We start from the raw sequence: 56,708 nt of genomic DNA, 5'->3' as shown, positions 1-56,708 counted from the left end.
ACTGGCTGCCGCCGCCCATTCCGCCACCGCCGCCGCCGACGCTGCCGGTCTCCTCGCCGTTGATCCGGCCGAGCCCGTTGTAGCCGAAGGTCAGTTCAAGGAACGAGTTGTTCTGGGAGCCGCCGATGTACGGGCGCGAGGACGCGGGCCACAGCTCCACGACCGCGACCCACCAGCCGCCCGCGACGACCGTCGCGAGTCCGGAGAGCAGCAGTTGTCCGATCCGCTTGAGCGGCCTGCCCGGCGCGAACACCGCGTACAGGACGGCCAGCGGCGGCAGGATCAGGAACGCCTGGAGGGTCTTGGCGAGGAACGCGAGGCCGACGGCGACACCCGCCCACACCAGCCACTTCGTCCGGCCGTTCTCCATGCCGCGCAGGACGCAGTAGACCGTGACGGTCATCAGGAGCGCGAGCAGGGCGTCCGGGTTGTTGAAGCGGAACATCAGGGCCGCGACGGGCGTGAGCGCGAACGCCGCCACCGTGAGCAGCCCGGCCGCCGCGCTGAACCGGCGCCGCACGGCTGCGTACAGGACGCCCGCCGTCGCCACGCCCATCAGGACCTGCGGGACGAGGATCGCCCAGGAGCCGAGGCCGAAGATCCGCACCGAGAGCGCCATCGGCCACAGCGACGCCGGGGGCTTGTCGACAGTGATGGCGTTGGCCGAGTCGAGCGAGCCGAAGAACATCGCCTTCCAGCTCTGGCTCCCGGCCTGCACGGCCGCGGAGTAGAAGGAGTTGGCGTAGCCGGAGGCGCTCAGGTTCCACAGGTAGGCGAGCGCCACGACGAGCAGCAGGCCGAGGAACGCGGGGCGCGCCCAGCGCGGGTCGTCGGCCCGGCCGCGCCAGATCCGGGTGAGCGGGGGCTGCTTGGGGCGGCCGTGCCCCTGGCCCTGCACGGCCGGTGCGGCCGGGGGCGGTGGCAGCGCGGGTGCGTCGGCGGGGAGGTGGGGCAGGGTCATCGTCCGGTCCTCAGTTCGTGGTCGTACGTGGCTCGGGAGGCGTCCGGCGCACCGGGTACGGGGGGCGCGGGCGGGGCCGGCGGCTCGGGGAAGACCCAGGCCCGGAAGAGCAGGAAGCGCAGCACCGTCGCCGCGAGGTTGGCGGCGACGAGCACCGCGAGTTCCATGGAGTGCGCCGGGTCCGCGGAGGCGGCGCCGAGCGCGGCGAGCGAACCGCTGGTCAGGACGAGCCCGATCGCGAACACGACGAGGCCCTGCGCCTGGTGGCGGACGGCCCGGTCGCGGCCGCGGACGCCGAAGGTGAGGCGCCGGTTGGCGGCCGTGTTGGCGACGGCCGAGACGAGCAGGGCCAGTGCGTTGGCGACCTGCGACCCCGTGAACGTACGGAATCCGGAGTAGAGGAGCAGATAGACGAGGGTCGACAGGGCGCCCACGACGCAGAAGCCGACCAGTTGGCGGGCCAGTCCCCGGGGCACGCCCGGGACCTGGCGATCGCGCGGGTCGTCGCCGAAGGGGCGGGCGAGCCGGTCCAGGGGGAGCGCGCCGACCGCGAGCGCCCGGCCCACGCGCCACACACCCTTGAGGTCGTCGGTGGCCGTCTTCACGATGTGCACCGTCGAGTCCGGGTCGTCGACCCAGTCGACCGGCACCTCGTGGATACGCAGCCCGGCCCGCTCGGCGAGGACGAGCATCTCGGTGTCGAAGAACCAGCCGCTGTCCTCGACGAGCGGCAGCAGGACCCGCGCCACATCGCGCCGGATCGCCTTGAAGCCGCACTGGGCGTCGGAGAAGCGGGCCTGGAGGGAGCCGCGCAGGATCAGGTTGTAGGCGCGGGAGATGAACTCGCGCTTCGGCCCGCGCACCACGCGTGAACTGCGCGCGAGGCGTGAGCCGATCGCCAGGTCCGAGTGGCCCGAGATCAGGGGCGCGACCAGCGGGAGCAGCGCGTTGAGGTCGGTGGACAGGTCGACGTCCATATAGGCGAGGACGGGCGCGTCGGACGCGGACCAGACGGTGCGCAGAGCGCGCCCGCGGCCCTTCTGCTCCAGGCGGGCGTTCCGCACCTCGGGAAGCGCGGCCTCCAGGGAGGCGGCGACGTCCGGGGTCGCGTCCGTGGACGCGTTGTCCGCGATCGTGATGCGGAAGCGGTAGGGGAAGGTCCCGACGAGGTGCCGGTGCAGCCTGCGCACGCAGGGACCGAGGTCCCGCTCCTCGTTGTAGACCGGGATCACTACGTCCAGAACCGGTGCATCGCCCACGCCGGCCGGGAGGTGCTCCCGTGCAGGCAGCACCCCCAGGGAGGGGTCGGTGCCCGGAGAAGAGTCGGTTCGCATGACACCGACATTCGCCAACTGCCCTGTCAGGCCAGTGTGGTGAGACTGTGGCCCGCCTGTGAGTACGCGACGGGTTCGGCACAGGCCGGCAGATGGACGGTGAACACGGTCCGGCCGGGCACGCTGTCGACGGTCACGGCGCCGCCGTGCGCGGCCGCGACCGCCTGCACGATGGCGAGGCCGAGACCGGTCGAGCCGTGGGCCCGGGAACGGGAGGTGTCGCCGCGCGCGAACCGCTCGAAGACGTGCGGGAGCAGCTCGGGCGGGATGCCCGGCCCGTTGTCCTGCACGTCCAGGCAGACCCACGGCCCGTGCCGGTGCACGCGCGCGGTCACGGTGGTGCCCGGCGGCGTGTGCGTACGGGCGTTGGCCAGGAGGTTCACGAGCACCTGATGGATACGCGGCCCGTCGGCGAGCACGAGGGCCGGGTCGTCCGGCAGTTCGAGCCGCCACGCGTGGTCCTGGCCGGCCGCGCGGGCATCGCTCAGCGCGTCCACGACCAGCGGCGACAGGTCGGTCGCCTCGTACGACAGGGGGCGCCCGGAGTCGAGCCGCGCGAGCAGCAGCAGGTCCTCGACGAGTCCGGTCATGCGGTGGGCCTCGGACTCGATACGGCCGAGCGCGTGCCGTGTGTCGGGCCCGGTCTCCTCACGGCCGCGCCGGGTGAGCTCGGCGTACCCGCGGATCGAGGCGAGGGGGGTACGCAGCTCATGACTGGCGTCCGCGACGAACTGACGCACACGCGTCTCGCTCTGCTGGCGCGCCTCCAGCGCTCCGTTCACATGGTCGAGCATGCGGTTGAGGGCGGCGCCGACCTGGCCGACCTCGGTGCGCGGATCGGCCTCGGTGTCGGGGACCCGTTCATGGAGGGCCACTTCGCCGCTGTGCAGGGGGAGTTCGGAGACGCGGGTCGCGGTGGACGCGACCCGGCGCAGGGGCCGCAGGGCCACGCCGACCATGGCGGCGCCGGCGAGTGACGCGGCGACGAGACCGGCCGCGGTGACGCTGACCTCGACGACGATGAGGGTGCTGAGGGTGTCCTGCACCTCGGCCTCGGGCAGGCCGACCATGGTGTTGCCGCCCGGCTTCGAGGAGATCCGGTAGTCGCCGAGTCCGGGCACGCTGACGCTGTGCGTCCCCCCGTCCTGCGGCACGCTCTCCAGCGCGGTGATCTGCGCGTCCGTGAGCGGGACGACCGGGTTGTCCCGGTCGGCGACGCTCTTCGCGGCCTCGGTGACGCTTCCGTCGGACCCGACGAGGGCGCCGATGGTGCCCGGCCTGCTCGGACCGCCGAGGAAGCTCAGGCTCTGCGCCTGCCGCTCCGGGCCGGGTCCGGTGGACTGGACGACCGCGCCGTGCACCTGCTTGTCGAGCTGGTCGTACAGATAGGTGTGCAGCGCGATGGTGGTCACCGTTCCGATGACGGCGCACACCAGGGCGATGAGCGCGACAGCCGTGATGACGAGTCGCTGGCGCAGACTGCGTGGCTGCCGCCGTCCGCTCATGACGCGACAGGCACTGCGGGCTTGATGAGATATCCGGCGCCGCGCCGCGTGTGGATCATCGGCTCGCGCCCGGCGTCGATCTTCCGGCGCAGGTACGAGATGTACAGCTCCACGACGTTGGCCTGGCCGCCGAAGTCGTAGCTCCAGACGCGGTCCAGTATCTGCGCCTTGCTGAGGACCCGGCGCGGGTTGCGCATCAGATAGCGCAGGAGCTCGAACTCGGTGGCGGTCAGATGGATGCCGTCGCCGCCACGGGACACCTCGTGGCTGTCCTCGTCGAGGGTCAGGTCACCCACCACCAGCACGGACTCGCTGCGCCGGTCGGTGGCGCCCGAGCGGCGGATGAGGCCGCGCAGCCGGGCGACGACCTCCTCCAGGCTGAACGGCTTGGTCACATAGTCGTCGCCGCCGGCCGTGAGCCCGGCGATCCGGTCCTCGACGGCGTCCTTCGCGGTCAGGAACAGCACCGGCACGTCCTGGTGCTCGCGCCGCAGCCGGCCGAGCACGGACAGGCCGTCCATGTCGGGCAGCATCATGTCGAGCACGATGGCGTCGGGCCGGAACTCGCGCGCGGTCTGCACCGCGCCCATCCCGTCCCCGGCACTGCGGATCTGCCAGCCCTCGTAACGCAGGGCCATGGAGAGCAGCTCGCTGATCGCCTGTTCGTCGTCCACGACGAGGACCCGGACGGGGGTCCCGTCCGGCCTCAGCAGTTCGGTACGCCCCTGGGGCGAGGTCGCGGTCATGTTGCACACCCTGCGCGCCCGCTCTGAGAACCGGCTTTCGGCCACCTGTGAATTCCCTGAGAAACGCACAGCGGCCTCTCAGGAACGCCGGTCCAAGGGGTTACGCCATGGAGTCAAGGCCGAACAGCCGTGCCCCGTTCCCGTGGCACACGGCCCGCAGCCACTCCTCCCCGAGGCCGAGCCGCTCCAGGGCCTCCAGCTGGTGGACATAGGGGTACGGAATGTTGGGGAAGTCGGTGCCCAGCAGGATCCGGTCCCCGAGACCGGCGAGCCGGGCGAGCTCTGCGCACGGGAACGGGGAAAAACGCTCACTGAAATCGGTGAACGCCATCGTCGTGTCGAGGCGCACCTCCCCGTACCGCTCGGCCAGGTCGAGGAAGTCCGTGTACTCGGGCATCCCCATGTGGGCGACGATCACCGGCAGCCGCGGATGCCGGGCGAGCAGCCGGGCGACGGGCTCGGGCCCGGTGTGCTTGCCGGGGGCGGGCCCGGAGCCGCAGTGCATGACCACGGGGACACGGGCCTCGGCGAGCATCCCCCACACGGGGTCGAGCAGTGCGTCATTCGGGTCGTACGCCCCGACCTGCACATGTGCCTTGAAGACGCGCGTGCCCGCCTCGATCGCCTCGCGCACGTACCGGTCGACGCCCGGCTCGGGGAAGAACGTCGACGTGTGCAGACAGCCGGGCGTCCGGCGCGCGAAGTCGGCCGCCCATCCGTTGAGCCACTCGGCCATGCCCGCTTTGTGCGGATAGAGCATGGAGGTGAAGGCCTCGACCCCGAACTCCCGCAGCCGCGCGAGCCGCTGCGCCTCTTCCTCCCGGTACGCGATGGGCCAGGCCATCCCGGTCAGCGGCCCCGCCGCGTCGAAGTACTCCCACACCTTCTTCAGGACCCGCTCGGGCATGAAGTGCGTGTGCACGTCGACGAGTCCGGCCAGGCCGTGCCGCTCCCGGAACCGGGCGACCCGATCAGTCTCACCGACGCCCGCCGTGCCGGTGTCCGCACCGCCCGGCGCGCTGTTCGCCACGCCGCCCTCCGTACCACTCTCCGCGTTACTCTCCGCGCTCAAATCCCTGGCTCCGCTCGACCTTGGCGACATGGAGGGAGTACCTCTCGTACCACTCGGCGCGCCCGCGCCGCTGGGCCTCCCGGTGCTCCCCGTTCCCGGCCCACTCCCTGAGGCCTTCCTCGTGCCGGAAGTAGGAGACGGTGATCCGCAGCCCGCCGTCCGAGACCGCGGAATCCTCCCCCAGAAACCCCGGTATCTCCCTGACCAACTCGGACATCCGCTCGTCGGCCGCCGCGTACCCGTTGTCTCCGGGCGTGCGCACCGAGGTGAACACGGCGACGTAGTAGGGAGGTTCGAAGACGGGCACGGGCCGGACGGTACGGGCGGGACCGGAACCGCCCTCCGGCCCGACAGGCGCTACTCCGTGATCACTCATGTCCTCACGATGCGGTGTGGCGCCGGACGGTGTCCACCCCCATTGCCCTACGGGAAGCGAGACTTGACCATCCGGTCGGCAAAGCCCGGCGCACCCTCGCGCCTCCTCCTGGAACAGCCCGGGACAGCCCTAGAACAACCCGTCCTGCGGCGCGGGCACCTCTTTCACCGGTCTCACCGGCACGGAGGACACCAGGTCCGCCGCCTCCCCCTCCGACGTCCCCAACGCCTCCAGCTGCCACCCGCCGAGCAGCCGGGTGTCGACCACGAGCCACCGCTCTTCCCCAAGCTCTCGGCTTCGCGCGAGCAGGGGAGACCCCATGCGCTCCACGAGATGCAGATCCGGCCCCGCGGCGGCGACCAGCGTCCCCACGACCACCCCGCCCTCGGTCAACTCGCTCACGACGCCCCCCACGCCCCGGAGCCGCCCACCGCCGGCCACGCCGTCCACTGCGCCCTCGATCCCGAAGACCTCCGCGTGATCGACCACCTCGCACGGCAGCCGCTCCAGCGTCTCGGGCCACCCCGCGAGCGCGACGGCCGTGGCATGCGCCCTGGCCAGCTCCCCCGCCCGCTCACCGGCCGGGGGCAACGCCGCCCGTACGGCCCGCTTCTGCGCGTACGGAATCCGGTCCGGAACGCCGAGCGCGCTGCGTAGCAGTTCCTCCGCCCGCCGCGCCGCCATCAGCGGCCCGCGCCCCAACCACGTGAACGCGACGGCCCCTTGTTCGAGCAGTCGGGCGGACCCCCGCCCGACGCCGGTGATCCCCACCTTCACCATCCCGCTCCCGAACCAGGCGAGATACACGTGGTACGGCCTCGGGTCGTCCGCCATGGTGTCCGCGGCGACGGAGTGCGCCCGGTCGATCCCCGCGCACTCGGCACACTGCGCGCGCGTCCCCCGCCCGGGCAGCACCGCCGCCGCCGGGCACGGCGTACGCCGGCCGCCCCGCCACACCCCGAGACATCTGCGCCCGCCCACGGCCCGGAAAGCCAGCACGTCCCCGAAGGCGAGGGGGCTCTCGCGCTCCCCCTTGCCCTCCCCGTACCACCCCAGCGCCGGCCCGCCCCCGACCCGCCACCGCACCCCGGTGCACCACCACGTCATGCTCAGGACGCTACTCCCGGGCACTGACATCGCGCTCCGTTCCTGCTGTTCGGGGACGTGATCAGGGGTGGGGACCGTGGCAGCGCCGGGCTTCTTCCTCATCACTTCGCCGTGTCCCGCGATCGTCGCCTTCACGGGCTTCGCCGCCTGCCGGGCCCAGCGCCAAAGGGTGTTCAAGGCACTGGCCGCCGTACTCCTGGCCGCCGGCCTGACCTGCGCACTCATACCGATGGGGATGATCGTCCGGCTCCTGACGCTCTAGCCGGGGCGGGAGCGCATCGGAAACCATGAGGCATGCGACCGTACGACTGGCACCTCACCGAAGACATCGACGACTTTCTCGCCCGGGCCGGAGACTTCCTGCGCTCACGCCCCGCCCTGCACACCACGCCGCTGACCTCGACCGAGAAGCTGCGCGCACTCGGCACAGAGGCATACCGTGCGCATGCCCCCGTCTTCGGCACCTTGGAGCGGGCGGGCGAGGTCCGTGCCGTCTTCTACCGCTTCACTCAGCACGGCCCCCTGAGCCTCACCCCCGTCGCCCCCGAGGACGCCGAAGCCCTCGCCGAGCGCCTGGCCGGTCTCGGCCATGTACTCCCCGTCGTGAGCGCGGCCCACGACACCTCCACCGCTTTCGCCGAGGCCTGGCAGCGGCACACAGGCGCGACGCCGACACTCAGCACGCGGATCCGTCTGTACCGCCTCGGCACGCTCACCCCACCGGAGCCGGTCCCGGCGGGCCGGGGCCGACGCGTGGGCGGGCAGGACCGCGAGCAACTCTTCCGCTGGCACCGTGAGTTCGCCGCCGACGTCGGGGAAGACGTCACCATCGACGCCGACACCTGGGCCGGCACCCGCTTCGGCGACAAGCACTACACGTTCTGGGAGACCCCCGACGGCACCCCGGTCTCCATGGCGGGCATGACCTCGCCGGTCGGCGGCATGGTCCGGGTGGACCCCGTCTACACCCCGGCTCACCTGCGCGGTCGCGGCTACGCGGGCGCCGTGACGGTCGAGGTGACCCGAGCCGCCCTGGCCGCGGGCGCCAAGGAGGTCGCCCTGTACGCAAACCCGGCCAACGCCACCAGCAACGCCCTCTACCAGCGAATCGGATACGTCCCACTGACCGAGTGGGCCGTGTACGACTTCGCCGCCGCACAGGCATAACGCAAGAGGCCCCCGGATCTCTCCGGGGGCCTCTCATCTGTGTGCACTCGGCAGGATTCGAACCTGCAACCTTCTGATCCGTAGTCAGATGCTCTATCCGTTAAGCTACGAGTGCTTGTTCTGTTTTTGTCTCGGTCCCGGCCCCTTCGGCCCGTTCCCGGCGACAGGAAGAACATTACATGACTGCCGCCGTCATGTGAAATCCGTTTGCCGCACCCCTTGTGAGCTGGGCAAACACCGTCCTGCGGGTCCGAAACACCGAAGCCCCGGTCCATCAGGACCGGGGCTTCGGATCTTGGAGCGGAGGCGGAGGGATTTGAACCCTCGATGGGCTTTAAGGCCCAAACCGCATTAGCAGTGCGGCGCCATAGACCGGACTAGGCGACGCCTCCAGCACGACCCCCGCGCGAGCGCGAGTGGTGCGTCCAGATGATGACACAGCATCGCGCGGTGTCACCAATTGGCCCCCACGGTACTAGGCGTCCAGGCCGGAGAGCAAAGCCTTTCTGTTCGTCCTCGTGTCCCCGAGCCACCGCAACATCGCGGGCCGCCCGGCGTTAGACGCGGTGGAGCCGCTCGGGACGGTGCGGTTCCTCGGTCTTGTTCTCTCACTCATTCGTGGAGCCCTCATGTTGCTGCGCCGCATCGCCCTCGCCGCCACCGCCTCCGCCGCCGCGCTCACCGCGGTCCCCGCCGCCGCCCACGCCGACACAGGTCCGCTCCGCCTCCCTCAGTTGTTCGCCGGGCCCGCCGTCCAGGACCAGCTACGGGTCGCCGTCACCGGCACGGGTGACGGAAGGGACGGGACGTACGAGCTGGAGTGCGGGCCCTCGGGCGGTACCCATCCGGAACCCGCGAACGCGTGCGCGCGGCTCGACGAGCTGTCCGCGAACGGCCGCGACCCGTTCGCGCCGAGCTCGTCGGGCTCCCGGTGCACGATGCAGTACGGAGGCCCCGCGACCGCCCACATCACCGGAACGTGGCACGGCCGGCCCGTCGACGCCACGTACAAGAGGACCGACGGCTGCGAGATCTCGCGGTGGCAGGGGCTCGTTCCCGTACTGCCCGCGACCGGTCCGTGAACGAGCGCGGGCCATTGTGTGGGGAGCGTGCCAAGGTGCGGCGCGGCGCCGGACACCCTGTGACCAGGCATATGCCCACGCATACGCCGCCGTCGCACGGCCGGGGAGGGCCTCGTCCTCACGCATCTTCATTCCAAGGGCACATCTTCCGCGTGCGACCTCCCTCTCATCCGGCGCCGCGAGCACAACCTCTGCCCGTAGACTCCCTCCCGTGACATGCCGCGAGCCACGTAGGAAGATGGCTCGCGCGGTCGGCAAGGTGCGGTAATCAGGGAGGAAGCGTCGTCGTGAGCAGCAGGCCATCCCGAGGCGCTGCTCGCCTCGCAGCCATACTCGACGCGCTCCCGGACGCGCTGGTGCTGGTCAACGCCAACGGGACTGTCGTCAACGCGAACACCATCGCCCTGGAGGCCTTCGAGGCCCCGGGCACCGCCCTCGTGGGGCGCGGACTGCTCGATCTGCTGCCCGAGTTCGACTCGCGACTCATCCCCGGATCGATGCGCAGGCCCGACACCACGGACGAGCGCGGGCGCACCAAGCCGACCCGGATGATGGCCCGCCGCACCGACGGCAGCGAGTTCCCCGTCGAGGTCACGAGCGCCAATCTCGCCGACGGCAGCGACGCCGTCGACGGCTACGGCAACAGCTCGTACGGGTCCTACGGCGGCGCGGCCGAGCTGCTGATGCTCGTCGTGCGCGACTTGTCGGGGACCGTCGACACCGAGGCCGAACTCGCGCGTTCGCAGCGCCAGACCGAGATGATCCTGCGCGCCGCCGCCGAGGGCGTCGTCGGCACCGACACCGACGGCCGGATCGTGCTCGTCAACCCGGCCGCCGCGCAGATCCTCGGGTTCCGCGCCAGCGACCTGGGCGGGCAGGAGCTGCACGCACTCGTCCTCCACTCCCGCGCCGACGGCGAGCCGTTCCCGTACGAGGAGTCCCCGCTCGCCGACACCCTGCGCTCCGGGCGCAAGCACCGGGTGCGCGGGCAGGTCCTGTGGTCGAAGAGCGGCGCGCAGGTGCCCGTCGACATGACGACGGCGCCCGTCCGCGACGGTGACCAACTGGTCGGCGCCGTGATGACGTTCACCGACCGGCGGCCCTACGACGAGCTCGTCGTGGCGCACAAGGAGGAGATCGACCGGCGCGACGAGGAGACGGAGCGCGCCGCCACGGAGCACGCGGAGACGCTCGCGCGCACCGTCGAGGAGCACGAGGCGCAGACCGCGCGTGCCGAAGAGGAGCACGCCACCGAGCTCGCCACGCTCACCGAGCAGCACGCCGAGGAACTCTCCGCCGAGAAGGACCGGATCGCCGCTCTCGCCGAGCGCGAGAAGGACCGTTACGAGGCACTCGCGGCCCGGCACGAGCAGCTCCTCGCCGTCCTCGGCCGGTCGCTGCGCGGCCCTCTCGACGAACTGCGCGGCCAGCTCACCACTCTGGCCGCGGACGACGCGGGGCAGCTGTGGCCCGAGGCCAACCAGATCCTGCACCACCTCGCGGCCGGCTACAGCCGCATGACCACGCTCGTCGACAACGTGCTCGGCTACCAGCTCCTCGACTCCGGCGACGCACAGCTGACCCGTACGAACGTGATGCTCGACGCGGTCGTCGCCGCGGGCGTCGACGGGGCGGTCGAGCTGATCGGCCCCGGGCGCGCGCAGTTCGCCGTGCACGCCCCGCCCATCGAGGCCGAGGTCGACGCGGCGCGCCTGGCCACCGCGCTCGCCCACCTCGTCGCGGACGTCGCAGGCATCGACGCCACCGGCAACGCGCGCGTGGGCGTCGTACCGACCAGCGGCGTCGGCGGATACGTGGACTCGACGATCGTCGTGGCGGCGGCGCTGCGCGGCGAGAGCGTCCGTATCGAGGTGCGCGGGCCCTACACGGGCGGCGACCCGGTGCACGAGCCCATCGTGCGCGGCATCGTGCGGGCGCACGGCGGCGTGCTCCAGACGCACGAGGTGCCCGGGATGAGCGGCAGCGCGTATGTGCTCGAGGTGCCGATCGGGGGCGGGGCCGGGGCGGTTCCGGCGACCAATCCTTCGGGTGTTGTCGGGGCGGCTGTTCCCGGTACGGCTGTCGAGGTCGCGTCGCAGGCCGGTCCCGCCGGTGCGGAGGCCGGGGCCGTGGCCGGAGCGGGGCTGCCCGAGCAAGCTTCGGGTACGCGCGGCGGGCGGCGGCGGGCCCGGAGGGCTTCGGGCGCGTCGGTGGACTCATTCCTGGAGAGCGGTGCCACGGGTGGCGTGCCGGACGCCGACGAGGCCGCGCAGGTCGGCGGTGGCTCGGAGGCCGCCGCTCCGACCGGGCGACGCAGGCGGCGAGCCGAGGCGGGCGCTCCGGCGGGAACGCCCGGGAGCGCTCAGGGGCAGCTGCCGGCGCAGGCCACGCAGACTCCGGCCGGCGGGACGCCCGCGGGGGCCGGGACCGGCACGGGGCGTCGGCGTGGGCGGCCCAATCCGGCCGAGGTCGCCGTTCCTGAGGGAGCCGCTGGTCCCGGTGCCGCTGAGGGGTCCGTGATGACCGCTGCCGAACACGCAGCCGGAGCCCCCGCCCTGGGCGATACCGTGCCGCCGCAAGGTGTGCCGGTCGGAGCGTCCTCGGGCCGGCGGGCCCGGAGCGCCACGGAGCCGGCCGCGCTGCCTGCCGGTGGTTCGGGTCAGGCCGGGGCTTCCGATGCGTCTCAGGCCGGACAGAACGTCCCCGCCGGGCGTCGCGCACGCCGCGCTCTCGGCAGCGCCCCGGAGCGGGAAGCCGAGCAGAGCAGCGCCGCGCGCACCGTATTCGCGCTCCCGCCCGCCGAGGCCGACCGGACGACGCCCGAGCCGGACGCCGCTGCGGACGCCGACACCGAGGCGACCACGGCCACGGGCAGGGGTGCTGCCGGCGAGCGGCACGATGCCGCTCAGGGTCACCCCTCCGACAACCACACTCCGCCGCAGCCGCACCCTGTCCAGACGGTTCCGGCGGCGCGCGCCGCGCTGCCTCAGGAGAACGGTGCCAGGCCCCGCGCCGCTCAGCCGCTGCCCGCCGAGGCCCCCTCGGCAGACCCCAACTCGAGTCAGGGCCGCGCCATAAGCGTACGAACGCTCGGGCAGGGCGTTCCCTTCGGACGTCAGATCGCCGAGCAGCAGCGGTCGCCGCGGCCCCAGCAGGCGGCGGCCCCCGGCACGGCCCAGCCGCTGCCGAGCCCACAGCCCAGTTCGCCGGCGGCCGCACAGCCGAACCGCGCGAACCAGCCCAGCCAGGCGAACCCGGCCAATCCGGCCAACCCTGCCACGGGCAAGCAGCCCGGTCCGCAGGCGAAGCAGGCGTCCGGCACGCACGGCGGTCCGTCCGGCCCGAAGTCCGGGCCGCAGCCCGTTCAGTCGGCCGGCGGCGACCCGTCGCTCCAGGTCCCGCTGCCGCCCCAGGTCCCGCAGCCCGCGGCGGCCCCGCAGGAGCAGACGCAGCACACGCTCGGCGGCTCCGGTCGCCGGCGCAGGCTGTCCACCCGGCCCGATCCCGCCGGAACCCAGCCGGAGACCGCGGCCCGCCCGCACCCGCAGGCCCCGTCACCGTCGTCGCCGGCGCAGCCGAAGGCTCAGCCCCAGACGCCGTCCGGCCAGTCCCAGCCCGGTCAGCCGCAGTCACTGCTGTCGTCGTCATCGGAGGGCCGCGGACGTTCGTACGCGATCGGGGCCCCCGACCAGGACGCCGATGAGGGACCCGAGCCGCTGGACGGGCCCGGTGGCGCCGTCGAGCTGGCGATCCGGCCCCAGCCGCAGCCGATGGACGACGAGCTGCCCCCGGAGCCGCTCGACAACCCGCGCCGGCTCCTGGTGTGGCCCGCGCCCGACGCCACCACGCAGCAGGCCCTGAGCGACCGCGGGTACCGCCCGGTGACCGTGCACTCCCGCGAGGAGGTCGACGCGCAGATCGCGGCCTTCCCCGCCGCGCTCTTCGTCGACCCGCTGACCGGACCGATCACGCGCACCGCGCTCCAGTCGCTGCGCCAGGCCGCCGTCGCCGCCGAGGTTCCCGTCCTGGTGACGGCCGGGCTCGGACAGGCGACGCGCGAGGCCGCGTACGGGGCGGATCCCGCCGTTCTGCTGAAGGCCCTCGCGCCTCGGGACAGTGAGCAGCACCCCTCGCGTGTGCTGCTCATCGAGGAGCGCGAGGAGATCGCGCTCGCACTCACCGCGACGCTTGAGCGGCGCGGGATGCAGGTCGCGCGGGCGGGTTCCGACGCGGACGCGGTGACGCTGGCCGCACAGATGCGGCCGAACCTGGTGGTGATGGACCTGCTCCAGGTGCGTCGCAGGCGCGCCGGGATCGTCGACTGGCTGCGCGCGAACGGCCAGTTGAACCGCACGCCCCTCGTCGTTTACACCGCCGCCGTCGAGGAGGCCGAGCTGCCGCGCCTGGCCGCGGGCGAGACCGTCCTGTTCCTGGCGGAGCGCTCGACGAGCGACGAGGTACAGGGCAGGATCGTGGACCTGCTCGCGAAGATCGGCACCAACTGAGCACCCGCGACCGTCACACCCACAACTGACAGACAGGGGCGGCCCGTTCGGGCCGCCCCTGTTTCACGTGAAACCGTCGCTGAGCTGTGGACTCAGAGCCGCGTGACGTCCAGCTCCCCTTCGGCGTACTGCTTGCGCAGCACCTTCTTGTCGAACTTGCCGACGCTCGTCTTCGGCACCGCCGTGATCATCGTCCAGCGCTCCGGGAGCTGCCACTTGGCGATCTTCTCGCCGAGGAACGCGCGCAGGGTCTCGAAGTCGGCACTCGCGCCGTCCTTGAGGACCACGGTGGCGAGCGGGCGCTCGCCCCACTTCTCGTCGGGTACGGCCACAACGGCCGCCTCGGCGATGTCCGGGTGGGACATCAGCGCGTTCTCGAGGTCGACACTGCTGATCCACTCACCGCCGGACTTGATGACGTCCTTGGCGCGGTCGGTGAGGGTGAGGAAGCCGTCGGGGCTGATCGTGCCGACGTCACCCGTCTTGAGCCAGCCGTCGTCGCTGAACTTGTCGGCGGGACGCAGCGGTTCGCTGTCGGGGCCCGAGTAGTAAGCACCCGCTATCCACGGACCGCGGACCTCCAGCTCACCGGCCGACTCGCCGTCCCAGGCCAGCAGTTCGCCGTCGGGTCCCGAGAGCCGCGCCTCGACGCCGGCCGGGAACCGGCCCTGGGTGAGGCGGTACGCGAACTCCTCGTCGGTGCCGACCGCCGCGGCCGGCGGCCGGGCGACCGTGCCGAGGGGAGACGTCTCCGTCATGCCCCAGGCGTGGCAGACCCGCATGCCGAGCTCGTCGAAGGCCTTCATGAGCGAGGGCGGACAGGCCGAGCCGCCGATGGTGACCTGCCCGAGCGAACTCACGTCGCGAGGCTTCGCGGTGAGCTCCGCGAGCAGGCCCTGCCAGATGGTGGGGACGGCCGCCGCATGCGTGGGGCGCTCACTCTCGATCATCTCGGCGAGCGGCGCGGGCTGGAGGAAGCGGTCCGGCATCAGCATGTGCACGCCGGTCATGAACGTCGCGTGCGGCAGGCCCCACGCGTTCACATGGAACTGCGGCACCACGACGAGCGAGGTGTCCTCGTCGGTCAGGCCCATGGACTGCGTCATGTTGACCTGCATGGAGTGCAGGTAGATCGAGCGGTGCGAGTAGACAACGCCCTTGGGGTCGCCGGTGGTGCCGGAGGTGTAGCAGAGCGCGGCGGCCTGGCGCTCGTCGAGCTGCGGCCAGTCGTACGTGACCGGCTTTCCGGCGATGAGCTCCTCGTACTCGTGGACCTGGGGGCGCGCTCCGTCGAGGAGCGAACGGTCACCGGGACCGGAGACGACGATGTGCTCCACGCCTGTCAAGGACGGCAGGAGCGGCGCGAGCAGCGGCAGCAGGGAGCCGTTGACGATGATCACGCGGTCGGCGGCGTGGTTGACGATCCACACCAACTGCTCGGCGGGAAGCCTCAGGTTCAGGGTGTGCAGTACGGCGCCCATGGAGGGGATCGCGAAGTAGGCCTCGACGTGCTCCGCGTTGTTCCACATCAGGGTCGCCACGCGGTCGTCGTCCACGATGCCGAGGTCGTCGTGCAGAGCGTGCGCCAGCTGGGCGCTGCGGTCGCCGATCTCGGCGAAGCTCCGGCGCTGCGGCCCGCTCTCACCGGTCCAGGTGGTCACCTGGGACGTGCCGTGGATCGTCGACCCATGGGTCAGGATCCTCGAGATCAGCAGTGGTACGTCCTGCATCGTGCTCAGCACGGCGTCCTCCCGGTGGGCGCTACGGCGCAGTAATGTTCCGCCGATTCTCACCGCATACCAGTCGGTATGTCACTAGCCCCGGGAATGATCGATCAGAGCGTCGTCCTTGTCAGCTCTGGGCCGGGCGCAGCTCCGGGTCCTCGCGGAGCTTGCCGAGGGCCCGCGACACCGCGCTCTTGACCGTGCCGACGGACACCCCGAGCACCTCGGCCGTCTGCACCTCGCTCAGGTCCTCGTAGTACCGCAGGACCACCATCGCGCGCTGACGGGCCGGCAGTTTCATGATTGCGCGCCACATCGCGTCGTGCAGGGCCTGGTGCTCGGCGGGGTCGGCCGCCGCCACGGTCTCCGGCTCGGGCAGCTCGTCGCAGGCGAACTCGTCGACCTTCCGCTTACGCCACTGCGACGTACGCGTGTTCAGCAGGGCCCGGCGCACATAACCGTCGAGCGCGCGGTGGTCCTCGATGCGGTCCCACGCCACATACGTCTTGGTGAGCGCGGTCTGGAGCAGGTCCTCGGCATCGCACGGGTTCGCCGTCAGCGACCGGGCGGTCCGCAGCAGCACGGGCTGCCGCGCCCGCACGTACGAAGCGAACGACGGGTACGACTTGTGCGGCCCGCACGACGTCGAGTGGGCGGCCGGCGTGTACGGCGCCGGGTGGGAAGAGTGAGGCGTCAGCGCGGCTCGCGGCGCGCTGCGCGTCGCGGCATCCGATGCACTGGAGCAGACAGGCGCCATGGTTGCGGTCATGACTCCACGCTAGGAGCGCCCCCTACCCTCGCGGATCGGCCGCAGGTCCCGAAGCGGTGTCCGCCTCAGGTTGTAGGAGTGGTGGTATCCCCACCTCCTGAAGGTGGAGGACGCGGTACGCACCCCTGAGGGTTCATCCCTGAGAGCCATTCCATGGGCTTCGTTCCACTCTGCCACTCCCGCGGACCGGGACGGCTCATCGGATACGGGCCCACCGGCGCAATGCCGGATTCCGGTCGGTGACGCGGGTCCGCCCGCCGCGCCGCTCCTGCACGTTCCCCGCGTACGGATGGATCCTGCGCTGCCGGCCCAGGCGGACCGCCGCGGCACGGGCTCCCGGGACAGCCGGGGCCGCGTGTACCGACGCGCGAACCAGATCACCGACGGCAGCTCCCGCACCCCCACCCGCGCCGCGGCCCTTATCTGCGCCACCCCGGAGTCGGCACTGCTGCAGAACCGCGGCACGTGACCCTTCCCCCGCACCGCCCCGTGCTTCGACGCCCGCCACCGCCGCATGGTGTGGAGCGACGGCGCCATGCCGTTGTCGAACGCCGGCCGCGGAGCGTGCGCGGATCGGAGAGCGAGGGCAGGAGAGGTTCAGACCGACCCCCGGGCACACCCCGCGTTCAGCCGTCCGCTCCCAGAATCAGACCCGATGTGGGGACGCCGGTCCCCGCGGTCACCAGCGCTGTGGCGGCGCCGGCTATCTGGTTCACCGCCGTGCCCCGCACCTGCCTGACGGCCTCCGCTATGCCGTTCATCCCGTGCAGATACGCCTCGCCGAGCTGCCCGCCGTGCGTGTTGAGCGGGAGCCGTCGCTCCGCCACGAAGTCCGCCGCCTCACCCGGCCCGCAGAAGCCGAACTCCTCCAGCTGCATCAGCACGAACGGCGTGAAGTGGTCGTAGAGGATCCCCACGTCTATCTCACCCGGCGCCAGATCCGCAGACCGCCACAACTGCCGTGCCACGACGCCCATTTCGGGCAGGCCCGTCATGTCGTCCCGATAGAAACTCGTCATCTGCTCCTGGTTGCGCCCGGCCCCCTGGGCCGCCGCCGTGATCACCGCGGGCCGGTGCGAGAGGTCGCGGGCCCGCTCGACGCTGGTGACGACGATCGCCTGCCCACCGTCGGTCTCCTGACAGCAGTCGAGCAGCCGCAACGGCTCCACGATCCACCGCGACGCCGCATGGTCGTCCAGCGTGATCGGCTTCCCGTGGAAGTACGCCGCCGGATTGGTGGCCGCGTACGCGCGGTCCAAGACAGCGACATGGCCGAACGCCTCCGGGCCCAGGCCGTACGCGTGGAGATAGCGCTGCGCCGCCATCGCCACCCACGACGCGGGCGTGAGCAGCCCGAACGGCAGTGCCCAGCCGAGCGCCGCCCCCTCCGCCGACGGCTCCCGATGCTGCACCCCGGAGCCGAACCTCCTGCCGGAGCGTTCATTGAACGCCCGGTAACAGACGACCACTTCGGCCGCCCCGGTCGCCACGGCGAGCGCGGCCTGATGCACTGTGGCGCAGGCTGCACCGCCGCCGTAGTGGACCCTGGAGAAGAAGGAGAGATCCCCGATCCCGGCCGCCTGCGCAACGGTGATCTCCGGGCTGGTGTCCATGGTGAACGTGACCATGCCGTCGACATCGGCGGGGGAGAGCCCGGCGTCGTCCAGCGCCGCTCCCACCGCCTCCACCGCCAGCTTCAGCTCACTGCGCCCGGAGTCCTTGGAGAACTCGGTCGCCCCGATCCCGACGATCGCCGCCCGCCCGCCAAGACTGTCCTTCGCCCGCACACTCATGCCGGCCTCCCCGACACCGAGGGCCGGGACAGCGTGCTGGTGGGGTTCAGAGGGCTCGGGAGGGTGACTGTCACCGTCCCGGTGACGTGCTTGCCCAGCCCGTTGGCCCCGACGATCCGCACCACCACCGTGGCGCCCCCGCCCTCGGACTCGCTCCCGTGCCCGCTCCCGCCGGCGGCCCCCTCTTGGACCTCCGCCACCGTCCCGGTCAACACCATGGTGTCTCCTGGATAGTTGGGTGCGCCCAGCCGTATCGCGACCTTGCGCAGAACCGCTGCGGGGCCGAAGTGATCGGTGACGTAACGGCCGACGAGTCCGTTCGTCGTCAGGATGTTCATGAAGATGTCGGGGGAGCCCTTCTCCTTGGCGAGCTCCGCGTCGTGGTGCACGTCCTGGTAGTCACGGGACGCGATGGCCCCGGAGACGATCAGCGTCCGGGTGACCGGAATCTCCAGCGGCGCCAGCTCCGTGCCGACCCCCACAGCTGCCTCCGCCACAGCGACTTCCCCCTCCTCCTGATCCATTCCCTCCGCCTCCGCCTTCAATTCCGCGCCCACGTCGCCCCTGCCCTCTCCGCACCGCTCCCGTCGTCGCCGGCAATCACGTCGCCCAGCTCCGCGAGCAGTTCACCCCCGCATCCGAGATAGGCGTCGAGCTGTCTGCCCCACAGGAAATGCCGGTGCACGGGATGCTCCAGGTCGGCGCCCATGCCGCCGTGCAGATGCTGCCCGGCGTGCACGACCCGTCTGCCCGCCTCCGATGCCCACCAGGCCGCGGTCAGCGCATGGCCCGCGTACGGCAACCCCTCGTCCCGTCGCCATGCCGCCTCGTACGCGGTGACGCGCATGGCCTCCGTGTCCATGTAGGCGTCAGCTGCCCGGAGCTGGACCCCTTGCTTGGCGGCGAGTGGTCTCCCGAACTGCTCCCGCTCGTTCGTGTACTCCACGGCCCGCGCCAGCGACCCCGCGCAGACCCCGGCCTGGAGCCCCGCGAACGCGGTCCGTGCCATCGCCAGCACATCGTCGTACGCGCCTGCCCCGCCGAGCCTCTCCGCCGGCGCCCCGTCGAGAACGAGCCGGCCCGCCGACCACGGCGCGCTGAGCTCGACCGCATCGCAGCCGGCATCGGCCGTACGCACTCTCCACAGGCCCCGGTCGGCCGTCGCCACCAGAACCCAGGACGCGTCCCGAAGCCACGGAACCCAGGGCACCACCCCCGTGAGCCGCCCCACGCCCCCACCGGTCCCTGCTTCCCCCGCTTGTCTTGCCTCTCCGTCCTGCGCACCGTCGACCCACACTCCGGCCTGCGCCGGAAACGCCCCTGCGGCCACCTCCGTCCCGTCCCGCAGACCAGGCAGCAGCCGGTCCCGCTGCTCGGAGGTGCCATGCCCCACCACCGCGAGCAGCCCGTACACACAACTGGCGGCGAACGGCACCTGCGCCGTCGTCCGGCCCTGCTCCTCCAGCATCAGCACGAGTCCGAGCAGCCCGGTCTCCTCCACCGCCCCCGGCAGACCGGCGGAGCCGAGCGCCTTCCACAGCTCGGGGTCCGTTCCGGTGCCGGCCGCCGCGAGACGCTCGGGGGTCGACAGGTCACCGAAGATCCGCGCGGCCAGACCGGCGGCGGCCGCCTGGTCCTGCGTAGGTGTGAAGTCCACGTCAGCCCGCCCCTCCCGCAACGGCACCCGAACCGTCACCGGCCCGGAACACCGGCAGCTCCAACTCCTCGTCCACCCGCAGGAATTCGAGCCGTACCGGCATCCCTATGCGGACCTTGTCGTACGGCACCCCGACCACATTGCTGATGATCCGGACCCCTTCGGCCAGCTCGACCAGGCCCACCGCGTACGGCGGGTCGAAGGCCGGGAAAGGCGGATGGTGCATCACCACGTACGAGAAGACGGTCCCCTCACCGCTCGCCTCGACCGTGCTCCAGTCCTGCGAGGCGCACGCGCCGCACCCCGGCAGCCAGGGAAAGCGCAGCGTCCCGCACCCCTCGCAGCGCTGGATGAGGAGGCGGTGCTCGCGAACCCCTTCCCAGAACCCCGCGTTGTCCCGGTTCACCACCGGACGGGGCCGCAGGGCCCGCTGATCCCGCACTCCCCCCACGACGCGCCCTGCCCGCGCCGCGGGAGCGTACTTGAGGATCCGGAAGCGATGCGTACCGGCGAGCTCGCCGTCCGCCCTGACATCCATGCGCGTCGTGACGAAGTGCCCCGTGCCCAGCTTCGTCGTCTTGCGCTCGGACACCGACTCGATCACCGCGTCGAACGTGATCGCGTCGCCGGGCCGCAGCGGACGTAGATACTCCTGCTCGCAGTCGGTGGCGACGACCGAGGTGCACCCCGCGCCGTCCAGCAGCGCGGACAGCTCGTCATAAGCGCCGCTGCGCCCCTGATGCCCGGAGAGCCCACCCATCGTCCAGGCCTGGAGCATGGTCGGAGGCGCTATGGCGTCGGGCCCCTCGTACGCGGGATTGGTGTCACCCATCGCCTCGCACCAGTGCCTGATCATCGGCACGTTGACCAGGTCCTTGCCGAGCCCCGCGGTGGCCGCGGGCAGCCCTTCGAAGGCCTTCAGCGCCTCGTACGTCATCTCGCCGGTCACCGCCGCCCCCTCCTCATCCCGAGCCGCATCGTCGCGACGATCTCCCGCTGCACCTCGCTCACGCCGCCCCCGAACGTGTTGATCTGCGCCGCCCTGTTCATGCGCTCCAGCTCCCCCTCCGCCGTCCCGCCCCGAGCACCGCCGCCCGACCCACCACCGCCGGACCCAGCACCCGCGTCACCACCGGCCCCGCCCCCGAACGCCCCGGGCGACCCGGCTCGAACCAGCGCCGCTTCGCCCGCGATCTCCTGACACATTCGGTACACCTCGACCGCCGATTCGGTTCCCATGAATTTCACGCCGCTCGCGTCGCCCGGCGCGAGCCGCCCCGCCCCGACGTCCCCCACCAAACGCCAGTTGAGCAGGCGCGTTGCCGCAAGACGGGCATGCACCTCGGCCAGCCGCGACCGCACCCACGGCAGATCGATCCGCCGTTCCCCCGTCACCGGATCGGGTGAACGAACCGCTTCGAGCACCGCCGCGTAGAAGTCCTCCGCCTGCATCCCGATCGCGGCGAGCGCGACCCGTTCGTGGTTGAGCTGATTGGTGATGAGACCCCAGCCGCCGTTCTCGTCCCCGACGAGATTCGAGGCGGGAACGCGGATCCCGTCGTAGTACGTGGCGGTCGTGGTCAGCCCGCCGACGGTCTCGATGGGCGTCCAGCTGAAGCCGGCGGCGTCCGTCGGCACGAGAATGATCGAGATGCCCTGGTGCTTGGCGACTTCGGGGTCCGTGCGGCAGGCCAGCCAGATCCAGTCGGCGTTCTGCGCGTTCGACGTGAAGACCTTCTGCCCGTCGATGATCCAGTCGTCGCCGTCGCGGACCGCCCGCGTCCGCAGCGAGGCCAGATCGGTTCCCGCCGACGGCTCGCTGTACCCGATCGCGAAGACCAGCTCCCCCTTGAGGATCCGCGGCAGGAAGTACGCCTTCTGCTCCTCGGTCCCGTACTTGATCAGGGTCGGTCCGACGGTGTTCAGGGTCACCATGGAGACCGGCGCGCCAGCGCGGTACGCCTCGTCGAAGAAGACGAACTGCTCGTCGGGGCCGCGGCCCTGACCGCCGTACTCGACGGGCCAGCCGAGACCGAGGAGACCGTCGGCACCGATGCGGCGCAGCAGGCGCCGCTGGGCCGTTCGATCGTCGTGGGCGGGCGGCCCGTCCGGCATCAGTTCCCGGAAGTAGGCGCGCAGTTCGGCGCGGAGTTCATGCTGGCGCTCGGTGGGGGCGAGGTGCACGGCGGCGGCCCTCCCGGACCTCGTACGAACAAGGGTCTCTGACCGTCTGCTTCTGACGAAACTTTCTGACTAGCCGTCAGATTCGGTACGACTGTCCGTCAGGTTCGGTACGGGTGTCAAGGGATCAGCACGCGCGCGTGAAGAGCCTCTTGGTGTCCGAAAACGCCTGTGCGGCGATGCCGAAGCACCGCCGCACAGATGTCACGCACCCCTGGAAATGACCCCCGCCGACAGGAGCCGGCGGGCTACCAGAGCTTGGTGAAGTTCACCGCGATGTTCTCGTTCGACTGGTCGATGGCCGTGAAGGCGGAGCCGTTCACCTGAGCCGTGTTGTTCTGGTTCGAGGCGCCGGAGCCCACCGCCTGCTGCTGACTGGTGGACGAGTTGCCGTGGTTGTTGCCGCCGACACCACTGCCGCTCACGGTCGCCACACCCGCGTTCGATCCGTCGTCCGCGAAGGACCCGTTGTCGGCCATCGCCACCCCCGAGAAGAGGGCTGCCGCGAGGGGCAGGGCGGCGACGGCGGCGAGGGCGCGGGCGGTACGGATGTGTGCCATGTCAATTCCTCCACGAAGCGGTAACTGCTGTTTGAACCAAGGAAGTTGGCCGACCACCTCGGTCGTTGCTCACGACGTCGCGAGATCAGAATTGCCCACCGAATCCCCGTCGAACCAGACCGGAAGGCGCTATTCCCCCGCAAGCGTGAGGACATGTCGATAAACATGCTTCAAGCTCTTAAAGGCCCAGATCAGCCCGGATTGCGCACCACCGACTCAGGACAGGTCAGCCGCCGCAGGGGCTGAAGCGTTTCGGCACATTTTTGGTAAATACGCTCCTCCCGGGCGAGCCCCCCTTCCTTTACTCGAACATTCGTACGAACATGGAGGCATGGCCACCACCGACCGGCATGCAGTGCCCCTTGCGACCCTGGCCCTCGCTCACGCCCTCTCCGCCGCCGAGCGCGGACTGGCCGTGATCCCGCTCTCCCGCACGAAGCTCCCCGCCCTGCGCTCCCCGCACCGCGACGAACCGGACCCGGCCCCGTGCCACGGCGAGTGCGGACGCCCCGGCCACGGCGTGTACGACGCCACGACCGACCCGGGCCGCATCCGTGACCTGTTCGCGGCGGCGCCCCGCGCCACCGGCTACGGCATCGCGTGCGGGCTGCCCCCGCACCACCTCATCGGCGTCGACCTCGACACCAAGTCCGGTACGGACTCCTCGGCCGCACTGCGCGAACTGGCGCTGCGCCACCTGTTCACGATCCCGGACACCGTCGTCGTGGCCACGCCCAGCGGCGGCCGTCATGTGTGGCTCTCCGGACCGCCGGACGTCGTGGTCCCCAACTCGGCGGGCCGCCTCGCGCCGGGCATCGACATCCGTGGCGCGGGCGGCTATCTCGTGGGCCCCGGCTCCCGCACGGCCCAGGGCGTCTACAGCGCAGTCCCAGGAACCGCCCACCTGCCCGTCGCGCCCTGCCCGCCCGCGCTCCTGCGGCTGCTCACACCCCCGCCACGCGTGCACCACCCGTCACCGGCACATGCGGGCCAACACGGCCAGGGCCTGGTCCAGTTCGTGCTCGCGGCACATGAGGGCCAGCGCAACACCCGCCTGTTCTGGGCCGCTTGCCGCGCCCACGAGAGCGGCCTCGGCGAGAGCCTCACGAACGCCCTCGTGGAGGCCGCGACCCGCACGGGCCTGACGGAACGCGAGGCCCGCTCCACGATCGCCTCGGCGGCCCGGATGACCCAGCGCAACGACACGGAGGCGTAGGCCGCCACGTCCCCCGGACGAACCCGCCTCCCCAGGACACGCGTAAGGGGCGCCCGCCATAGCGGACGCCCCTTACAAACACCTACTGCCAGCGGTGGGTGTGGGATTTGAACCCACGGTGACTCGCGCCACGACGGTTTTCAAGACCGTTCCCTTAGGCCGCTCGGGCAACCCACCCTCGCCCCGCCGGTGACCGGCGGAGCGAGGACCAGGGTAGCGGGTTCGGCCGGGAGTTCGGTCAGCTGTCGCCCTTGCGCTCACCGAGAACCACGTCGACCGTGTGCTCAGCGCCACCGCGCTTGTACGTGATCTTGACCGTGTCGCCCGGCTTGTGCGTCCAGATCTGGCCGATCAGGGTCGGACCGCTGTCGATCACCATGTCGTCGAGCTTGGTGATGACATCGCCGGGCTTCAGGCCGGCCTTGTCCGCCGGACCGTTCGGCGTGACCGCGGACGAGCCGCCCGCGCCCTGCTCGGTGATCTTCGCGCCGTCACCCTGCTCGTCCAGCGCGACCGAGGCGCCGATCACCGGATAGACGGGCTTGCCGGTCTTGATGAGCTGCTTGGCGACATTGCGCGCCTGATTGATCGGGATGGCGAAGCCGAGGCCGACGGAGCCCGACTGGCCGGAGCCCGCGATGCCGCCGCTGCTCGCCGGCTGGATCGCCGAGTTGATCCCGATGACCGCGCCGCGCGCGTCGAGCAGCGGACCGCCCGAGTTGCCCGGGTTGATCGAGGCATCGGTCTGCAGCGCGTTCATGTACGACGCCTTGCTGCTGCCCGAGCTGTCACTGGACGCCACCGGACGGTCCTTCGCCGACACGATGCCCGTGGTCACCGTGTTCGACAGGCCGAAGGGCGCGCCGATCGCGATGGTCGAGTCACCGACGGCGACCTTGTCCGAATTGGCGAGCGCCAGCGGCTTCAGGTTCGACGGGGCATTCTTCAGCTTGATGACCGCGACGTCGTAGCCCTGCGCGCGGCCGATCACCTCGGCGTCGTACTTCTTGCCGTTCGAGAACGTGGCCGAAAGTTTCCCTCCGTCGGCGGCGGAGGACACCACGTGGTTGTTGGTGAGTATGTGGCCCTGCGTGTCATAGACGAAGCCGCTGCCGGTGCCGCCCTCGCCGTCGCTGCCCTCCGCCTCGATGGTGACCGTGCTCGGCAGCGCCTTCGCCGCGATACCGGCGACCGAGGCCGGGTCACGCTTGAAGTCCGCCGGGTTGTCCGAGGCGGAGACCGTCGTCGAACCCGCGCCACTGTCGTCGTTGCGCTCGGCCGCCCAGTAGCCGATGCCACCACCGACACTGCCCGCGATCAGGGCCGCCGCGACCACCGCGGCCAGCAGACCGCCACGCCGGGGGCCCGGCGTGGGCTGCGGAGCCTGGTAGGAGGCGCCCCAGGTGTGCCCTCCTCCGCCGCCGTCCGAGTACGACGGAACGGCAGGCGGCGGAGGCGGCCAGCCACCGGCGGCCGCGTTCGCCGCCTCGTGCTGCCCACCGGGTGTCGGCGCAGCCCCCGAGGCCGCGCCGACACCCTCGTGCGCCCCCGGCGCCGCGCCCTCGACCGGCGGGATCACCGCAGTGGGCGCGTCGGCGGGCTCCGGAGACGGTGCGGAACCGGTGGGAGCGGGGGCGGGTGCGGGAGTAGCGGGAGATTCCACCGGCACGGGAGGTGCGGACGGGGCCGGGGGTACTGAAGTGCCCTCGTTCTCGGTGCTCACAGCTCTTCTCCTCGATCCACGGCTGTACCAGCTGATTCCATTGGCAATGCTGTTTGTATGCGGTCAGCTTTTCCCACGGGACGTCAGGGCACCATAAGGCGTTCCTGTGTGTCTGGTGCCATCCTTTACGCCGGGCGAAACGGACGCATCCCCTGGGCGGCCCTGCGCCTCGCGATGGCACCATGACGCGGTGACCCTCGCACGACAGCAGCAGATCCAGGTCGTCGCCCACCGCGGAGCCTCCGACGACGCTCCCGAGCACACGCTGGCCGCGTACAGAAGGGCCATCGAGGACGGTGCCGACGCCCTCGAATGCGATGTGAGACTCACCGCGGACGGCCATCTCGTCTGCGTGCACGACCGCCGCGTCAACCGTACGTCGAATGGACGCGGTGCGGTATCGGCCCTGGAACTGGCGGATCTCGCCGCCCTCGACTTCGGCTCCTGGAAGAACAGCGAGGCCGGCCGCACCAGCGCGGAGGGCCCCGACTGGGAGGACACCTCCGTCCTGACCCTGGAGCGGCTGCTCGAACTGGTCGCCGATGCGGGCCGCCGAGTGGAGCTCGCCATCGAGACCAAACACCCCACCCGCTGGGCCGGCCAGGTCGAGGAACGCCTGCTGATGCTCCTCAAGCGGTTCGGCCTGGACACCCCCGCCGGAGCCCCGGACGACCCGTCCCCGGTGCGTGTCATGAGCTTCTCGGCCCGCTCCCTGCACCGCGTCCAGGCCGCGTCCCCCCACCTGCCGACGGTCTACCTGATGCAGTTCGTCTCGCCCCGCCACCGCGACGGCCGCCTCCCCAAGGGGGTGTCGATCGCGGGCCCGGGCATCCGGATCGTGCGCAGCCACCCCGGGTACGTGGAGAAGCTCAAACGGGCGGGCCACCGGGTGCACGTGTGGACGGTCAACGAACCGGAGGATGTCGACCTGTGTGTCGCTCTCGGCGTAGACGCGATCATCACCAACCGCCCCCGCGCGGTTCTGCGCCAGCTCGGAAGGGGCTAAATCCAGCCACTTCCCTCACAGGGAGTGCTCCGGCGCGTTCGCTCCGTATTCGATCGTTACGAGTGCGTCACTGAGCGTGGATTGGCCGGTTTCCGGTCCAGTCCATTGGGGCATTCACACCGTGGCGTGGGGCAAAGGAGGTCTCGGGGGTGGCGTTGGTGGTGGCACAGGAGGTGCCCACGTCGTCGAGCATGGCCGTACCCCATGGCCCTGCGGGCGTGGGCGAAGCAAGGCACCGGATGCGCGATCAGCTGCGCGTCGGCGGGGTCTCGGAAGCGGTCATCGACGATGCCGTACTGATCCTGTCCGAACTGCTGAGCAACGCCTGCCGGCACGGCAGGCCGCTGGGCGACGACATGGCCGGGGACGGCGACGTCCGGGCCGCTTGGAGGGTCGATGGGCGGGGCTGTCTCACCGTCGAGGTGACGGACGGTGGTGGTCCGACCCGCCCGGTTCCGGCCACGCCCTCGGTCACCGCGCACGGCGGCCGCGGGCTCAACATCATCTCGGCACTCGCCGACGACTGGGGCGTACGTGACGACGCCCCCGGTGAGGTCACCGTCTGGGTGGTCGTGCACAAGGACGTGCGCTCCGAAGGCGAAGCGCGGGGACAGGGCACTTTCGCTACGCGCGTGGCGAGCCGCACGCCCGCGAGCATGTCCGGCCTCGATTTCGCGGACGCCTTCGACGACTTGGGCTGAATCCCGCTCCGGCCCGACGCCCCGGCCTGATCCCCGCCCACGGCCGTACGAGGGGCTAGGCTCGCGCCCGTACGTACGAGCGCCGTAACCGGGAGACACCCAAGATGGCCAAGAAGCGCCCCCAGACCAAGGGCAAGTCGCACGTCAGCAGCGGGGAGATCCCGGTCGTCGGCGCCCGTGAGCCCTGCCCCTGCGGGAGCGGCCGCCGCTACAAGGCCTGCCACGGCCGCGCCGCCGCGCACGCGGTGACCGAGCTGGTGCAGCGCCCTTTCGAGGGCCTCGCCGGAGAGGGCGACTGGATCGCGCTGCGCGAGCTGGTGCCCGCCGCGACGGTGCCGCTCACCCTCAAGGAGAGCCTGCCGGACGGCGTTCCGTCCGTGACACTCGCGACGGTGCTTCCGATGGCATGGCCCGCACTGCGCCGCGACGACGGCTCGATCCTGCTCGGCCTGCAGAACGACACCCCGTCGGGCGATCTGAGCCGTGACCTCGCCGACACCCTTCAGCGCGCGCTCACCGCCGAGCCCGGTACGCCGGTGCAGGCACGCCGCGCACCCGCCGACGGACCGCGCCTGCAGGACCTGCTCGACCCCGCGGCCGCCTTCGAGCCGGTCGTGCACACGGGATTCGAGTTCTGGGTGCCGGACTCGGAGAACGCGAACCCGGAGGTCGCCGCCTCCCTGGAGCGGGCCAACGCGGCCGCCATCCCGACCGTGAAGCTGTCCGGTGTCGACGGCGCGTACTGGTGCGAGACCCCCGACAAGAACCACCTTCGCTGGGTCATGCCGCACCCCGAGGAGCAGCTGCTCGACGCGCTGGCCCGGCTGCACGCGGCCGGCACGTCCTCGCTCGGCGAGGGCACGCGCCTGGTCGGCTCGTTCCGCGCGCACGGTCTGACCGTTCCCGTCTGGGACCTGCCCACCGGGATGAGCGCCGAGGATGTCGAGAAGCCGGCCGCCGAGTTCGCCGAGCGGCTCGCCACGGCCCTCGCCTCAAAGGCGCCGCTGACCGTCGAAGAGCGCCGGGCACGCGGCGGCCTCACCAATCGACAGGTGACGCTCAGCTGACCGACCGGTCAGCCACAGGAAGCCCTCGGAACGGGTGACTCCGGTCACAACTCCCCGTAGCGGCAGGTAAATCCGCATACGAATAGCCGAGATCGAATTTGCTAACGGCCGATCTCTTGTTACCGTTCGAGTAGCCCGGTTGCTGGTGCATCCCCCGTCGCCAGCAACCGGGTCCTTGTTTTTCCGGGACTTCCCCGTGGGCCTGCGCCCGGGAAATCGCCCCGTTCGCTCAGCGTCCGGCCGACGTCGGCGCGTTGCTTCCCGACCTGAGCAGCAGCGGCCCGGCGTCCCCGGCTCCCGCGAACTCCGCCACCGCCGAGTAGGCGCTCGCCTCACCCGAAGTGCGTTCCCGAGGCGTGTCACACGTCCCCGGTTCGTCCTGGGCACCCACCGCGCAGTGCATCTGTACGGTGCGTCCCCCCGGAGCCATCAGCGTCAGGACGGAACTCAGCGGCCCCCCTGTCGCGTTCCGGTAGTAGGTCCTCGCCCACGTGTCCCGCCCCTGGGTCAGTACGCAGGTCTGCGCCTCGATGCCGTCAGGAGAGGCGAGTTCGGGTCCGCACCGTGCCGTCGTGGCGATCCCGAGACCGTCGAGGAAGGAAGTGCCCGCCGGCCGCCCGTGGGACCGGCGCGCCTTGCCTGCGGTATCCGTGGCCGCCGTGCCGCTCTCGCTCGTGCCAGGTTTGTCGTCGACCTTGTCGGCGCTGTCGGCGTTAAGCATGGGCAGTTCGCCGGAGTTGAGGCTGTCCTCCACGGCCGTGTCGCCGACGGGACCCGCGGACGCGCCCGCCAGCGGGAGGAGAACGGTCAGGACCACGACCGCGAGAAGACCGGATAGACGAAGGCGCGAATGGGGTCTCCCCTGCTCGAGGCTGATCGAGAGCTTGGGGAAGGGGGAGGGCATGCGCCGAAGATATCGGCGCATGCCCTCTTCACACCCTCGCCGCGCGCCCGATTCCCCTACAACTCGGGCGCGCTCACACCCGTACGAGTGAGGGCATCCACCACCGCGTCCACCACGGCCTCCACATCGGGCACCCAGGGCGCCGCGGAGCCGGGCAGCGGTGCGCGCTCCCAGCGGACCTGACCGAGGCCGGTGTCGGACGGAGGCAGTGCCAGATAGCCGCCCTCGCCGTGGAAACGCAAGGACCCCGGCACCCAGTCCTGGGCGTAGAGCAGCTCACCCAGCTGCTCCATGGAGTAGGGCGCCACGAGGATGAAGAGGCGGTCCCTGGTGGCGACGACCGGGCCGAGCCTGATGTCCGTACGGTCGAGCGCCTTGAGGGCGCGGGCCCCGGCGACCGAGGGGAGGCTCACCGCGCAGGGTGCGCGGCCGCCGCTCGCGCCCGCACCGGCCCCCGTGGCCAGCACGATCGGCGCCGTCGGGCGGTTGGTCCACCACCAGCGGATCATGCGCTCGTCCGTGGTCGCGGCGAGCAGGCCGGGGTCGAAGGGGTGCGCGCCGGGCACCGTGCACTCCGGGTCGGGGCAGGCGCAGCTGACGCCGTCACGGCGCCCCGCCCCCACGAGCCCCACGCCCGGGAGCACGGGCCACTGCCATGCGGTCGCGAAGGTCAGGGCCGCGCTGAACTGATCAGACTTCCCGTTGTTTCGCCTGGACAGGAGCCTGCGTCGCCTTCCGAGGATCTCGCGCATGAGCGCTCGTTCCTTTCCGTAGACCGAAGAGAACGCTGTGGGCCACATCACACTGTGTGTCGAGCACTTCACTGAGCGTACATACTGGGAGTGCCGCACCCCAGCCTTGAGCGGGGGGAACCCCTATAGTCCGAGCGCCGGCCGCGTACTTGAATAGCCTGGCGTGGGGTGGCGGCGCCTGGCGTTTGCCGTCGCGCGTGTTACTCGCCGTCTCCCCCACGGGAGGATGGGGCACGGTCGTCGGTGGTTAGGACGCCCGGGTCCGTCGCCAGGTTCCGGGTCGATCCCAACTGTCCCTGGCCTTCTCCGAGTACGTACCCATCACGACCGCTGTGACGCTCTGTCGAACAAGGCCAGTCGACCGCAATATGCCCTAACCCGAGGCAGTTTTCAGCCAAGTTCGATCAGAGATCACTAATGCCGCACGGGCCTCCTGGACACCAGGAATCCCAGCAGGACAATGCTGGACATCCCCTCATCGGTGCGTGTAGATGTGGAGACACTGCTGGCGGCGCAGAATCACATGGGGGTTTGCGATGCTATTGAGCAATACGCACCGGTCGGAAAGCCGGACGCCATGACAGCCCCGCACTTCCCGAAAGTGGCTGGAATCGATTCAACGGTTCCCCCACCGGCACACACTGTCGCGCCCGCGTCACCCGCGCCCGCGCCCCCTTCCTCCGCTGCAGCACCCGGCGCCCCCGGAGCCCCCGGAGCACTGATCCAGGACCGGCTCGCCGGCTGGGTCTCCGACCTCACCACGCTGCACGAACTCACCGAGCGCCTGGCCAGGACGGCCGTCATGGACGACGCCCTGCACGAGGTGCTCCGCGCCGGTGCCGCCCTCGTCGGCGCGCGCCGCGGACTCGTCGTCCTGGAACCGGCCGACGGCCTGGGCCCCGACACCACCGTCGGCCTCGGCCTCGCCCGCTCCGACCTCGGCCATATCGAGACGGTGCCGCGCGGTGCGACCTCGTACGGGAGGATCCTCGACCGCACGGACGCGAACGACGAGCCCGAGGTGCACGCGGATCTGCTGTCCGAGGACGGGCTCGACCCGCGCCACCGCGAGGTCGCCGCCCGGCTCGGCTACGCGGCGAGCTTCGCGGTGCCCCTCGCGACCGAGGCGGCGGGCCGGCTCGGCGCCGTGGTGTGGCTCTACGACGAGCCCGCCGAGCCCGTCGAACGCCAGCGCCATCTGGTCGGTCTGTACACGCGCTACGCCACCGAACACCTCGCGCGCCTGCTCGAACTGGAGCGGGCGCGCACCAAGTCCCGCACCATCGCGGAGGAGTTGCTGCCGCCGCGGCTCCCGCGGGTCGCGGGCGTGCAGCTCGCCGCCCGGCACCGCACGGGACCGCGCGGCGGAGGCGACTGGTACGACGCGCTGCCGCTGCCCGAGGGCGCGCTCGGCCTGGCCGTCGGCTCCGTCACCGGCTCCGGGGCCAGCGCCGTCGCCGCGATGGGCCGGCTCAGGGCCAGCCTGCGGGCGTACGCGGTGATGGAGGGCGAGGACCCCGTCGCCGTCCTGTCCGATCTGGAGCTGCTGCTCCGGCTGACCGAGCCCGCGCGCAGCGCCACCGCCCTCTTCGTGTACTGCGAGCCCGCCCTGCGCAAGATCGTCCTGGCCGGTGCCGGGCACAGCCCGCCGCTGGTCATCGGCGAGAGACGCACCGAGTTCCTGGAGACGTCGCTGTCCGCGCCGCTCGGGATGCTGGCCTGCTGGGAGGCGCCGAGCGTCGAATTCAGCCCGGAGCCCGGCGAGACCGTGCTGCTGTACACGGACGGACTGCTGCACCGCACCGGTGACCCGATGGACCGCGCCTTCGCCCGTCTGCACGCTGCGGCGGCCGGCGTCCCGCGCACGATCCGCGACGACCCCGGCGCGATCGCCGACCACGTCCTGCACACCGTCCTGCCGGACGGGCTCGACGCCGCCGACAGCGACGAGGACGTCGTGCTGCTCGCCGCGCGCTTCGAGTGATCCGGTGACCGGGGCCGTACAGCCCGTAGCCCCTGATGTAACAGGTCTTCCGGCCCTGGGCCCCCTTCCGTGCGACCGTACGATGGAGGGGGTCCATCGTTGTACCCAGGCCGCACCCAGGCCGATCCCAGGGCCGTATCTAGGAGGAAGACGTGTCGGAGGAGCTCACCCCGGAGAACCCGGAGATCGCTCAGACCGAGGGCGACGAGCCGATCAAGCAGCGCAAGAACGGCCTGTACCCGGGCGTGTCCGATGAGCTCGCCGAGAGCATGAAGTCCGGCTGGGCCGACACCGAGCTGCACGGCCTCGAGCCGATCGCGCAGGCGTCCGAGACGGCCGCCCGCCGCGCCGCCCTCTCCGCGCGCTTCCCCGGTGAGCGCATCGTCGTCCCCGCGGGCAACCTCAAGACCCGTTCGAACGACACCGAGTACGCCTTCCGCGCCTCCGTCGAGTACGCGTACCTGACCGGGAACCAGACGGAGGACGGCGTCCTCGTCCTCGAGCCGACGGTCTCCGGGCACGACGCGACGATCTACCTGCTGCCGCGCTCCGACCGCGAGAACGGCGAGTTCTGGCTGGACGGCCAGGGCGAGCTGTGGGTCGGCCGCCGCCACTCCCTCGCCGAGGCCGAGCAGGTCTACGGCATCCCCGCCTCCGACGTGCGCGAGCTCGCCGGCCACCTGGCCGAGGCGAGCGGCCCGGTCCGCGTGGTGCGCGGACACGACGCCGGCATCGAGACCGCCCTGACCGACAAGGTCACCCGCGAGCACGACGACGAGCTGCGCGTCTTCCTCTCCGAGGCCCGCCTCGTGAAGGACGCGTTCGAGATCGGCGAGCTGCAGAAGGCCGTCGACTCCACCGTCCGCGGCTTCGAGGACGTCGTGAAGATCCTCGACAAGGCCGAGGCCACCAGCGAGCGCTACATCGAGGGCACGTTCTTCCTGCGCGCACGCGTCGAGGGCAACGACATCGGCTACGGCTCGATCTGCGCCTCCGGCCCGCACGCCTGCACCCTCCACTGGGTCCGCAACGACGGCCCGGTCCGCTCCGGCGATCTGCTCCTCCTGGACGCGGGCGTCGAGACGCACAGCCTCTACACCGCCGACGTGACGCGCACGCTGCCGGTCAACGGCCGCTACACCGAGCTCCAGAAGAAGATCTACGACGCCGTGTACGAGGCCCAGGAGGCCGGTATCGCGGCCGTCAAGCCCGGTGCCAAGTACCGCGACTTCCACGACGCCGCGCAGCGTGTGCTCGCCGAGAAGCTCGTCGAGTGGGGCCTCGTCGAGGGACCGGTCGAGCGCGTCCTCGAGCTGGGCCTCCAGCGCCGCTGGACGCTGCACGGCACCGGCCACATGCTCGGCCTCGACGTGCACGACTGCGCCGTCGCGCGCACCGAGACGTACGTGGACGGCACCCTGGAGCCCGGCATGTGCCTGACCGTCGAGCCCGGTCTGTACTTCCAGGCCGACGACCTGACCGTGCCGGCCGAGTACCGCGGCATCGGCGTCCGGATCGAGGACGACATCCTCGTGACCGAGGACGGCAACCGGAACCTCTCCGCCGGGCTGCCGCGCCGCTCGGACGAGGTCGAGGCGTGGATGGCTCAGCTCAAGGGCTGAACCACGCGCGCGTAGAGACGCGTTTGCGAAGTGGCCGGGCACGGCGTGACGGTGCCCGGCCACTGTCGTGCCCGGAGGGGTTCAGGCGGAGACCAGGGGAGCGTCCTGGCGCCACTTGAGCACCTTGTCGAAGCTGACCACCGCGCCGCCCCTGCCCGGTCGGTTGACGAAGTGGACGTGGTCCGCGAGCTCCTGGATGAGACAGAGTCCGCGGCCGTGCTCGGCGTGGTCGGGGGCGGGCTTGAGCAGCGTCGTGCCGCGGCCGCGCAGGGCCGGGAAGCCGGGACCGGAGTCGGCGACCTCGATGCGACAGGTCTCGCCCTCCAGGTAGGCCGTGACCCGGTACGCGCCCGCCGGATCGTCGGGGTCCGGATCGCCGCCGTGCTCGACGGCGTTGGCACAGGCCTCGGTGAGGGCGACGGACAGGTCGTACGAGACGTCGGGGTCCACGCCCGCGGTCTCCATGGTGTCGATCAGCAGGCGTCGGGCGAGCGGAACGCTCGCGGCCTCGCGGCGCAAGTGCAGAGACCACCAGATGCTCATGCTCCAGCCTCCAGGCCGCGGCTCGACATACCGATACGTATTGCCGCAACGGCCCCTGTGCAATCGCACGCTTCGCGTGATACCGCCCATACGGCGGACGCGCGGACCGGTGGCGGCGGTGTACGCAGTCGGCGTCAGCGGTGTCCGGAGTCGGCTTCAAGCGGGCGGGGCGGAAGATTCCGGACCTTGTGGACCTGCCGTATGAGGCGGGTAAGCCCAGTGCGATGATGAGGCCGCCATGTCTGCCCCCCACCAGCGCGAGGCGCGCACCGGAACGGATGTCCGGCTGCTGAGGGCCGCGGTGTTCACCGCGGTCTGCGTCGCGTTGTCCGCGGCCGGACATGTGCTCGCCTCGTGCGCCACCGTCCCGCTGTGGACGTTGGGCGTCGGGTTCCTCGCGGTGTTCGCCGTGGCGGCGCCGCTCGCCGGGCGCGAGCGCTCGCTGCCGGGCATCGCCGCCGCTCTCGCGGTTGGCCAGACCGGTCTGCACGCCCTGTTCGGAGTGGGCCAGCACGGCACCATGACGATGGCGCAGACAGCACAGGAACCCTCGGCCGTGGAGCGCGCGGCCCGGCTCATGTGCGGCTCCGGCATGGCGGCGATCAGCCCCGCGCAGGCGCAGAAGATCCTGTCGGACGCCGGCGTCGAACCCGGTTCCGGAACGGCCGTGCACCACCACATGGCCACCGGAGCGGCCACCTCCATGTCGCTGCTGCCGTCCCTGCCGATGCTGCTCGGGCACCTGCTCGCCGCGGTCGTCGCGGGCTGGCTGCTGCGCCATGGAGACCTCGCGCTCGGCCGCCTCGTCCGCCTCTCGGCGAACTCGGCGCATGGAGTCGCCCAGGGGGCGCTCGTCCGTTCCCTGCGCGCCGCTCTCGCTCTCGTGCGCGCCCTCAGGGCCGGTCTGCCCGGGGCTGCGGAGGCGGCGCCCCATGTGGTGCCCGTCGATCTCCTCGCACCACTGCCCCTGCGTACGACGGCACTTCAGCACTCGGTGATCAGGCGCGGCCCGCCCGCGGACGACGCGTTCCGTCTCGCTGCCTGACACGACACACGTACTCCACGCGGGTCCCTGCACGGGTTCCCGCACAGCGCGGAGGAGTGTCGTGCGGCACGCGCGCGTGCCCCGTTCCCGGTGCGCGCACTCACCGTTCGCCTGATCTCGCTGAACCCGAGTGGAGTGGTTTCTGCCATGAAGAAGATTTCCCGCGTCGCCGCAGTCGGTGCCACCGCCGCGTCCGCCGTCCTGGTGCTCTCCGTCCCCGCCTTCGCGCACGTGAGCGTGCAGCCCGAGGGCGTCGCCGCCAAGGGCGGATACGCCGTCGTGAACTTCAAGGTGCCGAACGAGCGCGACGACGCCGCGACCACCAAGGTCGAGGTCAACTTCCCGACCGACCACCCGCTGGCCTCGGTCATGCCCGAGCCCATCCCCGGCTGGACCGCCAAGGTCACCAAGTCCAAGCTCGACAAGCCGCTGGAGATGCACGGCGAGAAGATCGACCAGGCCGTCTCCCAGGTCACCTGGACCGCCGACGGCTCGGGCAAGGACAAGGGCATCCAGCCCGGCTTCTTCCAGAAGTTCCCGCTCTCCATCGGGCAGCTGCCCGAGGACACGGACGAGCTCGTCTTCAAGGCGATCCAGACCTACGACAACAAGGAAGTCGTGCGCTGGATCGAGCCGCAGGCCAAGGGCCAGGAGGAGCCGGAGAACCCGGCACCCACCCTGGAGCTCTCGGCCGCGACCGAGGACCACCACGGCGGCGCCGCGGCCGACGACAGCGCCAAGTCGGGTGACGACAAGCCGGCTACGGCCTCCTCGTCGGACAGCTCCTCCGACGGCTCCTCCGACAGCGACACCACCGCACGCGCCCTCGGCATCGCCGGCATCGTCGTCGGCGCTGCCGGCGTGGCCTTCGGCGTGCTCGCGGGACGCCGTCGTACCAACAGCTGAACCAGCCGCGGGTGTGCACCGGGGCCGGCGCAGACGTCGGCCCCCCGCGGCCGCCGGCCGACCCCGGTGCACACCGGCCCGCCTCACATCTGGGACATTTTTCTATGCGCTCTCCCCGTAAGACCCCGCACACAGGTCCTCGCCGGGCCCTCCGCAAGAAGACGCTGCTCGCCGCCGGGCTCGTCGCCGCGGCCTCGCTCACGCTCTCCGCCTGCGGCAGTGGCGACGACGGCAACAAGCCCGTGGCCGAGGTCTCCGCCGAGACCGGCTCGAACAAGGCCGCGACCGTCCTCGACTCGCCCTTCAAGAAGCCGGACCTCGTCCTCACGGACACCCACGGCAAGAAGTTCGACCTGCGCGAGCAGACCAAGGGCAAGCCGACACTGATCTACTTCGGCTACACCCACTGCCCCGACGTGTGCCCCCTGACGATGAGCAACATCGCCGTCGCCAAGAAGGCACTGCCGAAGGCCGAACAGGACAAGCTCCGGGTCGTCTTCGTCACCACCGACCCGGACCGCGACACCGCACCCGTCCTCGGCAAGTGGCTCAAGGCGCAGGACCCCGACTTCATCGGCCTGACCGGCGACTTCGCCACCATCCAGGGCAGCGCCCGCACCCTCGGCATCTCCATCGAGCCGACGGAGAAGGACAAGAACGGCAAGCTCGTCTCGATGCACGGCACGCAGGTCATCGCCTTCTCGCCGAAGACCGACGCCGGCTACGTCCTGTACGGCGAGGACGCCACCGTCGACGACTACACCAAGGACCTCCCCAAGATCATCAAGGGGGAGCAGCCGTGAGGCGTACACCGCTCGCTCTCGGTGCCACGGCGCTGGCGGCCGGACTCGCCCTCACGGCCTGCGGCTCCGGAGACTCGTCGGCCTCGGCGTCCTCCGGCAAGCCCGCGGTCAAGGTCGGCGGGGCGTTCATACCGGCGCCCGCGGGCGGCGACATGGCGGCCGGCTTCTTCATCGTGCACAACAGCGGCGGCGCCGACACGCTCACCTCGGTGACCAGCGCCATCGCCCAGCAGGTCACCCTCCACTCCACCAAGGGCGGGGTGATGAAGGAGCAGAAGTCCTTCCCCGTCCCGGCCGACGGCGAGCTCGACTTCGAACGCGGTGGCAACCACCTCATGTTCGAAAACCTCAAGCAGACGCCGAAGGAGGGCGACAAGGTGTCCGTGGAGCTGCACTTCGCCAAGTCCGGCACCGTCACGGTGACCTTCCCGGTGAAGGCCGCCACCTACAACCCGACGGCCAAGTCGGCGCACTCGTCGATGTCGTCGGCGTCGACGATGGCATCGCACAAGTCGAACCTGTCGCACACGTCGCACACGTCGCACTGAGGGGCTGACCGTTCGTGAAGACCATCGCTCCCCGCTTCCGGCACCTGTTGCTGCTGCTTCTCGCCGTCACCGGCGCGCTCCTCGCAGGCGCCGCGCCCGTCTCCGCGCACGCCGCGCTGACCGGGAGCGACCCGAAGCAGGGCGCGGTGGTCGAGCAGGCCCCCACCCGGGTGTCCCTGACCTTCTCCGAGGAGGTCGCGATGTCCGACGGCTCCGTACGGGTCCTCGACCCGGCCGGGAAGCGCGTCGACACGGGCAAGACGACGGACCTCGGCGGCACGACCTACGGGGTCCCCCTCCACTCCGGGCTGCCCGACGGCACGTTCACCGTCGCCTACCAGGTCGTCTCGGCCGACAGCCACCCCGTCTCCGGGGCGTTCACCTTCTCCATCGGCGCCCCCTCCAAGACCACCGCGGCACTGCCCGACCAGACCGCGGGCGGCGGCGTCGTCGGCGGTCTCTACGGCGTCGCGCGGTACCTCTCCTACGGGGGGTTCATCCTCACCGTCGGCGGCGCGGCCTTCGTCCTCGCCTGCTGGCCGCGCGGAGCGGGCGTACGCCCCGTGCAGCGGGTCGTTGTGGGCGGCTGGATCACCCTCACCGGCGCGACCCTCGCCATGCTCCTGATGCGCGGCTCCTACACAGGGTCCGGCGCGGTCGGTGACATCTTCGACCTGACCCTCCTCGGGCAGGTCCTGCAGACCAAGTCGGGCGCGGCACTGGTGTCACGGCTCCTGCTCCTCGCCGCCGCCGCCCTCTTCATCGCCGTGCTCTTCGGCGCGTACGAGAAGCGGACCGACCCCAAGGAGAAGAAGGACCTCACCTTCGGGCTCGCGATCGGCGGCGCGGTCGTCGCCGCCGGTCTCGCCGCCACCTGGGCGATGGCCGAGCACGCCTCCACCGGCATCCAGGCCGGACTCGCCATGCCCGTCGACGTCCTGCACCTGCTCGCGGTGGCGGCCTGGCTCGGCGGCCTCGCCACCCTGCTCGTCGCCCTGTACCGGGCACCGTCGATCGAGGCCGCCGCCGTCCGGCGGTTCTCACGGGTGGCGTTCTGCGCGGTCTCCACGCTGGCCGTGACCGGGCTCTACCAGTCGTGGCGCCAGGTCGGCTCCTGGTCGGCGCTCACCGGCACCCGTTACGGGCAGCTGCTGCTGGTCAAGATCGGGCTCGTCGCCGTCCTGGTCGGCGTCGCCTGGATCTCGCGGAAGTGGACGGGACGCCTGTCGGAGAGCCTCGCCCCGGAGGCTGCCGCAACCACTGTGATCGAGGAGCGCTCGCGGTCGGAGGAGGCAGTGACAGTACCTACTGGCGGCGCTTCGAAGGGATCGTCGTCCGGGGAAGGGGGCAGTGGCGAAGCGGATTCCCGTTCCGGTGGCGATACAGGCTCCGGTGCCGGCAGCAATGCGGGCTCCGGTGCCGGCGGCGACACGGGCTCCGGCCCCGATGTCGACGACAAGCGGTCCGCCCAGCTCGCCCGCCAGCGCGCCGTCCTGGCGACCGCTCGCGAGAAGCGCCTACGGGACGCCGACCCGGGCCGCTCCGGACTGCGCCGCTCCGTACTCACCGAGGCCGGTGTCGCCGTCCTCCTGCTCGTCGTCACCACCGTGCTCACCTCCACCGAGCCGGGCCGCACCGAGGAGGAGGCCAAGGCCGTCACCGCGGCGGCCTCCCAGCGGTCGGGGCCGCTCTCCCTGAAGCTGCCGTTCGACACGGGCGGCCAGGACGGCAAGGGCACACTTCTCCTGGACATGGACCCCGGGCGCACCGGCAGCAACGACATGCACGTCTATGTGGAGCGCCCCAACGGCAAGGCGTTCGACGTCCCCGAGGTGAAGGTCTCCTTCACCCTCGCCGCGAAGAAGCTCGGCCCCCTGCCGGTCGTTCCCGACCACATCGCCACCGGACACTGGAGCGCGAGCGGCGTGCAGATCCCCGTGGCGGGCGACTGGAAGATCGCGATCACCGTGCGCACGTCCGACATCGACCAAGTGACCGTCAACAAGAACGCGAAGATCGGCTGACCCCCACCATGGCTGACTCCGAGAACCGGACCGACTCCGGCATCTCCCGACGGCGGCTGCTCGGCACCGCGGGCGCGACGGGCCTCGCCCTGGGCGCCGTGGGCGGCGCCGCCGGGTACGCGACCGCGTCGTCGAGCTCCCCCGACACCGCCGCGTCGTTGACCTCTCTCGGCGCGGACCGCGTGATGTTTCACGGGAAACATCAGGCCGGCATCACGACCCCGACGCAGTCCCGCGGGCACCTGATCGCCTTCGATCTCGCGCCGGGCGCCAAACGCAAGGAAGCGGCTGCGCTGATGCGGCGCTGGTCGGCCACCGCCCAGCGGCTGATGGCCGGGGAAGCCCTCGACGACTCCGACACGCAGGTTGCCGGCGACGCCGGTCCTTCCTCGCTGACGCTCACCTTCGGCTTCGGCCACAGCTTCTTCTCCCGTACGGGGCTGGAGAAGCAGCGTCCGGCGGCGCTCGACCCGCTCCCCGACTTCTTCTCCGACCACCTCGACAAGACCCGGAGCAACGGCGACCTGTGGGTGCAGATCGGCGCGAACGACGCGCTGGTCGCTTTCCACGCCCTGCGCGCGGTCCAGCGGGACGCAGGGGAAGCGGCCAGGGTGCGCTGGCAGATGAACGGCTTCAACCGCTCGCCCGGCGCCACCTCCCACCCCGTGACCGCCCGCAATCTCATGGGCCAGATCGACGGAACCAACAACCCGAAGCCGGCCGACGCCGACTTCGACAAGCGGATCTTCGTGCCCGCGTCGGGCGACCCCGCCTGGATGGCCGACGGCTCGTACGCCGTCGTACGGCGCATCCGCATGCTCCTCGACGACTGGGAGAAGCTGTCGGGGAAGGCACAGGAGGACGTCATCGGGCGCAAGAAGTCCGACGGCGCGCCCCTGACCGGGGGCACGGAGACCACGAAACCGGACCTGGAGAAGACCGGCGCGGACGGCAAGCTCGTCATACCCATCAACGCCCACGCGCGCATCACCCGGCCCGACCAGAACGGCGGCGCCGCGATGCTGCGCCGCCCGTTCTCGTACCACGACGGCATCGGCCACGACGGGGTGCCGGACGCCGGGCTGCTCTTCATCTGCTGGCAGGCGGACCCCCTGCGCGGCTTCGTGCCGGTGCAGCGCAAGCTCGACCGGGGAGACGCCCTGTCGGACTTCATCCGTCACGAGTCGAGCGGGCTGTTCGCGGTGCCCGGCGGGGCAGCAAAGGGCGAGTACGTGGGGCAGGCGTTGCTGGAGGCCCATTAGGGTGACCAATATGTCAGCCAGCTACGCGTATCTCGGCCCTCAGGGAACCTTCACCGAGGTTGCTCTGCGCACGCTCCCGGAGACCGCCACCCGGGAACTCGTTCCGATGGTGTCCGTGCCCGCCGCACTCGACGCCGTACGCAACGGCGAGGCCGAGGCCGCGTTCGTGCCGATCGAGAACTCCGTCGAGGGCGGCATCACGACCACGCTCGACGAGCTGGTGGCCGGCGAGCCGCTGATGATCTACCGCGAGGTGCTGCTCTCCATCACCTTCGCGCTGCTGGTCAGGCCCGGTACGCAGGTGTCGGACATCAAGACGGTGACGGCCCATCCCGCGGCTCAGCCGCAGGTCCGCAACTGGATGAAGGCGAATCTCGCCGAGGACGTGACGTGGGAGTCTGCGGCGTCGAACGCGGACGGTGCGCGCCTGGTCCAGGAGGGCCGCTACGACGCGGCGTTCGCGGGCGAGTTCGCCGCGGAGCGCTACGGCCTGGTGCCACTGGTCACCGAGATCCATGACGCGGAGAACGCGCAGACGCGCTTCGTCCTCGTCGGCAAGCCGGCCCGCCCCGCCGCGCCCACCGGCGCGGACAAGACCTCCGTGGTCATCTGGCAGCGCGACGACCACCCGGGCGCGCTGCTCGAACTGCTCCAGGAGTTCGCGGTGCGCGGGGTCAACCTGATGCTGCTGCAGTCCCGGCCGACGGGTGAGGGCATCGGGAACTACTGCTTCGCCATCGACGCGGAGGGCCACATCTCGGACCGCCGCGTGGGCGAGGCGCTGATGGGGCTCAAGCGGGTCTGCCCGCAGGTGCGCTTCCTGGGCTCGTATCCGAGGGCCGGTGTCACCGTGGCGGACGTCCGGACGCCGCGGACGGGAACGTCCGACAGCGACTTCATGGCGGCGTCCGACTGGCTCGCGCGCTGCCAGGACGGCCGTTTCTGACGCCTTTGCGTTCCAGCCGGCACCTTCGGACAAACGGGTTCCAGCAGGCATACGGGTTCTGGCACCTCCGGAGACACGGGTTCCGGCAGGCCTACGGGTTCCTGCACCTTCGGACATACGGGTTCTGACGGTTTTCCGGCGTCTTCGGGCGCCGGATTTCGACGTCCTCAGAACCAGTCCTACCTGCAGATTTTCTCCATCCACAGAAGTTATCCACAGGTGTGCTTCTCGACCTGGGGACAAGTCGACACCATCTCACTACATGGTCGACAAATCGCCCTACAGCCCACAACCCCGTCCACAGGCGCGCACGTCACCCCTCGTCCACTCTTTTCCTTTGATCAACTCTATAGAGCGAACCATTTCCACTCGAAAGTGCGTGTGAGATGAGTTTGGATCGGGAATCCTTCGCCGCTCATGCGGCTTTCGGAACGATCTCTTCCGGCATCCACAGATCTTTCGCACAGCCTGTGGATAACCTCGCGGGGGCCCACATTCCTGTGGACAACCCCGCCGCCAAGTTCCGCCCCGCACAAGGCGACTTGGTCAAGTGACTGTGCCGCGTCTGCCCCATTTCGGGGAATGGGATCCTTTTCATTGACCGGCGTCCACAGTGTCCGACCGGCCCCGAGAAGATCCATTTCGGCCACGCGCTTTGCCGCGCGTCGACCATCCCTTGCCGAATTCACATCCGGCAAATCGGGCATAAGGTAACGCACGGGATATCGGTTCGTGTGCTGGAACCGCGCACCGGTAGCCTTGAGGGGTGATTGACCTTCGCCTGCTTCGTGAGGACCCCGACCGTGTTCGCGCCTCCCAGCGCGCCCGTGGAGAGGACGTCGCGCTCGTCGACGCCCTGCTCTCCGCCGACGAGCGGCGCAGGTCGTCCGGGCTCCGCTTCGACGAGCTCCGTTCCGAGCAGAAGTCGCTCGGCAAGCTGATCCCCAAAGCCTCCGCCGACGAGAAGCAGGAGCTCCTGAAGAAGGCCGGCGAGCTCTCCGCCGCCGTCAAGAGCGCCGAGGCCGAGCAGCGCGAGGCCGACGAGGAGACCCAGCGCCTCGCCCTCCTGCTGGGCAACATCGTGCACACGGACGTCCCGGTCGGCGGCGAGGAGGACTTCGTCGTCCTCGAGACGCACGGCACGATCCGTGACTTCGGCGCCGAGGGCTTCGAGCCCAAGGACCACCTGGAGCTCGGCGAGGCGCTCGGCGCCATCGACGTCGAGCGCGGCGCCAAGGTGTCGGGCTCGCGCTTCTACTACCTGACGGGCGTCGGCGCGCTCCTCGAACTCGCCCTGGTGAACGCGGCGATCGCGCAGGCCACCGAGGCCGGCTTCATCCCGATGCTGACGCCGGCGCTGGTGCGCCCGCGCGCCATGGAGGGCACGGGCTTCCTCGGCCAGGCCGCGGAGAACGTGTACCACCTGGAGAAGGACGACTACTACCTGGTCGGCACCTCCGAGGTCGCACTCGCCGGGTACCACATGGACGAGATCCTCGACGCGGACAAGCTGCCGCTGCGCTACGCCGGCTTCTCGCCCTGTTTCCGCCGCGAGGCCGGTACGTACGGCAAGGACACCCGGGGCATTTTCCGGGTGCACCAGTTCGACAAGGTCGAGATGTTCTCGTACGTCGCTCCCGAGGACGCCGAGGCCGAGCACAAGCGGCTTCTGGAGTGGGAGAAGCAGTGGCTGACCGGCCTCGAACTGCCCTTCCAGGTCATCGACGTGGCGACGGGCGACCTCGGGTCCTCGGCCTCGCGCAAGTTCGACTGCGAAGCGTGGATCCCGACGCAGGGCAAGTACCGCGAGCTGACCTCGGCGTCGAACTGTGACGGCTTCCAGGCCCGCCGCCTGTCCATCCGGATGCGCGACGGCAAGAAGGTCCAGCCGCTGGCGACGCTGAACGGGACGCTGTGCGCGGTACCGCGCACCATCGTGGCCATCCTGGAGAATCACCAGCAGGCCGACGGCTCCGTGAGGGTGCCCGAGGTGCTGCGTCCGTACTTGGGGGGCCGAAAGATCCTGGAGCCGATCAACAAGTGAGCCACCCTGCTCCGCTGGATCACCCGTTCCCGTACAAACTCGTCGCGACCGATCTCGACGGGACGCTTCTGCGGCCCGACGACACGGTCTCCGAGCGGACGCGTGAGGCGCTCACCGCGGTCACCGCGGCGGGCGCCGCCCACATCATCGTGACCGGGCGGGCCGTGCCCTGGACCCGGCACATCCTCGACGACCTCGGCTACGAGGGCCTCGCGGTGTGCGGGCAGGGCGCGCAGGTCTATCACGCCGGCGAGCACCGGCTGCTGACATCGGTCACCCTCGACCGGCAGCTGGCCGGTCTCGCACTCTCCAAGATCGAGGCGGAGGCCGGGCCGCTGGCTCTGGCCGCGAGCCGTGACGGCCTCGAGGGCGAGGTCGTCGTGGGGCCCGGCTATCAGGTGCAGGAGGGCCCCCTGCCGGTCATCCCGTTCACGGATGTCACCGAGCTGTGGGCGGCGCCGCTGAACAAGGTGTACGTGCAGCACCCGGGCATGACCGACGACGAACTGGCCGCCCTGGCGCTGGCCGTGGCCGGTGATCTGGTGGGCGTCACGATGGCGGGCGAGGGCATCGTCGAGCTGCTGCCGCTCGGTCTCTCGAAGGCGACCGGTCTCTCGCTGGCCGCGCGCCGGCTGGGCGCGAAGGCGGCCGACACGATCGCTTTCGGCGACATGCCCAACGACATCCCGATGTTCGGCTGGGCGGCGCACGGCGTGGCGATGGCCAATGCCCACGCGGAGCTCAAGGCCGTCGCGGACGAGGTCACGACGTCGAACGCGGACGACGGCATCGCGGTGGTCCTGGAACGCCTGCTGGGCTGACGGCCTGCCGTCGCCGCGGCCGTCCGCGGGTGCCGTTCCCTTGGGGCGCGGCACTGCAAAGTCTGGGTGGGCGGCCCGCGCACCCGAAAGGTGCGCGCTCGAAGCGGCCGCCCCGGGCAGCCTCCCCGTGAGCCGGCTCGTACGGAGTGAGTAACTACTCCGGAGCCTGCCGTGGGCTGCCCTGCTGGGAGCTCGACGGAATCTTGACCGACATCGTCTCGCTCCTCTCCCAGCAGGCGGGCGCCGTGCGCGGCGCGGTTACAGAACTACTGTGCCTCTACTGGGAGTTGGGCGCCACCGAATAAAACGTGGCCAGACACGCGGTTGGGCCTGTCCGGCCCGAACGAGAGGCCCTAGCGCTTGCGCCACTTGCGGCGGCGGGCGCGGCTGAAGAACCAGCCCGCGGGCGGCTCGTCGGAGCGCCACGGCTGGGGCTGCGGGGACTCGTTCCGCCAGCGTGCGGCGAGCATGCGGGCCCGCGCGGACGGCTCCGTGGTCTCGGCGGACCGTATGAACTCCTCGTCGAGGGCCACGCCCTCCCATGTCTCGTCCCGCTCGCGCTCCGGCTCCGCCGTCATCTCCACTCCTCCTGGAACGGGTCACCTTTCTGGGACAGATCGGCTCCCCGGCAAACGGGCTCTCCCGGAAAGCAGGTCACCCTCCCGACCAGTGTCCTGATGGGAGGGTGAAGCCGCTGTCAAGAGCCGTCACTCCTCACCGGCGAGCTTCAGCGTGCGCAGCTTCTGGCCCGCGTACCAGGTGGCGAGCACGGTGACCGCGGCGAGCAGGACGGTGGCGAGAGGGAGGCCGACGTCCGAGGTGATGAGGTCGCCGCCTGCCACCTTGTGGGCCACGGCGAGGGACCACTGCTGCACGCTGAGAGTGCGCGCACCGGCCACGAGGGACCCGAAGAGCGCTTCCCAGACCAGGGCGTAGACGAGGCCGAAGACCACCGCGTGGCGCGTGACCGTGCCGAGGAGCAGGAAGAGCGCGGCGTACGCGATGGAGGCGACAAGGGCCGCGATCGTGTAGGCGACGGCGATCTGCTGCCCGTTCCCGTTCAGGATCAGGCCCGCGATGAGGGTGGGGACCGCGGAGAACACCATGGTCACGGCGATGGCGACGATCAGCTTGGTGAAGATGATCGTCGGGCGCTTGATCGGCTTCGCCAGGAGGTAGACGACGGAGCCGTCGTCGATCTCGGGGCCGATCGCGCCCGTGCCCGCGATGACGCCGATGATCGGCACCATCGTGGCGAGCGCGAACCCGCCGAGCACGTCCGCGGCGATCTGGTCGTCCGCCCCGGTGAGACCGCGCACGAGCGCGGAGATGGCGATGAGCAGGACGGGCAGGGCACACAGGATGAGGGCCCGGCGGCGGCCGAGCAGGGCTCGGTAGGTGAGCCGGGCGACAGTGGGGTCGTACATCAGGGCCTCCTACGCCGCGACCAGATACGAGAACACGGACTCGAGGGACTCGTCGGACGGCGAGACCGTGAGCAGTCTGATGCCGTGGGCCTTGGCGACCTGGGGCAGCAGGGTGGTGAACCGGCCGAAGTCGACGGCCTGGACGCGCAACGCGCCTTCCTTGAGGTCGACTTCGATGCCCGCGGTGGACGGGTCCGCGATCAGCGCGGCCGCGAGGGCGCGGTCGTCGCTGGAGCGGATGAGATAGCGGTGCGGACGGTCGGTCATCAGGCGGCGGATCTTGCGGAAGTCACCGCCGGCCGCGTGGCGCCCGGCGACGATCACCTCGATGTGGGAGGCGAGCTGCTCGACCTCTTCGAGGATGTGCGACGAGAAGAGGACCGTGCGGCCCTCGGCGCCCATGCGGCGCAGGAGGTCCATGAGCTGCATGCGCTGGCGCGGGTCCATGCCGTTGAACGGCTCGTCGAGCAGCAGCACGGACGGCTCGTGAACGAGGGCGGACGCCATCTTCACGCGCTGGCGCATGCCCTTGGAGTACGTCGAGATCTTGCGGTCCTGCGCGTACTCCATCTCGACCGTGGCGAGCGCCTTCTGCGCCTCGTGCGTGCCGAGGCCCTGCAACTCGGCGTTGGCGACGACGAATTCGCGGCCGGTGAGGAAGTCGTACATCGCCTCGCGCTCGGGGACGATGCCGATGTGACGGTAGATCTGTTCGTTGCGCCAGATCGGCTCTCCGTCGAGGGTGACCGTTCCGTTCGACGGGGCGAGGAAGCCGCCCATCATGTTGATGAGGGTGGACTTTCCCGCGCCGTTCGGGCCGAGGAGGCCGGTGACGCCGGGGGCGATCGTCATCGTGATGTCGTTGACCGCCACCACGTTGCCGAACCAGCGCGATACGTGGTCGATGTTGATCGTGGTCACAGTCCGACCTTCCGGTAGCGGCGCATCAGGAGGCCGTAGCAGCCGGCGATGAGCCCGAGCACGACGAGCAGATAGACGACGCCCTGGCCGGTCGAGGGTCCGTGTCCGCCGGGGAAGGCGGAGGTGGCGCCGAGGAAGGCGGTCTGCACGCCGTCGATGAGGGTGACCGGCGAGAAGAGGCCGAGCCATGTGATCGCGCCGCTGTTGTCCTGCGACTGGGCGATGGCCTGGACGGTGGAGACCGCTCCGTAGGAGATGGTCAGGACGGCGATGACGGCGGCGATGCCGAAGCCGCGGCGGGGGGTGACCGCCGAGACGACGAGGCCGATGCCGGCGAAGAGCAGCGAGAGCAGTGCCACGGAGACCAGTCCCTGGGCGAATCCCTTGGTCTGTTCGGCGAAGTCGAGCTTGGCGAGCAGCGCGCCTACGTAGAGGACGATCAGCGGGGCCGCCGTAAGGGCGAAGAGGGCGGAGGTCATGGCCGCGACCTTCGCCAGGACGTAGTCACCGCGCTCGATGGGGCGGGAGAAGTACAGGGGGACCGTCTTGAAGCGCAGGTCTCGCGAGACGGACTGGGGTGCCTGGGAGGCGAGATAGAGCCCGATGACGGCCTGCAGGAGGATCGCGTAGCGCGTGTAGTCGACCGGCAGGTCCTTCATCTTGGTGGTGACGGCCACCGCGACCATGATCAGCGCGGGGGCGCACATCACTACGAAGAGCAGCATCGGCAGCACTTTGGACTTGGCCGAGCGGCCGAGGCCGTAGGCGCCGCGCAGGCTCTGGGAGAAGAGCGAGCGGCGGGCGTAGGCGCGGCCGAGGCGCGGGCCGTCGTAGTGGCGGTAGCCGATGTTGTGGATGCGGGTCTGCTCACCGGCGGGGGTGAGGGACTGCTCAACCGCCATGGACGACCGCCTCCTTCCGCTCGTTGTCCGTCTCTGAGCGGAAGACTTCCGCGATGTGGTGCCTGCGCTGCTCCATCCGGATCAGCCCGAGGCCGAGCTCGGCGACGATGTCGCGCACGAGGTCGTAGGTGTCGTCGCTCTGGGTGGTGATCAGCACCGTGTGTCCGGCTCCGGGGAGCTCCCCGCCGGTCGTGGTCTCGATGCCGCGCCGGGCGAAGGCCTCGCGCAACGCGCGGGTGCCGTCCGGGTGTTCGTCGGAGTCGGTGACCTCGATCGCCAGGGTCGTCGTGGTCTGGGTGAAGTCCGTGGTGGAACTGGAGCGCAGGAGCTTTCCGCCGTCGACCACGACGACGTGGTCGCAGGTGCGCTCCAGCTCGCCCAGGAGGTGCGAGGTGACGAGGACCGAGATGCCGAAGTCGGCGTGGACGCGGCGGATCAGGTCGAGCATGTCGTCACGGCCGACCGGGTCGAGGCCGTTCGTCGGTTCGTCGAGGAAGACGAGCTGCGGGTCGTGGACAAGGGCCTGCGCGAGCTTGACGCGCTGCTTCATGCCCGTGGAGTAGCCGCCGATGGGGCGGTAGCGCTCTTCGTAGAGGCCGACGTGGCGGAGGGTGTCGGCGGTGCGCTCGCGGGCCGCGGTGGGCGGCAGGCCCGACATGCGCGCCATGTGGACGACGAACTCGGTGGCCGAGACGTCGGGCGGCAGGCAGTCGTGTTCCGGCATGTAGCCGACGCGTTCGCGGATGGCGGCGCCTTCGGTGGCCACGTCGAGGCCGAGCACGGCGGCGCGGCCCTCCGTGGCGGGGGACAGACCCAGAAGGATCTTGATCATAGTGGACTTGCCGGCTCCATTGGCTCCGACGAGTCCCGTCACACCGGGCCCGATGTCCATGGAGAGCCGGTCAAGCGCGGTCACCCGGGGGAACCGCTTGCTCAGGCTTTCGGTCGCGATCACAGTCACACCTCGAAGGTAGTGGCGCAGACCACACGGGTCGTCAGACCAGGGGGTTGTCCCTGTCTCAGACTCGAGTACTACGGGTCCCTAGGGGTTCCTCCCTGAGTCGCTCTCCGTGAGCTCCCAGAGCTTTCCACAGGCTCCCGTGCACACCCCTTGACGCAGCCGCCAACCATTGTCACATTCATCAGTGTCAAGTTACGAGCGCGTACGGCAACGGACCGGACACGGACGGACGGTGGCATGACCCCAGCAGTGGTACGTGAACTCTCCGCGGAACTGCGGGGGTTCAGAGAAGTCCAGTCCCTCGCGTACGAGTGCGCGGAGGCCGTCGCGGCACAGCTCGAGCCGGGGGTGACGGAGCGCGAGGCCGCCCGGATGCAGCGGGAGTGGCTGCGGGAGCGCGGCGTGCGCGACTGGTTCCATCTGCCGTTCGCCTGGTTCGGCGACCGCACGGCGTTCGCCGGTTTCCGGATCCCGCTCCAGTTCTTCCCTACGAACCGGAAGCTGGAGGCGGGGATGCCGTTCATCCTCGACATGGCCCCGGTCTACAAGGGCTGTACGGCGGACATCGGCTACTCGGGCTCGCTCGGCCTCAATCCCGTGCAGGACAAGCTGCTCGCCGACCTCGAGGCACACCGGGAGCTGATCGTCCGCGAGGTCCGCGAGCGCCGTTCCCTGCGGGAGATCTACGAGGACGTGGACCGCCTCATGGTCCGCCAGGGCTACGAGAACCGGCATCGCGCGTACCCGTTCGGTGTGATCGCGCACAAGGTGGACCGGGTCAAGGAGCGCCGGATGTCCCCGACGCTGTTCGGCTTCGGCACGCAGTCCCTGAAGGGGCTCGCGAGCGACGCGATCCACGGCCATCGGGACGGCTGGTCCCCGCTGTGGTCGCCGTACAAGTTCTCCGACCATCCGCCGCAGCCGGGCCTGTGGGCGGTGGAGCCGCACCTCGGCTTCAGGGGTACGGGCGCGAAGTTCGAGGAGATCCTGGTCGTCACCGACTCCAAGGACCCCGAACAGAGCGCGTTCTGGCTGGACGACGATCTGCCGCACGTGCGGCGCTGGGCGGAGGGCATCTGATGACGGAACTCAAAGGGCTGGCCGGAGCGCGGGAGCGCTGGGTCAGCACGGGCGGTATCGAGCTGTGCGTGGCCGAGCTGGGGGACCCGACGCGGCCCACGGTGGTGCTCGTGCACGGCTACCCGGACTCCAAGGAGGTGTGGTCGGAGGTCGCCGAGCGGCTCGCCGACCGCTTCCACGTGGTCCTGTACGACGTGCGGGGCCACGGCAGGTCGACGGCGCCGACGCCGCTGCGCGGCGGGTTCACGCTGGAGAAGCTGACGGACGACTTCCTCGCGGTCGCCGACGCGGTCAGCCCGGACGAGCCGGTCCATCTGGTCGGCCACGACTGGGGTTCGGTGCAGTCCTGGGAGTTCGCCACGGTCCAGCGCACCGAGGGCAGGATCGCGTCCTTCACCTCGATGTCGGGCCCGTCGCTCGACCACTTCGGGCATTGGATCAAGAAGCGGATGGCGCGGCCGACGCCCCGCAGGGTGGGCCAGCTGCTCGGCCAGGGCGCCAAGTCCTGGTACGTGTACATGCTGCACACGCCCGTACTGCCCGAGCTCGCCTGGCGCGGTCCGCTCGGCAAGCGCTGGCCGAAGATCCTCGAACGCATGGAGAAGGTGCCGGCGGGCGAGTATCCGACGCCGTCCCTGCCCTCAGACGCCGCCCATGGCGCCTGGCTCTATCGGGACAACGTACGGGCGCGGCTGAGCAGGCCCCGCGAGGACGCTTACGCGCACGTGCCGGTGCAGCTCGTCCTGCCCCTGGGCGACATCTTCCTGTCCGAACGGCTCTATGACGAACTGGAGCTGTGGGCACCGGGCTTGGTCCGTCGCACGCTCCCGGCCAAGCACTGGGTGCCGCGCACCCGCCCGGATCAACTGTCCGCGTGGATCAGCGAGTTCGTCCTGGCGAACGAGGAGCGGGAGGCGGGCCTGCCCGCACGGCGCACGAAGGCGACGGGCAAGCACGCCGAGCGCTTCGGCGGCCAGCTGGTGCTGGTCACCGGCGCGGGCAGCGGCATCGGGCGGGCCACCTCCTTCGCGTTCGCCGAGGCCGGCGCGCGCGTGGTGGCCGTCGACCGGGACGCGGAGAGCGCGGCCCGCACCGCCGAGATGGCCCAGCTCATAGGCGCCCCCCAGGCGTGGGCCGAGACCGTGGACGTCAGCGACGAACAGGCCATGGAGAAGCTCGCCGAGAAGGTCGCCGCCGAGTACGGCATCGTCGACGTGCTGGTGAACAACGCGGGCATCGGCCTGTCCGGATCCTTCTTCGACACCACGCCGGAGGACTGGAAGAAGGTCCTCGACGTCAATCTGTGGGGCGTCATCCACGGCTGCCGCCTGTTCGGCAAGCAGATGGCCGAGCGAGGACAGGGCGGCCACATCGTGAACACGGCCTCCGCCGCGGCATTCCAGCCCTCCAAGGCGTTGCCCGCCTACAGCACGTCCAAGGCCGCCGTCCTCATGCTCAGCGAGTGCCTGCGCGCCGAGCTGGCGGGCCAGGGGATCGGTGTCTCCGCGATCTGTCCCGGCCTCGTGAACACGAACATCACGGCGACAGCCCACTTCGCCGGGGTCGACGCCGAGGAGGAGAAGCGCCGCCAGAAGAAGTCCTCGCGCCTGTACGGCCTGCGGAACTACCCGCCGGAGAAGGTCGCCGGCGCGATCCTGACCGCCGTCGTGCGCAATCAGGCGGTCGTCCCGGTCACACCCGAGGCCCGCGGCGCCCACCTCATGTCCCGCTTCACGCCCAAGGCCCTGCGCGCCGTCGCACGATTGGATCCGCCGTTGTGAGCACCGAGGAGAGCGCCGGGCGCACCGGACGCAGCGAGCTCACCGGGTACACCGGGCACTACGCGATCACCCCGCGCCGGGTCTCCTTCGACTGGGAGACGACGCCGCTGCACTGGATACCGGGCGAGCCCACGGCGACGCACGTCATCAATGTGCTGCACCTGCTGCTCCCGGCGGGGGAGCGGTGGTTCGTGAAGGTGTTCAAGGAGGGCCTGCCGCTCGTCGACGATCCCGAACTGCTCGGGGACGTCAAGGGGTTCATGGGCCAGGAGGCCACGCACAGCGTGCAGCACGCGTACGTCCTCGACCATCTCGCAGCACAGCGGCTCGACACCGCGGACTTCACGAAGTACGTCGACTTCCTCTTCGAGAAGCTTCTCGGCGAGCGGCCGCCGCTGGGCGCTCCGGTCTCCACCCAGGAGTGGCTGCGCTTCCGGCTCTCCGTCGTCGCTGCGATCGAGCAGTTCACCGCGGTCCTGGGTAACTGGGTACTGCACGCCGAAGGGCTCGACGCGGCGGGCACCGACGAGGTCATGCTCGACCTGCTGCGCTGGCACGGCGCGGAGGAGGTCGAGCACCGCGCGGTCGCCTTCGACATGTACCAGCACTGCGGCGGCGAGGGCCTGCCCCGCTACGCCCGCCGGCTCGCGGGCATGGCCGTCACCGCTCCCGTGATGCTGTACCTGTGGGCCTGGGGCGCGGCGTACCTCATACGTCACGACCCGCAGCTCGCCGGACGGATGCGCTACTCGCCGGCCGAACACAACAGGGCGGTGCGCAAAGGGCTGCTGCCCAGCTGGCGGGAGCTGGGTGCGGCGATACCCCGCTATCTGCGGCGGTCGTACCATCCCTCGCAGGAGGGGTCGCTGCGCAAGGCCGTCGAGTATCTGGCGCAGTCGCCCGCGGCCAGGACGGCGGCGGGCGCGATCGGCCGGACCGCTCTGCCCTAGGGCCTTTCGTTCGGTCCGGCAGCACACGGCCGACGTCCCGAACACGGGGCGGCGCCGCCTTCCCACACAGCACGGCAGAGGGATGTGAAGCGTGACGGAGCAGGCTGTGGCCGAGTACCGGATCGAGGACCTGGCGCACCGCAGCGGCGCCACGGTCCGCACCATCCGCGCCTACCAGGACCGCGGGCTGCTCCCCCGCCCCGAGCGGCGCGGCAGGGCCAATGTGTACGGGGACACCCATCTGGCCCGGCTGCGGCAGATCGCCGACCTCCTCGACCGCGGGTACACCCTGGCCTCGATCAAGGAGCTGCTCGAGGCGTGGGACGCGGGGCGCGGGCTCGGGGGTGTGCTCGGCCTGGTCGCGGAGGTCGACGGGCCGTGGACCGACGAGAAGGCCGACCGGATCTCGCGGGCCGATCTCGCGGCACGGTTCGGGGGCAGCGAGGACGAGGCGGCCATCGCCGACGCGGTGGCGCTCGGGATCCTGGAACAGATCCCCGGGCACGACGACGAGTTCCTGGTCCCGAGTCCTCAAGAGCTGGCTGTGGCAGCCGAGTTGCATGCGTCTGGCGTCCCGTTGCCCGCGATCTCCGGCCATCTAAGGGAGTTGAGAGGTCAGATCGAGCACATCGCCACGCGCTTCCTGGAGTTCACGACCGAGCATGTCTTCGCGCGCTACCTCGGCCCGTTGCCCCCGACGGACGCCGAGGCGGCCGAGGCGGCCTCGCTCGTTCGCAGACTCCGACCGCTCGCGCAGCAGTCGGTCGACGCCGAACTGGCCCGTGCCATGAAGCTGTTCGCCACTCGGCACCTCCATCGGCACCTGTCGGAGGGTCCGGTCACGCCGCCTGTGGAAGAAGCCCATTCAGTTGCTCTGCCCGCCGACACGATCCGCGCTGTACAGCGCCTTGTTGGCGCTGAGAGCGCCGCCGAGTTCATCGCCGCCGCGACTCAACGGGAAGTACAAGCAAGGACATTGGACACTCTCACCGCAAACTACCGCAGCATAGATCAAGTTGACCAAATGCCGCCAATCGCTTGACAGTTGTCCACAGAATCGCCAAATCCCCTGTGGATAACCGGACTTGGCTGTGGATCAAACCTGCGAACAGAAAAATCACGTGCACGAGGAGTGAGACGCCCGCCACTCTGACGGGATGGATGAAAGACGCACCGTCAAGGTGTCGAAGTACCTCTCGAAGCATCTGCGGCATCAGCCGGAGCGCATCGGACTGACCCTCGAAGAGGGCGGCTGGGTCGAGATCGGCACGCTGCTCACCGCGGCCGCCGCCCACGGCTTCCGCATCACGCGGGACGAGCTCGACCACGTCGTCGCCGCCAACGACAAGCAGCGCTTCGCGATCGAGGGTTCCCGGATCCGCGCCAGCCAGGGCCATACCGTGGACGTAGACCTCGGACTGCCCCCGGCGACCCCGCCCGCGTACCTCTACCACGGCACTGTGCCCTCGGCCCTGGACGCCATCCGCGCCGAAGGGCTGCGGCCCATGAACCGGCACGACGTCCACCTCTCGCCCGACCGCGAGACCGCCACCCGCGTCGGCGCCCGCCGCGGCCGCCCCGTCGTGCTGTCCGTCGACGCGGGAGCGATGCACCGGGACGGCCACACGTTCCGCGTCAGCGCCAACGGGGTCTGGCTCACGGAGGCCGTCCCGCCCCGCTACCTGCGGTTTCCCGGCTGAGACCGACCGGAACCGCGAGACGCGGTCCCCTACGCCGCCCTCACCCCCGACCCGCGCCCGGCGCGCGCCGCTTAGGCTCTGAGGTATGAGCGATCAGCCCCGTCAGCCCACGCCCGCCCTGCGCCTGAGCACCGTGATCCTGCCCTACCGCCGCTGGCACGAGGGCAGCCGAGCCGCGTGGCAGCGCGCTGAGGAGCTGGGCTTCCACACCGCGTACACCTACGACCACCTGGCCTGGCGGACCTTCCGCGACGGGCCGTGGTTCGGCGCCCTGCCGACCCTGACCGCCGCCGCGTCCGTCACGGAGCGGATGCGCCTCGGCACACTCGTCACCTCGCCGAACTTCCGGCACCCAGTCACGCTGGCCAAGGAACTGATCTCCCTCGACGACATCTCCGGTGGCCGGATCACCCTCGGCATCGGCGCGGGCGGCAACGGCTTCGACGCGACGACCCTCCTGAAGGTCGGCGAGGAGCCGTGGACCCCGCGCGAACGGGCCGACCACTTCGCCGAGTTCGTCCCGCTGCTCGACCGACTGCTGAGCGAGGACTCGGTGACGTACGACGGTGAGTTCTACTCGGCCCAGGAGGCGCGGAACATCCCGGGCTGCGTGCAGCGACCCCGGCTGCCGTTCGCGGTGGCCGCGACGGGACCGCGCGGACTGAAGCTGGCCGCCCGGCACGGGCAGGCGTGGGTGACAACGGGCGACCCGAAGCTGTTCGAGACGGGCACGCCCGAGGAGTCGATTCAAGCCATTCGCGGACAGGCCGCCAAGCTCGCCGACGCCTGCGCCGAGATCGGTCGGGACGCCGCCGAACTCGACAAGGTCCTCCTCACCGGGTTCACCCCGGACCGAAGCCGTCCGCTGGGGTCCGTGGACGCCTTCGTCGACTTCGCCGGCGAGCACGCCGCCCTGGGCATCACCGAGATCGTGATCCACTGGCCCATCCCCGACTCGGAGTTCGCCGCCGACCAGAAGGTCTTCGAAAGCATCGCCACGGAGGCCCTCGCCCAGCTCGGCTGAGGCCCCGCGGCAACCTGACGGAACCGGTGGGGCGCCTGCGCGAGGACCGTACTCATCTGCGCGACCCACCGCACGCCCGTGCGCGCATATGCGGGACAATAGTGCGGTGACCTCACCGACTCCTCGGCCCTGGACCCCGGCCGCCAACGCCCCCGCGCCCCGGCTCGTCGCCACGGACCTGGACGGCACGCTGCTGCGAGACGACAAGTCCGTCTCGCAGCGGACGGTCGCCGCGCTCGCCGCCGCCGAACGAGCGGGCATCGAGGTCTTCTTCGTGACCGGCAGGCCGGCCCGCTGGATGGACGTCGTCAGCGACCACGTGCACGGCCACGGCCTGGCGATCTGCGGGAACGGCGCGGCCGTGGTGGACCTGCACGGCGGCCCCGGCCGCCACCGGTTCGTGAAGATCAGGGACCTCGCGCCCGGGATCGCCCTCGACGTCGTACGCATCCTGCGCGCCGCCGCGCCCGGCACGGCCTTCGCGGTCGAGCGGACCGGCGGCCTCCACCACGAGCCGACGTACCCGCCGCTGCACCTGGAGGCGGGGGAGAGCGTCGCCGCCGCCGAAAAGCTCCTCGCCGACGACTCGCCCTGCGCCGACCAGCCCGTCCTCAAGCTGCTCGCGTACCACGCGGACCTCGCCCCCGACGAGTTCCTCGCCCTGGCCCGCGAGGCCGTCGGCGACCGCGCTGCGATCACCCGCTCCAGCCCCAGCGCACTCCTGGAGATCAGCGGCCCCGGCGTCTCCAAGGCCAGCACCCTCGCGCTGTGCTGCGCCGAGCGCGGCATCGCAGCGGCCGAGGTCGTCGCCTTCGGGGACATGCCCAACGACGTGGAGATGCTCACCTGGGCGGGCGCCTCGTTCGCGATGGGCAACGCGCACCCGGAGGTGCTCGCCGCCGCGTCGGGCCACACGGTGCCCAACAACGAGGACGGCGTGGCCGCGGTCATCGAGCAGATCCTGGCGGCGCGTCGGACCTCCGAAGACGGCGCATCGGGCGACTGCTAGAAGTACTGGAAGAAACGGTCCCCCAGGACAAGGTCCGGCTCAGCGCTTCGTCGTGCCTTCAGTGAGGCGCCTGCCAGATCACGGTCGTGCCGCCCCCGTCCTCGCCGATGCCCGGCCCGTACCAGCTGTCGCCGCCCAGGGAATCGGCCCGCCGCTTGAGGTTCTTGAGGCCGCTGCGCCGACCGCCCTGCGGGATGCCGACGCCGTCGTCGGCGACCGTCAGCCGGACGCCGGGCTGCCCGTCGGGGAGCGTGACGTTCGCGTCGACGACCACGTCGATACGGGCGGCCTCCGCGTGCCGGAACGCGTTGGACAGCGCTTCTCGCAGGGCGGCGATGAGGTTCTTGCCGGTGAGTTCGCCGACCACCGTGTCGACGGCGCCGGCGAAGTGGTGCGTGGGCTTGAAACCGAGCGGCACGGCCGCCATGTTGATCTCGCGCAGAACCCGAGTGCGCAGGCCCGACGGCGCCTCGGCGGGCCCCTGCTGGAGCGCGAAG

Annotated in this window: 52 protein-coding genes and 3 tRNA genes (2 of these 55 cut by a window edge); 27 read left to right on the top strand and 28 right to left on the bottom strand. The window is 70.8% G+C overall.

What is annotated here, in order from left to right; all coding sequences use genetic code 11:
- The 7 genes from ACZ67T_RS10345 to ACZ67T_RS10315 form a co-directional block, all read right to left on the bottom strand.
- Nucleotides 1–961: the 5' end (the start) of an ArnT family glycosyltransferase gene (locus tag ACZ67T_RS10345; protein ID WP_469982966.1), read on the bottom strand. 1,286 nt of this gene lie to the left of the window's left edge; the window shows 961 of its 2,247 coding nt (coding positions 1–961); its start codon is at nucleotides 959–961; its stop codon lies beyond the left edge, outside the window.
- Nucleotides 958–2,295: a bifunctional glycosyltransferase family 2/GtrA family protein gene (locus ACZ67T_RS10340; protein WP_469982964.1), complete on the bottom strand. Its 1,338-nt coding sequence runs from the start codon at nucleotides 2,293–2,295 to the stop codon at nucleotides 958–960. Before ACZ67T_RS10340 ends, ACZ67T_RS10345 begins: the two co-directional genes overlap by 4 nt.
- A 26-nt stretch (nucleotides 2,296–2,321) precedes the next feature.
- Nucleotides 2,322–3,800, bottom strand: coding sequence for a sensor histidine kinase (locus ACZ67T_RS10335; protein ID WP_469982962.1), 1,479 nt, complete (start codon nucleotides 3,798–3,800; stop codon nucleotides 2,322–2,324).
- Nucleotides 3,797–4,546 (bottom strand): response regulator transcription factor, encoded by a 750-nt coding sequence (locus tag ACZ67T_RS10330; protein WP_469982961.1) that lies wholly within the window; start codon nucleotides 4,544–4,546, stop codon nucleotides 3,797–3,799. The genes ACZ67T_RS10335 and ACZ67T_RS10330 overlap by 4 nt, the downstream gene beginning before the upstream one ends.
- 100 nt (nucleotides 4,547–4,646) lie before the next feature.
- Complete coding sequence (locus ACZ67T_RS10325) at nucleotides 4,647–5,576, bottom strand: amidohydrolase family protein (RefSeq protein ID WP_469982959.1); 930 nt, start codon at nucleotides 5,574–5,576, stop codon at nucleotides 4,647–4,649.
- Between the two features lie 25 nt (nucleotides 5,577–5,601).
- On the bottom strand, nucleotides 5,602–5,925 hold the full coding sequence (locus tag ACZ67T_RS10320; RefSeq protein WP_469982957.1) for an antibiotic biosynthesis monooxygenase family protein: 324 nt from the start codon (nucleotides 5,923–5,925) through the stop codon (nucleotides 5,602–5,604).
- A gap of 198 nt (nucleotides 5,926–6,123) precedes the next feature.
- A complete protein-coding gene (locus ACZ67T_RS10315; protein WP_469982955.1) occupies nucleotides 6,124–7,101 on the bottom strand; it encodes a DUF2797 domain-containing protein in 978 nt (325 codons plus the stop codon).
- A 76-nt stretch (nucleotides 7,102–7,177) separates the two neighbouring features.
- Between ACZ67T_RS10315 and ACZ67T_RS10310 the strand changes: the two genes are divergently transcribed.
- Nucleotides 7,178–7,363 carry a hypothetical protein gene (locus ACZ67T_RS10310; RefSeq protein ID WP_469982953.1) on the top strand — a complete coding sequence of 62 codons (186 nt, stop codon included), beginning with the start codon at nucleotides 7,178–7,180 and terminating at the stop codon, nucleotides 7,361–7,363.
- Nucleotides 7,364–7,395: 32 nt separating this feature from the next.
- Complete coding sequence (locus tag ACZ67T_RS10305) at nucleotides 7,396–8,268, top strand: GNAT family N-acetyltransferase (protein ID WP_469982951.1); 873 nt, start codon at nucleotides 7,396–7,398, stop codon at nucleotides 8,266–8,268.
- 42 nt (nucleotides 8,269–8,310) lie between these two features.
- Here the strand turns inward: ACZ67T_RS10305 and ACZ67T_RS10300 are convergent.
- Nucleotides 8,311–8,383 (bottom strand) — tRNA-Arg (locus tag ACZ67T_RS10300).
- Between the two features lie 186 nt (nucleotides 8,384–8,569).
- Nucleotides 8,570–8,660, bottom strand: a tRNA-Ser gene (locus ACZ67T_RS10295).
- Between the two features lie 240 nt (nucleotides 8,661–8,900).
- On the opposite strand from ACZ67T_RS10295, the gene ACZ67T_RS10290 reads away from it, so the two are divergent.
- A complete protein-coding gene (locus ACZ67T_RS10290; protein ID WP_469983097.1) occupies nucleotides 8,901–9,350 on the top strand; it encodes an SSI family serine proteinase inhibitor in 450 nt (149 codons plus the stop codon).
- A 287-nt stretch (nucleotides 9,351–9,637) separates the two neighbouring features.
- The gene (locus ACZ67T_RS10285; protein ID WP_469982950.1) at nucleotides 9,638–13,855 is read left to right on the top strand and encodes a PAS domain-containing hybrid sensor histidine kinase/response regulator; all 4,218 of its coding nucleotides are present in this window, start codon (nucleotides 9,638–9,640) and stop codon (nucleotides 13,853–13,855) included.
- Nucleotides 13,856–13,947: 92 nt separating this feature from the next.
- Here the strand turns inward: ACZ67T_RS10285 and ACZ67T_RS10280 are convergent, their stop codons facing one another.
- Both ACZ67T_RS10280 and ACZ67T_RS10275 read right to left on the bottom strand, forming a co-directional pair.
- Nucleotides 13,948–15,597: a long-chain fatty acid--CoA ligase gene (locus ACZ67T_RS10280; protein WP_469982948.1), complete on the bottom strand. Its 1,650-nt coding sequence runs from the start codon at nucleotides 15,595–15,597 to the stop codon at nucleotides 13,948–13,950.
- A gap of 109 nt (nucleotides 15,598–15,706) precedes the next feature.
- Nucleotides 15,707–16,348: a SigE family RNA polymerase sigma factor gene (locus ACZ67T_RS10275; RefSeq protein WP_469982947.1), complete on the bottom strand. Its 642-nt coding sequence runs from the start codon at nucleotides 16,346–16,348 to the stop codon at nucleotides 15,707–15,709.
- 289 nt (nucleotides 16,349–16,637) lie between these two features.
- Here ACZ67T_RS10275 and ACZ67T_RS10270 point away from each other — a divergent pair, with 289 nt between their 5' ends.
- On the top strand, nucleotides 16,638–16,817 hold the full coding sequence (locus ACZ67T_RS10270) for a hypothetical protein (protein ID WP_469982945.1): 180 nt from the start codon (nucleotides 16,638–16,640) through the stop codon (nucleotides 16,815–16,817).
- A 157-nt stretch (nucleotides 16,818–16,974) separates the two neighbouring features.
- Here the strand turns inward: ACZ67T_RS10270 and ACZ67T_RS10265 are convergent, their stop codons facing one another.
- From ACZ67T_RS10265 to ACZ67T_RS10240, 6 genes are all read right to left on the bottom strand, one after another.
- Entirely contained in the window at nucleotides 16,975–18,141 is a 1,167-nt protein-coding gene (locus tag ACZ67T_RS10265; protein ID WP_469982943.1) for a lipid-transfer protein, read from the bottom strand.
- Nucleotides 18,138–18,638: a MaoC family dehydratase gene (locus ACZ67T_RS10260; protein ID WP_469982942.1), complete on the bottom strand. Its 501-nt coding sequence runs from the start codon at nucleotides 18,636–18,638 to the stop codon at nucleotides 18,138–18,140. Before ACZ67T_RS10260 ends, ACZ67T_RS10265 begins: the two co-directional genes overlap by 4 nt.
- Before the next feature lie 44 nt (nucleotides 18,639–18,682).
- Complete coding sequence (locus ACZ67T_RS10255; protein WP_469982940.1) at nucleotides 18,683–19,798, bottom strand: acyl-CoA dehydrogenase family protein; 1,116 nt, start codon at nucleotides 19,796–19,798, stop codon at nucleotides 18,683–18,685.
- Between the two features lies 1 nt (nucleotide 19,799).
- Entirely contained in the window at nucleotides 19,800–20,735 is a 936-nt protein-coding gene (locus ACZ67T_RS10250) for a bifunctional MaoC family dehydratase N-terminal/OB-fold nucleic acid binding domain-containing protein (protein WP_469983096.1), read from the bottom strand.
- Nucleotides 20,736–20,743: 8 nt separating this feature from the next.
- Nucleotides 20,744–21,982 (bottom strand): acyl-CoA dehydrogenase family protein, encoded by a 1,239-nt coding sequence (locus tag ACZ67T_RS10245; RefSeq protein ID WP_469982938.1) that lies wholly within the window; start codon nucleotides 21,980–21,982, stop codon nucleotides 20,744–20,746.
- 245 nt (nucleotides 21,983–22,227) lie between these two features.
- Nucleotides 22,228–22,539 (bottom strand): hypothetical protein, encoded by a 312-nt coding sequence (locus tag ACZ67T_RS10240; protein ID WP_469982937.1) that lies wholly within the window; start codon nucleotides 22,537–22,539, stop codon nucleotides 22,228–22,230.
- Between the two features lie 331 nt (nucleotides 22,540–22,870).
- Here ACZ67T_RS10240 and ACZ67T_RS10235 point away from each other — a divergent pair, with 331 nt between their 5' ends.
- Nucleotides 22,871–23,755: a bifunctional DNA primase/polymerase gene (locus ACZ67T_RS10235; RefSeq protein WP_469982936.1), complete on the top strand. Its 885-nt coding sequence runs from the start codon at nucleotides 22,871–22,873 to the stop codon at nucleotides 23,753–23,755.
- 92 nt (nucleotides 23,756–23,847) lie between these two features.
- Here ACZ67T_RS10235 and ACZ67T_RS10230 read toward each other — a convergent pair.
- Together ACZ67T_RS10230 and ACZ67T_RS10225 are read right to left on the bottom strand one after the other, a co-directional pair.
- A tRNA-Ser gene (locus tag ACZ67T_RS10230) sits at nucleotides 23,848–23,932 on the bottom strand.
- Nucleotides 23,933–23,993: 61 nt separating this feature from the next.
- Nucleotides 23,994–25,478 (bottom strand): S1C family serine protease, encoded by a 1,485-nt coding sequence (locus ACZ67T_RS10225; protein ID WP_469982935.1) that lies wholly within the window; start codon nucleotides 25,476–25,478, stop codon nucleotides 23,994–23,996.
- A gap of 190 nt (nucleotides 25,479–25,668) precedes the next feature.
- Between ACZ67T_RS10225 and ACZ67T_RS10220 the strand changes: the two genes are divergently transcribed.
- The 3 genes from ACZ67T_RS10220 to ACZ67T_RS10210 all read left to right on the top strand — a co-directional run bounded on the left by ACZ67T_RS10220 (nucleotide 25,669) and on the right by ACZ67T_RS10210 (nucleotide 28,252).
- Nucleotides 25,669–26,484, top strand: a complete 816-nt coding sequence (locus tag ACZ67T_RS10220) for a glycerophosphodiester phosphodiesterase (RefSeq protein WP_469982933.1) — start codon at nucleotides 25,669–25,671, stop codon at nucleotides 26,482–26,484.
- 149 nt (nucleotides 26,485–26,633) lie between these two features.
- Nucleotides 26,634–27,185: an ATP-binding protein gene (locus ACZ67T_RS10215; RefSeq protein ID WP_469982931.1), complete on the top strand. Its 552-nt coding sequence runs from the start codon at nucleotides 26,634–26,636 to the stop codon at nucleotides 27,183–27,185.
- Between the two features lie 104 nt (nucleotides 27,186–27,289).
- Nucleotides 27,290–28,252 (top strand): DUF5926 family protein, encoded by a 963-nt coding sequence (locus tag ACZ67T_RS10210; RefSeq protein WP_469982930.1) that lies wholly within the window; start codon nucleotides 27,290–27,292, stop codon nucleotides 28,250–28,252.
- A gap of 229 nt (nucleotides 28,253–28,481) precedes the next feature.
- On the opposite strand, the gene ACZ67T_RS10205 is transcribed toward ACZ67T_RS10210, so the two are convergent.
- Both ACZ67T_RS10205 and ACZ67T_RS10200 read right to left on the bottom strand, forming a co-directional pair.
- A complete protein-coding gene (locus tag ACZ67T_RS10205) occupies nucleotides 28,482–29,069 on the bottom strand; it encodes a hypothetical protein (RefSeq protein ID WP_469982928.1) in 588 nt (195 codons plus the stop codon).
- Between the two features lie 143 nt (nucleotides 29,070–29,212).
- Nucleotides 29,213–29,908 carry a bifunctional DNA primase/polymerase gene (locus ACZ67T_RS10200; protein ID WP_116512149.1) on the bottom strand — a complete coding sequence of 232 codons (696 nt, stop codon included), beginning with the start codon at nucleotides 29,906–29,908 and terminating at the stop codon, nucleotides 29,213–29,215.
- A 460-nt stretch (nucleotides 29,909–30,368) separates the two neighbouring features.
- On the opposite strand from ACZ67T_RS10200, the gene ACZ67T_RS10195 reads away from it, so the two are divergent.
- Together ACZ67T_RS10195 and ACZ67T_RS10190 are read left to right on the top strand one after the other, a co-directional pair.
- Nucleotides 30,369–31,892 (top strand): PP2C family protein-serine/threonine phosphatase, encoded by a 1,524-nt coding sequence (locus ACZ67T_RS10195; RefSeq protein ID WP_469982926.1) that lies wholly within the window; start codon nucleotides 30,369–30,371, stop codon nucleotides 31,890–31,892.
- 152 nt (nucleotides 31,893–32,044) lie between these two features.
- Entirely contained in the window at nucleotides 32,045–33,514 is a 1,470-nt protein-coding gene (locus tag ACZ67T_RS10190; RefSeq protein WP_469982925.1) for an aminopeptidase P family protein, read from the top strand.
- 81 nt (nucleotides 33,515–33,595) lie between these two features.
- Here ACZ67T_RS10190 and ACZ67T_RS10185 read toward each other — a convergent pair whose 3' ends face one another.
- On the bottom strand, nucleotides 33,596–34,057 hold the full coding sequence (locus ACZ67T_RS10185) for an ATP-binding protein (RefSeq protein WP_469982923.1): 462 nt from the start codon (nucleotides 34,055–34,057) through the stop codon (nucleotides 33,596–33,598).
- Between the two features lie 238 nt (nucleotides 34,058–34,295).
- On the opposite strand from ACZ67T_RS10185, the gene ACZ67T_RS10180 reads away from it, so the two are divergent.
- The 9 genes from ACZ67T_RS10180 to ACZ67T_RS10140 all read left to right on the top strand — a co-directional run bounded on the left by ACZ67T_RS10180 (nucleotide 34,296) and on the right by ACZ67T_RS10140 (nucleotide 44,456).
- Entirely contained in the window at nucleotides 34,296–35,102 is an 807-nt protein-coding gene (locus tag ACZ67T_RS10180; protein WP_469982921.1) for a hypothetical protein, read from the top strand.
- 147 nt (nucleotides 35,103–35,249) lie between these two features.
- Nucleotides 35,250–36,008 carry a YcnI family copper-binding membrane protein gene (locus ACZ67T_RS10175; protein ID WP_469982920.1) on the top strand — a complete coding sequence of 253 codons (759 nt, stop codon included), beginning with the start codon at nucleotides 35,250–35,252 and terminating at the stop codon, nucleotides 36,006–36,008.
- A gap of 104 nt (nucleotides 36,009–36,112) precedes the next feature.
- Nucleotides 36,113–36,811 (top strand): SCO family protein, encoded by a 699-nt coding sequence (locus ACZ67T_RS10170; RefSeq protein ID WP_469982919.1) that lies wholly within the window; start codon nucleotides 36,113–36,115, stop codon nucleotides 36,809–36,811.
- Entirely contained in the window at nucleotides 36,808–37,359 is a 552-nt protein-coding gene (locus tag ACZ67T_RS10165) for a copper chaperone PCu(A)C (protein WP_469982918.1), read from the top strand. Before ACZ67T_RS10170 ends, ACZ67T_RS10165 begins: the two co-directional genes overlap by 4 nt.
- A 14-nt stretch (nucleotides 37,360–37,373) precedes the next feature.
- Entirely contained in the window at nucleotides 37,374–39,383 is a 2,010-nt protein-coding gene (locus ACZ67T_RS10160; protein WP_469982916.1) for a copper resistance CopC/CopD family protein, read from the top strand.
- 8 nt (nucleotides 39,384–39,391) lie between these two features.
- Entirely contained in the window at nucleotides 39,392–40,645 is a 1,254-nt protein-coding gene (gene efeB / locus ACZ67T_RS10155; protein ID WP_469982914.1) for an iron uptake transporter deferrochelatase/peroxidase subunit, read from the top strand.
- A gap of 10 nt (nucleotides 40,646–40,655) precedes the next feature.
- A complete protein-coding gene (pheA, locus tag ACZ67T_RS10150) occupies nucleotides 40,656–41,591 on the top strand; it encodes a prephenate dehydratase (protein ID WP_326774990.1) in 936 nt (311 codons plus the stop codon).
- Nucleotides 41,592–42,357: 766 nt separating this feature from the next.
- Nucleotides 42,358–43,635 (top strand): serine--tRNA ligase, encoded by a 1,278-nt coding sequence (gene serS, locus ACZ67T_RS10145; RefSeq protein ID WP_383088939.1) that lies wholly within the window; start codon nucleotides 42,358–42,360, stop codon nucleotides 43,633–43,635.
- Nucleotides 43,632–44,456: an HAD family hydrolase gene (locus ACZ67T_RS10140; protein WP_469982911.1), complete on the top strand. Its 825-nt coding sequence runs from the start codon at nucleotides 43,632–43,634 to the stop codon at nucleotides 44,454–44,456. Before serS ends, ACZ67T_RS10140 begins: the two co-directional genes overlap by 4 nt.
- A gap of 353 nt (nucleotides 44,457–44,809) precedes the next feature.
- Here ACZ67T_RS10140 and ACZ67T_RS10135 read toward each other — a convergent pair whose 3' ends face one another.
- From ACZ67T_RS10135 to ACZ67T_RS10115, 5 genes are all read right to left on the bottom strand, one after another.
- Complete coding sequence (locus tag ACZ67T_RS10135) at nucleotides 44,810–45,034, bottom strand: SGM_3592 family protein (RefSeq protein ID WP_469982910.1); 225 nt, start codon at nucleotides 45,032–45,034, stop codon at nucleotides 44,810–44,812.
- A gap of 129 nt (nucleotides 45,035–45,163) precedes the next feature.
- A complete protein-coding gene (locus ACZ67T_RS10130; protein WP_469982908.1) occupies nucleotides 45,164–45,883 on the bottom strand; it encodes an ABC transporter permease in 720 nt (239 codons plus the stop codon).
- Nucleotides 45,884–45,892: 9 nt separating this feature from the next.
- Nucleotides 45,893–46,804 (bottom strand): ABC transporter ATP-binding protein, encoded by a 912-nt coding sequence (locus tag ACZ67T_RS10125; protein ID WP_356277260.1) that lies wholly within the window; start codon nucleotides 46,802–46,804, stop codon nucleotides 45,893–45,895.
- A complete protein-coding gene (locus ACZ67T_RS10120; protein ID WP_469982907.1) occupies nucleotides 46,801–47,706 on the bottom strand; it encodes an ABC transporter permease in 906 nt (301 codons plus the stop codon). Before ACZ67T_RS10120 ends, ACZ67T_RS10125 begins: the two co-directional genes overlap by 4 nt.
- Complete coding sequence (locus tag ACZ67T_RS10115; protein ID WP_469983095.1) at nucleotides 47,696–48,661, bottom strand: ABC transporter ATP-binding protein; 966 nt, start codon at nucleotides 48,659–48,661, stop codon at nucleotides 47,696–47,698. The genes ACZ67T_RS10120 and ACZ67T_RS10115 overlap by 11 nt, the downstream gene beginning before the upstream one ends.
- 243 nt (nucleotides 48,662–48,904) lie before the next feature.
- Between ACZ67T_RS10115 and ACZ67T_RS10110 the strand changes: the two genes are divergently transcribed.
- From ACZ67T_RS10110 to ACZ67T_RS10080, 7 genes are all read left to right on the top strand, one after another.
- The gene (locus ACZ67T_RS10110; RefSeq protein ID WP_469982905.1) at nucleotides 48,905–49,747 is read left to right on the top strand and encodes a M24 family metallopeptidase; all 843 of its coding nucleotides are present in this window, start codon (nucleotides 48,905–48,907) and stop codon (nucleotides 49,745–49,747) included.
- Nucleotides 49,747–51,528: an SDR family oxidoreductase gene (locus ACZ67T_RS10105; RefSeq protein WP_469982903.1), complete on the top strand. Its 1,782-nt coding sequence runs from the start codon at nucleotides 49,747–49,749 to the stop codon at nucleotides 51,526–51,528. Before ACZ67T_RS10110 ends, ACZ67T_RS10105 begins: the two co-directional genes overlap by 1 nt.
- A gap of 65 nt (nucleotides 51,529–51,593) precedes the next feature.
- Nucleotides 51,594–52,478 (top strand): metal-dependent hydrolase, encoded by an 885-nt coding sequence (locus tag ACZ67T_RS10100; RefSeq protein ID WP_469983093.1) that lies wholly within the window; start codon nucleotides 51,594–51,596, stop codon nucleotides 52,476–52,478.
- A 91-nt stretch (nucleotides 52,479–52,569) separates the two neighbouring features.
- Nucleotides 52,570–53,520: a MerR family transcriptional regulator gene (locus tag ACZ67T_RS10095; protein WP_469982902.1), complete on the top strand. Its 951-nt coding sequence runs from the start codon at nucleotides 52,570–52,572 to the stop codon at nucleotides 53,518–53,520.
- A gap of 115 nt (nucleotides 53,521–53,635) precedes the next feature.
- Nucleotides 53,636–54,178, top strand: coding sequence for an RNA 2'-phosphotransferase (locus tag ACZ67T_RS10090; protein ID WP_469982901.1), 543 nt, complete (start codon nucleotides 53,636–53,638; stop codon nucleotides 54,176–54,178).
- Nucleotides 54,179–54,263: 85 nt separating this feature from the next.
- Nucleotides 54,264–55,202, top strand: coding sequence for an LLM class flavin-dependent oxidoreductase (locus tag ACZ67T_RS10085; RefSeq protein ID WP_469982899.1), 939 nt, complete (start codon nucleotides 54,264–54,266; stop codon nucleotides 55,200–55,202).
- Between the two features lie 88 nt (nucleotides 55,203–55,290).
- Entirely contained in the window at nucleotides 55,291–56,211 is a 921-nt protein-coding gene (locus ACZ67T_RS10080; protein WP_469982898.1) for an HAD hydrolase family protein, read from the top strand.
- A gap of 58 nt (nucleotides 56,212–56,269) precedes the next feature.
- On the opposite strand, the gene ACZ67T_RS10075 is transcribed toward ACZ67T_RS10080, so the two are convergent.
- Nucleotides 56,270–56,708, bottom strand: partial view of a sensor histidine kinase gene (locus tag ACZ67T_RS10075; protein ID WP_469982897.1) — the final stretch only. The gene runs 1,307 nt beyond the window's last position; 439 of the gene's 1,746 nt are visible here — the last part of the coding sequence; its start codon lies beyond the right edge, outside the window; it ends in the stop codon at nucleotides 56,270–56,272.

This window comes from Streptomyces sp. NPDC107517, assembly GCF_055582645.1.
Note: the sequence above shows the minus strand (reverse complement) of the source record. Positions and strands in the feature narration are given on the sequence as shown.

What these genes read in the sequence shown, in the direction of transcription:
- ACZ67T_RS10340 (WP_469982964.1), bottom strand. Translation starts at nt 2,295, where the DNA reads ATGCGAACCGACTCTTCTCCGGGCACCGACCCCTCCCTGGGGGTGCTG.
- ACZ67T_RS10335 (WP_469982962.1), bottom strand. Translation starts at nt 3,800, where the DNA reads ATGAGCGGACGGCGGCAGCCACGCAGTCTGCGCCAGCGACTCGTCATC.
- ACZ67T_RS10330 (WP_469982961.1), bottom strand. Translation starts at nt 4,546, where the DNA reads ATGACCGCGACCTCGCCCCAGGGGCGTACCGAACTGCTGAGGCCGGAC.
- ACZ67T_RS10315 (WP_469982955.1), bottom strand. Translation starts at nt 7,101, where the DNA reads ATGACGTGGTGGTGCACCGGGGTGCGGTGGCGGGTCGGGGGCGGGCCG.
- ACZ67T_RS10305 (WP_469982951.1), top strand. Translation starts at nt 7,396, where the DNA reads ATGCGACCGTACGACTGGCACCTCACCGAAGACATCGACGACTTTCTC.
- ACZ67T_RS10275 (WP_469982947.1), bottom strand. Translation starts at nt 16,348, where the DNA reads ATGACCGCAACCATGGCGCCTGTCTGCTCCAGTGCATCGGATGCCGCG.
- ACZ67T_RS10270 (WP_469982945.1), top strand. Translation starts at nt 16,638, where the DNA reads ATGGATCCTGCGCTGCCGGCCCAGGCGGACCGCCGCGGCACGGGCTCC.
- ACZ67T_RS10265 (WP_469982943.1), bottom strand. Translation starts at nt 18,141, where the DNA reads ATGAGTGTGCGGGCGAAGGACAGTCTTGGCGGGCGGGCGGCGATCGTC.
- ACZ67T_RS10250 (WP_469983096.1), bottom strand. Translation starts at nt 20,735, where the DNA reads ATGACGTACGAGGCGCTGAAGGCCTTCGAAGGGCTGCCCGCGGCCACC.
- ACZ67T_RS10240 (WP_469982937.1), bottom strand. Translation starts at nt 22,539, where the DNA reads ATGGCACACATCCGTACCGCCCGCGCCCTCGCCGCCGTCGCCGCCCTG.
- ACZ67T_RS10235 (WP_469982936.1), top strand. Translation starts at nt 22,871, where the DNA reads ATGGCCACCACCGACCGGCATGCAGTGCCCCTTGCGACCCTGGCCCTC.
- ACZ67T_RS10210 (WP_469982930.1), top strand. Translation starts at nt 27,290, where the DNA reads ATGGCCAAGAAGCGCCCCCAGACCAAGGGCAAGTCGCACGTCAGCAGC.
- ACZ67T_RS10200 (WP_116512149.1), bottom strand. Translation starts at nt 29,908, where the DNA reads ATGCGCGAGATCCTCGGAAGGCGACGCAGGCTCCTGTCCAGGCGAAAC.
- ACZ67T_RS10195 (WP_469982926.1), top strand. Translation starts at nt 30,369, where the DNA reads ATGCTGGACATCCCCTCATCGGTGCGTGTAGATGTGGAGACACTGCTG.
- ACZ67T_RS10185 (WP_469982923.1), bottom strand. Translation starts at nt 34,057, where the DNA reads ATGAGCATCTGGTGGTCTCTGCACTTGCGCCGCGAGGCCGCGAGCGTT.
- ACZ67T_RS10180 (WP_469982921.1), top strand. Translation starts at nt 34,296, where the DNA reads ATGTCTGCCCCCCACCAGCGCGAGGCGCGCACCGGAACGGATGTCCGG.
- ACZ67T_RS10175 (WP_469982920.1), top strand. Translation starts at nt 35,250, where the DNA reads ATGAAGAAGATTTCCCGCGTCGCCGCAGTCGGTGCCACCGCCGCGTCC.
- ACZ67T_RS10170 (WP_469982919.1), top strand. Translation starts at nt 36,113, where the DNA reads ATGCGCTCTCCCCGTAAGACCCCGCACACAGGTCCTCGCCGGGCCCTC.
- efeB (WP_469982914.1), top strand. Translation starts at nt 39,392, where the DNA reads ATGGCTGACTCCGAGAACCGGACCGACTCCGGCATCTCCCGACGGCGG.
- pheA (WP_326774990.1), top strand. Translation starts at nt 40,656, where the DNA reads ATGTCAGCCAGCTACGCGTATCTCGGCCCTCAGGGAACCTTCACCGAG.
- ACZ67T_RS10135 (WP_469982910.1), bottom strand. Translation starts at nt 45,034, where the DNA reads ATGACGGCGGAGCCGGAGCGCGAGCGGGACGAGACATGGGAGGGCGTG.
- ACZ67T_RS10130 (WP_469982908.1), bottom strand. Translation starts at nt 45,883, where the DNA reads ATGTACGACCCCACTGTCGCCCGGCTCACCTACCGAGCCCTGCTCGGC.
- ACZ67T_RS10120 (WP_469982907.1), bottom strand. Translation starts at nt 47,706, where the DNA reads ATGGCGGTTGAGCAGTCCCTCACCCCCGCCGGTGAGCAGACCCGCATC.
- ACZ67T_RS10110 (WP_469982905.1), top strand. Translation starts at nt 48,905, where the DNA reads ATGACCCCAGCAGTGGTACGTGAACTCTCCGCGGAACTGCGGGGGTTC.
- ACZ67T_RS10105 (WP_469982903.1), top strand. Translation starts at nt 49,747, where the DNA reads ATGACGGAACTCAAAGGGCTGGCCGGAGCGCGGGAGCGCTGGGTCAGC.
- ACZ67T_RS10090 (WP_469982901.1), top strand. Translation starts at nt 53,636, where the DNA reads ATGGATGAAAGACGCACCGTCAAGGTGTCGAAGTACCTCTCGAAGCAT.
- ACZ67T_RS10085 (WP_469982899.1), top strand. Translation starts at nt 54,264, where the DNA reads ATGAGCGATCAGCCCCGTCAGCCCACGCCCGCCCTGCGCCTGAGCACC.
- ACZ67T_RS10080 (WP_469982898.1), top strand. Translation starts at nt 55,291, where the DNA reads ATGCGGGACAATAGTGCGGTGACCTCACCGACTCCTCGGCCCTGGACC.